The sequence below is a fragment of the Leptothermofonsia sp. ETS-13 genome, assembly GCF_049200465.1.
Classification (GTDB): domain Bacteria; phylum Cyanobacteriota; class Cyanobacteriia; order Leptolyngbyales; family Leptolyngbyaceae; genus Leptothermofonsia.
In genome coordinates this window covers 690,576-748,246 of record NZ_CP120836.1, presented here as the reverse complement: position 1 = coordinate 748,246, position 57,671 = coordinate 690,576, and the positions used below count along the sequence as shown (strand labels likewise).

At 49.5% G+C, this 57,671-nt stretch carries 44 protein-coding genes, 1 tRNA gene and 2 pseudogenes (1 of these 47 only partly in view); 27 read left to right on the top strand and 20 right to left on the bottom strand.

The genetic code is table 11. The features are described 5' to 3' along the window. Positions 1-373: 373 nt before the first annotated feature. Positions 374-2,371 carry an amylo-alpha-1,6-glucosidase gene (locus P4D80_RS03430; protein WP_421657448.1) on the top strand — a complete coding sequence of 666 codons (1,998 nt, stop codon included), beginning with the start codon at positions 374-376 and terminating at the stop codon, positions 2,369-2,371. Between the two features lie 297 nt (positions 2,372-2,668). On the opposite strand, the gene P4D80_RS03425 is transcribed toward P4D80_RS03430, so the two are convergent. The 5 genes from P4D80_RS03425 to eat form a co-directional block, all read right to left on the bottom strand. After that, positions 2,669-4,327, bottom strand: coding sequence for a hypothetical protein (locus P4D80_RS03425; protein WP_421657447.1), 1,659 nt, complete (start codon positions 4,325-4,327; stop codon positions 2,669-2,671). A 662-nt stretch (positions 4,328-4,989) separates the two neighbouring features. After that, the gene (locus tag P4D80_RS03420) at positions 4,990-6,678 is read right to left on the bottom strand and encodes an iron uptake porin (protein WP_421657446.1); all 1,689 of its coding nucleotides are present in this window, start codon (positions 6,676-6,678) and stop codon (positions 4,990-4,992) included. 383 nt (positions 6,679-7,061) lie between these two features. Further along, positions 7,062-8,813, bottom strand: coding sequence for a pentapeptide repeat-containing protein (locus P4D80_RS03415; RefSeq protein ID WP_421657445.1), 1,752 nt, complete (start codon positions 8,811-8,813; stop codon positions 7,062-7,064). Between the two features lie 886 nt (positions 8,814-9,699). Then, the gene (locus P4D80_RS03410; RefSeq protein ID WP_421657444.1) at positions 9,700-11,130 is read right to left on the bottom strand and encodes an aldehyde dehydrogenase family protein; all 1,431 of its coding nucleotides are present in this window, start codon (positions 11,128-11,130) and stop codon (positions 9,700-9,702) included. 425 nt (positions 11,131-11,555) lie between these two features. Further along, positions 11,556-13,064 (bottom strand): ethanolamine permease, encoded by a 1,509-nt coding sequence (gene eat, locus P4D80_RS03405; protein WP_421657443.1) that lies wholly within the window; start codon positions 13,062-13,064, stop codon positions 11,556-11,558. Positions 13,065-13,431: 367 nt separating this feature from the next. On the opposite strand from eat, the gene P4D80_RS03400 reads away from it, so the two are divergent. After that, positions 13,432-13,791 (top strand): hypothetical protein, encoded by a 360-nt coding sequence (locus P4D80_RS03400; protein ID WP_421657442.1) that lies wholly within the window; start codon positions 13,432-13,434, stop codon positions 13,789-13,791. 80 nt (positions 13,792-13,871) lie between these two features. Then, positions 13,872-15,089, top strand: a complete 1,218-nt coding sequence (locus tag P4D80_RS03395) for an MFS transporter (RefSeq protein ID WP_421657441.1) — start codon at positions 13,872-13,874, stop codon at positions 15,087-15,089. 101 nt (positions 15,090-15,190) lie between these two features. On the opposite strand, the gene P4D80_RS03390 is transcribed toward P4D80_RS03395, so the two are convergent. Further along, positions 15,191-15,457 carry a YciI family protein gene (locus P4D80_RS03390; RefSeq protein ID WP_421657440.1) on the bottom strand — a complete coding sequence of 89 codons (267 nt, stop codon included), beginning with the start codon at positions 15,455-15,457 and terminating at the stop codon, positions 15,191-15,193. A gap of 1,192 nt (positions 15,458-16,649) precedes the next feature. On the opposite strand from P4D80_RS03390, the gene P4D80_RS03385 reads away from it, so the two are divergent. The 8 genes from P4D80_RS03385 to P4D80_RS03350 all read left to right on the top strand — a co-directional run bounded on the left by P4D80_RS03385 (position 16,650) and on the right by P4D80_RS03350 (position 23,010). Continuing rightward, positions 16,650-18,038 (top strand): nicotinate phosphoribosyltransferase, encoded by a 1,389-nt coding sequence (locus P4D80_RS03385; RefSeq protein WP_421657439.1) that lies wholly within the window; start codon positions 16,650-16,652, stop codon positions 18,036-18,038. Positions 18,039-18,149: 111 nt separating this feature from the next. Next, positions 18,150-18,386, top strand: a complete 237-nt coding sequence (locus P4D80_RS03380) for an adenylyltransferase/cytidyltransferase family protein (RefSeq protein ID WP_421657438.1) — start codon at positions 18,150-18,152, stop codon at positions 18,384-18,386. A 58-nt stretch (positions 18,387-18,444) separates the two neighbouring features. Next, on the top strand, positions 18,445-18,750 hold the full coding sequence (locus tag P4D80_RS03375; RefSeq protein ID WP_421657437.1) for a hypothetical protein: 306 nt from the start codon (positions 18,445-18,447) through the stop codon (positions 18,748-18,750). Next, entirely contained in the window at positions 18,711-19,451 is a 741-nt protein-coding gene (locus P4D80_RS03370; RefSeq protein ID WP_421657436.1) for an NUDIX hydrolase, read from the top strand. Before P4D80_RS03375 ends, P4D80_RS03370 begins: the two co-directional genes overlap by 40 nt. Before the next feature lie 41 nt (positions 19,452-19,492). Next, positions 19,493-19,786, top strand: a complete 294-nt coding sequence (locus P4D80_RS03365; protein ID WP_421657435.1) for an NYN domain-containing protein — start codon at positions 19,493-19,495, stop codon at positions 19,784-19,786. After that, complete coding sequence (locus P4D80_RS03360) at positions 19,758-20,285, top strand: OST-HTH/LOTUS domain-containing protein (protein ID WP_421657434.1); 528 nt, start codon at positions 19,758-19,760, stop codon at positions 20,283-20,285. The genes P4D80_RS03365 and P4D80_RS03360 overlap by 29 nt, the downstream gene beginning before the upstream one ends. A 25-nt stretch (positions 20,286-20,310) precedes the next feature. Continuing rightward, entirely contained in the window at positions 20,311-22,245 is a 1,935-nt protein-coding gene (locus tag P4D80_RS03355; protein WP_421659478.1) for an NAD+ synthase, read from the top strand. Positions 22,246-22,410: 165 nt separating this feature from the next. After that, positions 22,411-23,010, top strand: coding sequence for a superoxide dismutase (locus P4D80_RS03350; RefSeq protein WP_421657433.1), 600 nt, complete (start codon positions 22,411-22,413; stop codon positions 23,008-23,010). A 354-nt stretch (positions 23,011-23,364) separates the two neighbouring features. Here the strand turns inward: P4D80_RS03350 and nadA are convergent, their stop codons facing one another. Then, positions 23,365-24,327, bottom strand: coding sequence for a quinolinate synthase NadA (nadA, locus tag P4D80_RS03345; RefSeq protein WP_421657432.1), 963 nt, complete (start codon positions 24,325-24,327; stop codon positions 23,365-23,367). Positions 24,328-24,649: 322 nt separating this feature from the next. Between nadA and P4D80_RS03340 the strand changes: the two genes are divergently transcribed. Beyond that, on the top strand, positions 24,650-25,054 hold the full coding sequence (locus P4D80_RS03340) for a PPC domain-containing DNA-binding protein (RefSeq protein WP_421657431.1): 405 nt from the start codon (positions 24,650-24,652) through the stop codon (positions 25,052-25,054). A gap of 255 nt (positions 25,055-25,309) precedes the next feature. On the opposite strand, the gene P4D80_RS03335 is transcribed toward P4D80_RS03340, so the two are convergent. Next, positions 25,310-25,786 (bottom strand): Rieske 2Fe-2S domain-containing protein, encoded by a 477-nt coding sequence (locus P4D80_RS03335; protein WP_421657430.1) that lies wholly within the window; start codon positions 25,784-25,786, stop codon positions 25,310-25,312. An 18-nt stretch (positions 25,787-25,804) separates the two neighbouring features. On the opposite strand from P4D80_RS03335, the gene P4D80_RS03330 reads away from it, so the two are divergent. From P4D80_RS03330 to P4D80_RS03310, 5 genes are all read left to right on the top strand, one after another. Next, on the top strand, positions 25,805-27,013 hold the full coding sequence (locus P4D80_RS03330; protein ID WP_421657429.1) for a hypothetical protein: 1,209 nt from the start codon (positions 25,805-25,807) through the stop codon (positions 27,011-27,013). 209 nt (positions 27,014-27,222) lie between these two features. Continuing rightward, on the top strand, positions 27,223-27,966 hold the full coding sequence (locus P4D80_RS03325; RefSeq protein ID WP_421657428.1) for a sugar transferase: 744 nt from the start codon (positions 27,223-27,225) through the stop codon (positions 27,964-27,966). Between the two features lie 136 nt (positions 27,967-28,102). Then, positions 28,103-29,602: a 9,9'-di-cis-zeta-carotene desaturase gene (gene zds, locus P4D80_RS03320; RefSeq protein WP_421657427.1), complete on the top strand. Its 1,500-nt coding sequence runs from the start codon at positions 28,103-28,105 to the stop codon at positions 29,600-29,602. Positions 29,603-29,655: 53 nt separating this feature from the next. Beyond that, complete coding sequence (locus P4D80_RS03315) at positions 29,656-30,099, top strand: SRPBCC family protein (RefSeq protein ID WP_421657426.1); 444 nt, start codon at positions 29,656-29,658, stop codon at positions 30,097-30,099. Positions 30,100-30,554: 455 nt separating this feature from the next. After that, positions 30,555-32,804, top strand: coding sequence for a pre-peptidase C-terminal domain-containing protein (locus P4D80_RS03310; protein ID WP_421657425.1), 2,250 nt, complete (start codon positions 30,555-30,557; stop codon positions 32,802-32,804). A 255-nt stretch (positions 32,805-33,059) separates the two neighbouring features. Here P4D80_RS03310 and P4D80_RS03305 read toward each other — a convergent pair whose 3' ends face one another. The 5 genes from P4D80_RS03305 to P4D80_RS03285 all read right to left on the bottom strand — a co-directional run bounded on the left by P4D80_RS03305 (position 33,060) and on the right by P4D80_RS03285 (position 39,221). Then, entirely contained in the window at positions 33,060-34,448 is a 1,389-nt protein-coding gene (locus tag P4D80_RS03305; RefSeq protein ID WP_421657424.1) for a peptidoglycan DD-metalloendopeptidase family protein, read from the bottom strand. Between the two features lie 456 nt (positions 34,449-34,904). Continuing rightward, positions 34,905-35,150, bottom strand: a complete 246-nt coding sequence (locus P4D80_RS03300; RefSeq protein ID WP_421657423.1) for a TPR end-of-group domain-containing protein — start codon at positions 35,148-35,150, stop codon at positions 34,905-34,907. Beyond that, positions 35,068-36,069 (bottom strand): tetratricopeptide repeat protein, encoded by a 1,002-nt coding sequence (locus tag P4D80_RS03295; RefSeq protein WP_421657422.1) that lies wholly within the window; start codon positions 36,067-36,069, stop codon positions 35,068-35,070. The genes P4D80_RS03300 and P4D80_RS03295 overlap by 83 nt, the downstream gene beginning before the upstream one ends. Positions 36,070-36,116: 47 nt before the next feature. Continuing rightward, positions 36,117-38,435: a caspase family protein gene (locus P4D80_RS03290; protein ID WP_421657421.1), complete on the bottom strand. Its 2,319-nt coding sequence runs from the start codon at positions 38,433-38,435 to the stop codon at positions 36,117-36,119. A 390-nt stretch (positions 38,436-38,825) separates the two neighbouring features. Then, a complete protein-coding gene (locus P4D80_RS03285) occupies positions 38,826-39,221 on the bottom strand; it encodes a peptidoglycan-binding protein (RefSeq protein ID WP_421657420.1) in 396 nt (131 codons plus the stop codon). A 724-nt stretch (positions 39,222-39,945) separates the two neighbouring features. On the opposite strand from P4D80_RS03285, the pseudogene P4D80_RS03280 reads away from it, so the two are divergent. Then, positions 39,946-40,284 (top strand): annotated as a pseudogene (locus tag P4D80_RS03280) (DUF952 domain-containing protein). Between the two features lie 213 nt (positions 40,285-40,497). On the opposite strand, the gene P4D80_RS03275 reads toward P4D80_RS03280, so the two are convergent. Both P4D80_RS03275 and P4D80_RS03270 read right to left on the bottom strand, forming a co-directional pair. Further along, positions 40,498-41,109, bottom strand: a complete 612-nt coding sequence (locus P4D80_RS03275) for a hypothetical protein (RefSeq protein WP_421657419.1) — start codon at positions 41,107-41,109, stop codon at positions 40,498-40,500. Between the two features lie 496 nt (positions 41,110-41,605). Continuing rightward, complete coding sequence (locus P4D80_RS03270) at positions 41,606-42,097, bottom strand: thylakoid membrane photosystem I accumulation factor (protein ID WP_421657418.1); 492 nt, start codon at positions 42,095-42,097, stop codon at positions 41,606-41,608. Between the two features lie 548 nt (positions 42,098-42,645). Here P4D80_RS03270 and P4D80_RS03265 point away from each other — a divergent pair. After that, positions 42,646-42,777: a hypothetical protein gene (locus P4D80_RS03265; protein WP_421657417.1), complete on the top strand. Its 132-nt coding sequence runs from the start codon at positions 42,646-42,648 to the stop codon at positions 42,775-42,777. A gap of 212 nt (positions 42,778-42,989) precedes the next feature. After that, positions 42,990-43,247 (top strand): annotated as a pseudogene (locus tag P4D80_RS03260) (transposase); the annotation flags it as partial. 564 nt (positions 43,248-43,811) lie between these two features. On the opposite strand, the gene P4D80_RS03255 reads toward P4D80_RS03260, so the two are convergent. After that, positions 43,812-43,885: transfer RNA gene (locus P4D80_RS03255), tRNA-Pro, on the bottom strand. A gap of 476 nt (positions 43,886-44,361) precedes the next feature. Between P4D80_RS03255 and P4D80_RS03250 the strand changes: the two genes are divergently transcribed. Further along, the gene (locus P4D80_RS03250; protein WP_421657416.1) at positions 44,362-45,765 is read left to right on the top strand and encodes an AAA family ATPase; all 1,404 of its coding nucleotides are present in this window, start codon (positions 44,362-44,364) and stop codon (positions 45,763-45,765) included. Here the strand turns inward: P4D80_RS03250 and P4D80_RS03245 are convergent. After that, positions 45,762-46,616: a PEP-CTERM sorting domain-containing protein gene (locus tag P4D80_RS03245; protein WP_421657415.1), complete on the bottom strand. Its 855-nt coding sequence runs from the start codon at positions 46,614-46,616 to the stop codon at positions 45,762-45,764. The two genes, P4D80_RS03250 and P4D80_RS03245, sit on opposite strands and share 4 nt — an antisense overlap. Positions 46,617-47,682: 1,066 nt before the next feature. Here P4D80_RS03245 and P4D80_RS03240 point away from each other — a divergent pair. Further along, positions 47,683-47,874 carry a DUF2949 domain-containing protein gene (locus P4D80_RS03240; protein ID WP_421657414.1) on the top strand — a complete coding sequence of 64 codons (192 nt, stop codon included), beginning with the start codon at positions 47,683-47,685 and terminating at the stop codon, positions 47,872-47,874. 48 nt (positions 47,875-47,922) lie between these two features. Here P4D80_RS03240 and P4D80_RS03235 read toward each other — a convergent pair whose 3' ends face one another. Further along, complete coding sequence (locus tag P4D80_RS03235) at positions 47,923-48,498, bottom strand: DUF3611 family protein (RefSeq protein ID WP_421657413.1); 576 nt, start codon at positions 48,496-48,498, stop codon at positions 47,923-47,925. Positions 48,499-48,736: 238 nt separating this feature from the next. Between P4D80_RS03235 and P4D80_RS03230 the strand changes: the two genes are divergently transcribed. From P4D80_RS03230 to P4D80_RS03220, 3 genes are all read left to right on the top strand, one after another. Further along, positions 48,737-49,414 carry a response regulator gene (locus tag P4D80_RS03230; RefSeq protein ID WP_421657412.1) on the top strand — a complete coding sequence of 226 codons (678 nt, stop codon included), beginning with the start codon at positions 48,737-48,739 and terminating at the stop codon, positions 49,412-49,414. A 1,326-nt stretch (positions 49,415-50,740) separates the two neighbouring features. Then, complete coding sequence (locus tag P4D80_RS03225) at positions 50,741-51,127, top strand: PadR family transcriptional regulator (RefSeq protein ID WP_421659477.1); 387 nt, start codon at positions 50,741-50,743, stop codon at positions 51,125-51,127. A 127-nt stretch (positions 51,128-51,254) separates the two neighbouring features. Continuing rightward, positions 51,255-51,812, top strand: coding sequence for a cofactor assembly of complex C subunit B (locus P4D80_RS03220; RefSeq protein ID WP_421657411.1), 558 nt, complete (start codon positions 51,255-51,257; stop codon positions 51,810-51,812). Positions 51,813-51,953: 141 nt separating this feature from the next. Here the strand turns inward: P4D80_RS03220 and P4D80_RS03215 are convergent, their stop codons facing one another. Continuing rightward, a complete protein-coding gene (locus tag P4D80_RS03215; RefSeq protein ID WP_421657410.1) occupies positions 51,954-52,271 on the bottom strand; it encodes a DUF3155 domain-containing protein in 318 nt (105 codons plus the stop codon). 314 nt (positions 52,272-52,585) lie between these two features. On the opposite strand from P4D80_RS03215, the gene P4D80_RS03210 reads away from it, so the two are divergent. Then, on the top strand, positions 52,586-54,046 hold the full coding sequence (locus tag P4D80_RS03210) for a GAF domain-containing sensor histidine kinase (RefSeq protein WP_421657409.1): 1,461 nt from the start codon (positions 52,586-52,588) through the stop codon (positions 54,044-54,046). Between the two features lie 80 nt (positions 54,047-54,126). On the opposite strand, the gene P4D80_RS03205 is transcribed toward P4D80_RS03210, so the two are convergent. Next, positions 54,127-55,479 carry an S-layer homology domain-containing protein gene (locus tag P4D80_RS03205; protein ID WP_421657408.1) on the bottom strand — a complete coding sequence of 451 codons (1,353 nt, stop codon included), beginning with the start codon at positions 55,477-55,479 and terminating at the stop codon, positions 54,127-54,129. A gap of 455 nt (positions 55,480-55,934) precedes the next feature. On the opposite strand from P4D80_RS03205, the gene P4D80_RS03200 reads away from it, so the two are divergent. Further along, on the top strand, positions 55,935-57,671 hold the beginning of the coding sequence (locus tag P4D80_RS03200; protein WP_421657407.1) for a PAS domain S-box protein. The gene runs 2,280 nt beyond the window's last position; the window shows 1,737 of its 4,017 coding nt (coding positions 1-1,737); it begins with the start codon at positions 55,935-55,937; the stop codon falls past the right edge of the window.

The following is a 57,671-nucleotide window of genomic DNA, read 5'->3' as shown; positions in this document are numbered from 1 at the left end:
CTTTCTCATTAATCTAAACTTTCTCCTAATCCAAATAGGATTGCTATAGCTCTACGCGGGTGCGTTAGGACATTGGAATTAGAGAGGGAGTGGGGGCTTCGCCCCCAGCCAGGGGTGGAACCCCCGCACCCCGTCCTAACCATAATGACTACCGCTATATATTACGTAACCGCCTTTCTTCTCATCGAAATTTAAGCCTCTATCGGCTGTTGGCTCATTCTAGAGACCTAAATTTTCCTATAGATACAGTGATCCCATCGGATTCGGTGGAAGCATAATGCAGAATGGCTTCTTACAGGGATTGCATTTGACCTAATTTGTCGTTGGGTCAGAAGGTTAATGGACAGTTGGAGGTTGATAGGGAGAGGCGATTATGCCAGTGGGGATCAATTTTGGACGGGAAGTTTGTGGCAATTTGAATGAAGCAGAAGCAAGGGAGTGGCTGGTCACTAATGGAATAGGTGGTTACGCTTCTGGCACGGTGGCAGGTCTATTGACCCGGCGCTATCACGGATTATTGGTTGCGGCGTTAGAGCCCCCCCTGGGACGAACTTTAATGCTGGCCAAGCTGGATGACACCGTGCTGTATGGCGATCGCTTCTATTCCCTGCACACCAATCGCTGGTCGGATAGCACCATTGGTCCCCATGGTTACCGCCATATTGAGCGGTTTAGTCTGGAGGGAACCATTCCAACCTGGCGTTATGCCTGTGCTGATGCTTTGCTGGAAAAGCGTGTGTGGATGCAGCCGGGCGCTAACACAACCTATGTCTACTATCAACTGCTGCGGGCAACCCAACCGCTAACCCTGACAGTAAAGGCAATGGTCAACTATCGTGACCATCACAGCAGCACGCGGGGCAACGGCTGGCGAATGACGATTTTACCAATCGATCGCGGAGTCGATATCTCAGCCTTTCCTGATGCTGTGCCGCTGAGGCTCATGAGCGATCGCGCCGAAGTTACCCCTTTTCACGATTGGTATTACGGCTATGACCTGGCTGTTGAACGTAGTCGCGGATTAGATAACCATGATGATCACCTGCACGCCGCAACTTTTCAAACCACCCTCCAACCGGGGGAAACCCTTACCCTAGTCGCCAGCACAGAACAAAGATCCGAGTTAGAAGGCGAGGCGGCGTTGAAGATCCGTCGTAACTATGAACAAAAATTACTGGGGCTGTGGAAGAGCAATCGCCCCGTGGACGCCAAGGAAATTCCAGCCTTTGCAAACCGCCTGGTACTAGCCGCTGACCAGTTTGTTGTTAGCCGCCCATCTTTTGACGAACCCAGTGGTAAAACCATTATTGCCGGATATCCCTGGTTTGGCGATTGGGGGCGCGATACAATGATCAGCCTCCCCGGTCTTACGCTAGCCACAGGTCGTCCCGAAATTGCCCGCTCGATCTTGAGAACGTATGCCCGTTATGTCGATCAGGGAATGATCCCCAATCGTTTTCCCGATGAGGGGGAAGTGCCTGAGTACAACACTGTCGATGCAACCCTCTGGTATTTTGAGGCGGTGCGTGCCTATTATGGTGTCACAGAAGACGATGACCTGGTGCAAGAACTTTTCCCTGTACTAGCAGACATTATCGACTGGCACTGCCGGGGTACCCGCTACAATATTCACCTCGATTCCGCTGATGGGCTCCTCTATGCTGGAGAGCAGGGTGTGCAGCTTACCTGGATGGATGCCAAGGTAGGAGATTGGGTAGTTACACCCCGCATTGGTAAACCAATAGAGGTCAATGCCCTCTGGTACAATGCTCTGCGAACTATGGCAAAGCTGGCCCGCCGGGTGGGTAAACCTCATCAAGAGTATGAGGCGATCGCCGATCGCGCCCAGGCAAGGTTTGTTCGCTTCTGGAACCCCAACCTGGGCTACTGCTATGACGTACTCGATGGTCCAGAAGGAGATGATGCATCCCTTCGTCCCAATCAAATCTTTGCGGTTTCTTTACCCGAAAGCCCCCTGAGTCTGTCTCAACAACGCAGCGTGGTGGATATCTGCGCTCGAACATTGCTAACATCCCATGGTTTGCGATCGCTGGCTCCCGATGATCCCAAGTACCAGGGGCGTTATGGTGGTGATCAGCGACAACGGGATGGAGCCTACCACCAGGGGACCGTTTGGGGATGGCTGTTGGGTCCCTTTGTTCTGGCTTACCTGCGAGTCTATGGGAATCCAACTCAGGCTCGCGCGTTTTTAGAGCCGATGGAAAACCACTTTTATGCTCATGGAACTGGCAGTTTGAGCGAAATCTTTGATGGTGACCCGCCCATGACCCCCAATGGTTGCATTGCTCAAGCATGGACCGTGGCAGAAGTGCTGCGCGCCTGGTTAGCGACTGAGCATTCATTAGGGTAAGGAGACGCCTGAACAGGCATCTCCTTCAAACCTATTTGTCCGTCAAGATTTCAAACCTATTCGTCCGTCAAGATATAGCTGTCGCCAGGTTGCTTAGGACATCAGTTTTAAGGGGGGGTGGGGCTGCGCCCCCAGCCAGGGGTTCCACCCCTATACCCCGTCCTAAGCCTGGTGGCTATAGCTATAGATTTAAGGGGTAGCTCAAATCTATAAAATCTATTTCCAGGGTGTTTTGAGGGGTTGAAAAACCTCAAAACAGTCTTGACAGACCACTTCTACCGACAACTAGAAATGCGACTACGGCGTGGTTGTTCCGGGGGACGTCGTGGTTCCAGGGGGGGTGGTACCAGGAGTTGTCGTACCAGGAATTGTTGTAGTTCCAGGGGGGGGAGTGGAATCGTCATCATCACCAGTGGTATTTATTTCCTCTGGCGGGAGCTGTCTTAATCCAACCAGTCCAGGAAAGACTCGGCTAGGTAATCCAACTTCTTGATAAGCCGCAATAACCCGTCTGCGGCGACCTAATGCCCGACCCCGACCACGCTCACGCTCTACAAAAATGATCCGACCATCATCATCACGCTCTACAACCACCACAGCGGGAAGACTTCCCTGGTAGATCGTGTAAGTCAGGTTGCCGTAGACAATATCGTCATTGTTATCGTCATCATCATCATCCCGGTCAACCACCAGTAAGGAAGGATTGAAGAGCCGGATATAGGTCGTCGAGGGGTTCAGTACCACATTGGTAAAGGCAACGCTGGTTGTAGTGGTGCTGGTGGAGATGATGGTCGTGTTGTTGATTAGTGTTTGAGTTTGGATAACATTAAACTCAGTGCCGTTATTATTAACTCCAACAAAGGGTACGAAGTTTACAGTACCGTTAATACCAGTTATGAGATTGAAGGCAACGTTGCCGATGCTTTTGCCTTCGAACTTTTGATTGCCCTGTTCAAACTTGAATTCGGTATCCTTTCTGGCAGTGCCAGTGAAGCTCACCGAACTGTTGCCGAACGCCACATAGCCAGGACCCTCGCCCTTAATTGAGTACTTGAGTGGACCGGTTGCTATTGCCAGATCCAGGGAATTTTCCTTAACGTCAAATGGAGAGGTGATCTGAATAGCCAGATTCGCGATCGACCCTTCAATTTTGAACTCACGTGTTCCCGGAGTACCAACGCTTTGCACTTTGAACTGGGTGGTTGGACCTTCAAACTCCAGTGTGTCCCCATCAAAATCGGCAAATGAGGGAATCACGTTCTGCCCTTCAAAGTCAAACTTGATTCGCCGCCCCAGTTCAACTGGCACGATCGCCACATCGCTGGAGGCACGGAATTGAAGGTTGGAAGGTAAGCCGATGCTATCTCCAGTCAGGGTAGCGGAGAATGGTCCAACCTGTAATTGCCCCTGATCAGTCGTGAAGGAAGTACTGGATTGGGGCGAAAGGGTAATGGGTGCAATGGGCAGGAAAATCAGAGGCGCCGCCCCTTCCTCAGCCGGGCTGATCAGGGTTCCACCCTGAAGAAATGCCGGGTTAAACGTGTTTAACGTAAAACTAAAGTTGGTTGGGATTCCCTGGAAGAAAACGGGACTGCCATTGCTGGAAAAAGCAACCCCTGACAGGGTTCCTGCCAATCTTCCGGTATCGCCACTGTCGGGCAGGCTATTGCCATTCACGTCGGTAAAATCGGCAGCGCTGGGAATGAAACGCGAAGTTGTAGAGGTGCCGTTAGGGGTAACAATTCTCAACGTTTTGATGGCGGTGTCAAACAGAATGGGAGAACCGCTGGGTGAGGTGGTTCCAGGCACAAAGAAAGCAGCATCCCCAGTGGCCTGCCCCCCGGTCACTGGAATTTGGGCATGGGCTGCGGTTGCGATCGCCCAACTCCCCGCCAACATTCCTAAACAAGCGGTAAATCGCGTCGTGTAATTCTTCACAGTAGAATCCTCCAGCATTGGTTGAATGGATTAGAAATGCACCGCAAATAGCGTGTTTGAAGGAAATCGCTTTTCCTGAAAGGACTCAACAGGGGGAATTTTGTCGCCAAAACAATTCCGAACCCCAATCCAGGATCAGCGCTTCGGTAGCAAAAAAGACCTGCCAGGTAAATTCAGTTTGAGATGCGGTAGGTACGAGTGATGAATTTTACCTAATAATCTCAAGAGCGACTGCTCTTAAAAAAAGTTCCTGAACCTGTCTCAGTTCACAGAAAATTTATCTATTTAGCCAGCAACAGGGTTACCAGATCATAGTTTTGTACTGGTTTTTCTGAGCACAGTGTTAATACTGAGATCTGGATTGATCCTGCCTTTATGAGAGGGGAGAAAAGAGGAAAGAAGCCAGGGGTCAGGGAATAGGGGCTAGGGAATAGGGACTGGGGGTCAGAGAATAGGGATTGGGACAACTGAGAACTCAAAACTTAAAACTCATAACTTACCCGTCCACTCATCCACTCCATCACCCCATCACCTGCTGGCCTACTGCCATCACTATTTATAGCTGTCGCCAGGTTGCTTAGGACATTGGATTTAAGGGGGGTTGGGGGCTGTGCTCCCAGCCAGGGGTTCCACCCCTGCATCCCGTCCTAAGCCTGGTGGCTATAGCTATACGATCGCACCTAGAAGGTAAAAGTCGTTCGCAGGACACCGATTGTGATGGTGTCGTTATTGTCGTTGTGTCTTGGGTTGAAAATGACAATCACACCGGGAGTGAGGCTGATGTTATCTGACACCCGGAAACGGTAAAACGCTTCAACGTGGGTGGTTCTACCTGGTTGGTCGCCGGGGCCAGCCAGGACATTCCCCTCCGTAACAAAGCTGGGGACGTTTCTTCCTGTTGGTAAGTCGCTGCTGATAATGCGTGGTGGTTGCCCGACGTAGATTGCTCCTAAGTTGCCTGGTCCACCCAGGTCGGGAAAGTTGAGGAAGCCCATCCAATTCAGAGTTTCCACACGACCGCTGAAGCCTTTCAAATCTGACGTCGTGTAACCAACCCAACCTCCGACGGTGAGCCAGCGGGCTACTCTCCAGGAAACTGTTCCACCAAAGGCATTGGTTTTGATGGGAGCACGCAGTGTGAAGGGGTTGGGCAGTGCCAGTTGATCGTCGCCAACGCTGGTACCCAGGAAACCGGAGGGAGAGTAGGCATTGACATAGTTCAGGGCAATATCAACGGCGTTGAAGGCATTAATGGTAAGTTGGGCACCCGCGGTGGTTGCACCATTGCGTCCGCCGAACAGGCCGCCATCGGCGGGATCTTCTGCCCGGTTAGAGGTATAAACTCCTTGAAGTGAAATGGTGGGGGTAATTTGCCAATCAAAACCAGCCCCCGCACCGTCACCACCAATGTTAAGGATGGGATTCCGTTGGGCAAAGCGGGAGATGGGACCAAATCCTGCACTCTCGACCCGGTTTGCGCCCCGGAAAACGTTGACCATGTTAACTCCGGCAGCTCCGGCAATGACGGCAAAGTTGTTGCCAATCAAATGGCGGTAGGTGAGGTCACTAATCTGAACTCGATTACCCGTATCTGCTTCGTATCCCAGGAGTACGTCATTGGTTAACAATTGTTCACCATAGCTTCTGCCTGTACCTGCTTGCAGCCCGGTTAATAGAAGGCTGCGATCGCTGAACTGGGTATAAAGACTGAGCTGAATATTGCTGATGACGTTAATTTGATCGGAATCATCACTGAACCGAAACCCTGCCAGATCCACCTTTGCTTCATTCCGTCCCTGCACACCCAGAATGACCTGTCCAAATAATTTGGTGGTAGTTGAGAATTGTTGAGTTTCCAGGGTTGCTGCACGAACCTCCAGAGCATCTACCCTGCCGCGCAGTACTGCCAGTTCTGCGGCAAATTCTTCTTGTAGCTTTTGCAAGGCAACCAGATCTTCTTTGCGAGCCAGATCAGCGGTTCCGGCAGCAATTAACTCGCTAATGCGATCCATACAGGCGTTGAGACCGGCAGCAAATTCATAGCGGCTCAGGGCGCGGTTGCCCCGAAAGGTTTTGTCTGGGTAGCCGACAATGCAGCCGTAGCGCTCAACCAGGGATTGTAGTGCCTGGAATGCCCAATCTGTTGGCTTGACATCTGTTAGTTGGGAAACGGACGTGACTTGCTCCATGCCATCAGCACTGGGGACCATATCCGCAGCTATGAGGTCTCTGGTGTTGGTGACAGGCTGGTCGGCAAGACTGGCGTCTGCCAGGTTTTTGGAAATGGGAACTTCTGAAGTGGTTGCCGAGAATGCCTCTGCTGGCTGCCCGGTTGCTGGTACTGTATGGGCAATGGTAGGCCCAGTCATTAAAAACCCCAGTACTGCTGATGCCAGCACTGGGGATCGGTTCTTTTCAAACACAGGTGATTTCTTAACCATGCCTACTCCTTCTCCTCAGCATGAAAAACGACGCATCGGGAGATGCACACACCACACCTTTGAGCATCCAGTTAAGTATTGACGGCTCATCCCAAAATCTAACGCCTTTGATCCCGCTTCTAGCCCTAAACCGACTAAGGTTTATCAAACTTTAAGGATGGAGATCCTGCAAATCTATAGCAGGTGGCACTATAGCAGGTGGCAGGGTTAGTTGTTAGTTGTTAGTTGCTAGTACAGAAATACTCATCTACCCATCTACGTCATCCACTCTATCACTCCACTCTCACTCCTTTAGCGATTTAGGAGTCCTTTTAAGATTGTTGAGATTGGGTCCAGAGGAGGGCGATCGCTAATCTGACGGCCTGCCCTACGGTTGAGAGCCGAGCGGATTCGGCAGCAGTTTTTTCCCATCGCAATAGGTGCTCGCGGAAGCCGCAATCGCGTTTTGCCCGTTGGGCAATTACCCGTCCGATGATTTTCTTTTGAATTTCTTCGGTTGAGATTCCCTGGCGATTCAGGAAATCCAGCAAATTTTGCACACTTTCAACAAATTGCTCAGGTGCCTGTGACATCATGATGTGTTGAATCTGACGCACGACTTCCTGGTAAAGACGCTCTCGGCGATCAGCGGAGGGCAGCGATTTGGGGGGCAACTCGTCAGGTTGGGGAGGGGGTTCCAGTGCCAAATTCGGGTTTCCAAAATGGCGATCAATTTCTAACAATCGAAATAGCTCAGCCTGTTTAGACAAAAGGCGCTGCAAAATCGCTGGATAAATCTGGAAAATCCGTCTGATCACAACCTTGGCATTCACCAGGCGATTAGCTGCCAGGCGAAGCAGGTAATTATCTTCGACTCGTTCGTAGGACTTAACTGTTAAGTTCAGTTCGTGGCTTTCCAACTCCAACTGGGCCAGAGTAAAGGCCAGAGCTTGCCAGTTAGGAGGCTCGGTGAAATATACCTCAATGGATGGTCCATCTTGCCGATACTGGCGCCCTAACTCTCCTGGCTCTAGTTCCCGCCCAGCGGGGTAGCGTTCTGTTGGGCTTTTGGTCTGGTAGTTGAATTGGGTAAAGATATAACGGCAATCCACTTTGGATAAGTCCAGGTCTTCGATATGCCAGTTGTGGATGCAACAGCCCGTCACCCGTGCCCCATCCAGGTTGGTGCGGATGAGATGACTTTCTAGCAGGTAAGCATTTGTGAGGTCTGCTTCACTCAGGGTGGTATCGCTCAGGTAGGCACCGCTGAGGTCTGCCCGGCGCAGGTCTGCACCTCGCAGATTAGCTTCTTCCAGATCAGCCCGTAAAAGAAAAACGTCTTGAAGGTTTGCTCGCAATAGGTGAGCTTTATGAAGATTGGTTTTAAGCAGATAGGCCCCAGCTAAATTTGCCCGGCTAAGATCAGCGCTACCTAAGATTGCTTCGCTCAGGTCAGCTCCAGTCAAAATCACGCGGTGCAGGTCTGCTTCGCGCAGGTTGGCCTGTCGCAAGTATACTCCGCTCAAGTTGGCTTCAATCAGGTTGGCACCGACGAGGCTAGCTTCTCGCAGGTTAGCTTCTTCCAAATGAGCTTCGCGCAGGTTGGCCTGATCGAGTTTGGCGCCAGCCAGATTGGCGCGGCGCAGATTCGCTTCCATCAGTTCAGCAGAGGTCAGTTGGGCACCGCTGAGTTTTGCCCGTTCTAGATTGACCTGATCGAGTTTTGCGGCCTGGAGGTTTGCCCCCGTCAAGTCTGCTTCCTGTAGAATGGCCCAGTTAAGGTCAGCCTGTTGCAGTTGGGCTAACCGCAGGTCTGCTTTGCTAAGGTTTGCTCCACTAAGTGCTGCCTGGTTGAGGATGGCATGGTTGAGGGAAGCGTTGCGCAAATCTGCTCGTCTCAGGCAGGCTCCGCTCAAGTTGACGCGGGTTAAGAATGCCCAACTCAAGTTTGCCCCCGTTAAGTCAACCCCTGTAAAGTTTATATCTCGCAGGTTGACTCCGCTCAAGTTGGCTCCGCTGAGGTCAACATGGGAAAAGTCCCGCTCTCCTCGTTGATAACGCTCTAGCAGATCCTGTACTTGCATAGTGATCCTTGAGGCGAGATGGAAAAGATTGGCAAATAAAAAGGCCTCTTATTAAGAATGGGAGCAGTCATAAGAATGGGAGCAGTCAATAGTGAGCAAATCTAAGTGGGCGCATGGGTGGATGGGTAGAACGAGGATCACTATGAAATGCTCTGATGAGTAATAAAGCTTTATTAGTTTTGTGGAGTCTATTTGTGGAGTCTATAAATATGGGTTTTCAGGAAATTTGCGATCGCAAACAGTGAAGCAAATTATATCGGGGAGTGAACGAAGAGGGGATAGGGGGTTATGGTGCTTTTTGAAGTTGTCATATCTAGTTTAGGGGAAGTGAGGGGGAAGGGGGAGGAGTCAGGAGACAAGAATCAGTAGCCAGGAATCAGTAGCCAGGAGTTGGGAATGGGAAGTGGATGGGTGGATGAGTGGGAGAGTAGGAGCATGATGGAGTGGGGGGTGTTCTAGAAACGGGGCTCTGACTCCTTGAAACCCTGATTCCCTCGACCCCCTTTCCAGCATTGCCACAAAAAATTTGACAAACTCGATTGAGAGTGTTGGGCTTGGTTGAAAAGTCGCATTCGCAAAAGCTTGTCTAGTTTCAGTTCCTTAAGGCAGACGATGGAATCGGTTCTGAAGGATGCTGTGTCCTAAATAGTCCTGTCTATAGCTATATAGCTCTACGCAGGTGCATTAGGACATTGGAATTAGAGAGGGAGTAGGGGCTTCGCCCCCAGCCTGGGATTCACCCCGTCTTAACCATAACGACTACCGCTATATAGCTGTCGCCAGATTGCTTAGGACGTTGATTTTAAGAAGGTGTGGGGGCTGCGCCTCCAGTCAGGGGTTCCACCCCTGCACCCGTTCAAATTTCAAGCAGGATCGTTATATAGCTCTAATCAGCGATGAAAACACTCTTTAATTCGCTGTAATGAGCCAGCACTGCCAATCCCAATTCGCGTCCAATACCGCTGCGTTTGTAGCCACCGAAGGGAGCTTCGAGGTGAACGCTGTGCCCAGTGTTGATGGAGATCACGCCAGTTTCAATCGCTTTTGCAACGCGTAAAGCACGGCTAATATCTTGAGTCCAGATGGAGCCGGAAAGCCCATAGAAACTGTTGTTGGCGATCGCAATAGCTTCTTCCTCATGATCAAAGGGAATTGCACAGACTACGGGACCAAAAATTTCTTCCTGAGCGATGCGTGAGTTTGGTTTGACATCGGCAAAGATAGTTGGTTGCAGAAACGCACCCTTTTCCAAATCGGTTTGAGCGGGAATGTTACCTCCACAAACCAGCGTTGCGCCTTCCTTTCTGCCAATTTCGATGTATTCCTGGACGCGATCGCGATGCCCAAATGATACCAGCGGTCCAATTTCTGTATCGTCGTTCAATGGCATTCCTAATTTCAGTTTTTTGAACTCATTGCTGAGGCGGTAGAGGAATTCTTCGTACAGGGGACGTTCCAGCAACAGGCGCGATCGCGCGCAACAGTCCTGTCCAGCATTTCCCAGCACACTCCACATTGCTTTGGGAATGACTTTATCCAGATCGGCATCGACAAATACGAGATTGGCAGATTTGCCACCTAATTCCAACGTGACATTCTTAATGTCATCGGCTGCCAACTTCATCACTTGCGTGCCGATTTCAGTAGAACCTGTAAATGAGACTTTGCGGACAAGGGGATGGCGAACGAGTGCGTTGCCCGCTACACTACCCGGTCCCGGTACAACATTGAAAACTCCTGCGGGAACACCTGCTTCCAGTGCCAGTTCTGCCAATCTCAAAGCAGTCAATGGCGTCTGGGAAGCAGGCTTGAGCACAATCGTATTGCCCATCGCCAGGGCAGGAGCTACTTTCCAGGAGGTAATGGCGATCGGGAAATTCCAGGGAGCAATCAGGCCACACACTCCAATCGGTTCGCGAAAGGTCAGGCTGGTGCCTGCCGCCGCAACCGGGTTGACGGTACCACCAAACTTGTTAACGGTTCCGGCATAGAACTCGAAGCAATCGGCGGCCAGATCCACTTCATCGCGGGCATCGCGGATCGGTTTGCCAACGTTGCGGCTTTCCAGTTGTGCCAGAGCTTCCCGATTCTCCCGAATCAGATTAGCCAGGCGCAGCAGGATCTGGGTGCGATCGCGGGAATTTACCCGACGCCACCCTGCCCGTGCCTGATCCGCAACCTGCACGGCCCGATCCACATCCTCAACTCCGGCGGCTGCCACTTCCATCCAGGCTTCACCCGTTGCTGGATCGATTAGTTGGGTTGTCTGTCCAGAAACAGTGGGGACGCGATCGCCTGCAATCAGTAACTTTTCCATTTTCTAATGCCAATCTATTCGTAGAAGCCAGAAGTCAGGAGAGGAAGGGAGTGGGTGGGAGGGTGGGGGAGTGGAGGGGTGATAGGGTGATAGGGTGATGGGGTGATGGGGTGATAGGGGATTTCCCTACTCCATGAGGGTGTTCTAGAAACGGGGCTCTGACTCCTCGAAACCGAGCCTGTTCAGAATTTTGTGTCAATTGTTGGTGGATCAGGGGCTTCAGCTATCGAGAGTGTTCTGGAAATGGGGTTCTAACTCCTTGAAACCCTGATTCCCTCGACTCCCTTTCCAGGATTGCCACAAAAAAAATGGACAAACCCTCCCTATCACCCCTCACCTCTCTCTAACAACCAACAATCAACAACTAACAACTTCTTCTACCTCCTGGCTTCTTCTCCAACTCTCATCCTATTCACTATCTCATCCTATTTACTAAGCGTTTCGGGCTGTTCAATTTCCTGCATGGCTCTGGCAATCAGGGCATTTTCCTCTTCTGGGGCTCGTCGCACGAGTTTCTTGCGGGAGTAGATCAGGAAATAGGTAACCATTGCAATTAAGAAAATTGCCACCCCCCAGACACCTGGCTGATAGGCCGGATCAGAGAAGCAGGCAAATAAGGCGACAATGGATAGAACGGCACCAATGGCTGCACCGGGAATTCCCAGGGGGCTGAGGTAAGGGCGATCCAGATCGGGACGATCAACCTTGAGCTTGATGTAGGCAATCATCACCATTGCATAGGAAATGACTGCGCCAAATACGGCCATATTCAGTAGAGCTGGTCCTACCGTGGTTCCACCAAACTGAATCAGAAAGGCACAGGCAAGTCCTACCAGAGCGCTCAAAATCAGGGCGATCGCAGGTGTATGCCAGCGGCTCACAATTGAAATCCAGCGAGGATAATAGCCAGCGCGAGAGAGGGCAAAAAGAACCCGCCCGGCAGCATAGATGATGGTGTGGAAGCTGGCGATTAGACCGGCCAATGCAGCAATGGTCAGGATTTGAAACACCAGTCCATCACCAAAAATGGTTTTGAAGCCATCTGCGATCGGAGCCCCTGTTTTGCCCACAGCGGCTGCACCAGTAAAGGTTGCGCCGTCGGCGGCTGTGTACTGAATCGGTAGACCCGGATTCAACACCAGTACCAGCAAGGACAGCACTAAGAGCGTAATAATGCCCCAAATCAACGCTTTAGGAATGTCACGCACCGTATCATGGGCTTCTTCTGCGGCCAGAGGAAGTTGCTCAATCGCCAGATAAAACCAGATGGCATAGGGAAGTGACTTGAACACCCCTCCCCAACCAAAAGGCAGCCAGTTTGGATTGGCTGCCTCAGGTGGAATGTTGAATAGCAGGCTACCGTCAAACTTGCCAGAGAAGATGACTGAAAGGGCGAAGATGAGCAGAACGGCAGCGGCGATCGCCGTCACTACCAGACCCACTTTCAACGTTAGTTCTACACCCCGAATATTAATGAATACAAAAATTGCATAGAACAGAACCCACCAAACCGGAACAGGTACGTTGGGAATCAACGTTTGCATGTAAGCGCCGATGAAGTAAACGACCACCGCAGGTGTGATCACATACTCAATCGTGTCGGTGACTCCGCAAATAAAACCACCCAATGGACCGAATGCATTGCGGGTAAAGGAATAGAAACCACCCGTGTGTGGCAATGCGGCGGATAGTTCGGCAATGCTATAGACCATACACACATACATGGCGGCCATTAAAAAGGTGCCGATCGCCAGCCCCCCAAACCCACCGGCTGCCAGGCCAAAGTTCCAACCCGAAAAGTCACCGGAAATCACTGCTCCAACACCGAGTGCCCAGAGCAACACCCATCCGGCACTGCGTTGTAACCGCCGCTTTTCTAAATAATCGTCCCCTACGTCCTCATAGCGGACGATGCCCCGTTTGTTATCTGACATAATTAAAACCTTAGGTAGATCACAAAAATCAGTAGATATTGAATCTAGATAGCATGAGGTATCAATCGTGACCTTCAGGCTTAAATAGACTTAATTGCTCTGCAAGAGTTTTTATCGCTTTATCGATAAATAGCTAAATAAGTAGCTAGGCGCAATTAAATTAAGGATAATTTTGGGGGTGGAGGGGGTGAAACCCCCTGCCTGGGGCGCAGCCCTCACTCCCCCCTTTACCAATTAAGGATGACTACCTACTTACTAATCAGCAGTGATAGGGTGATTGCTCTTTACATCCATCACTCATCCACCCTCCCACTCATTCACCCATCCACCTATTCACATCTTTTCACCGTTTACCGCTCCCATTCCTATGAGCTCTCCCGATCCCTTTGAGAACCTGGATATCAGGCGTCTTCAGCTATTTTTGTATCTGGTACCAGTAGTGGGTTTTTTCCCAGCCTTGTGGACGCTCTATCGCCGCCGGGGAACGCGTCAAGAAAGGAATCTGAGTCGTTTGGTTGTGACGTTAGCGTTGGGATGGCTTTTGGGTTATCTGTTGCTGGGGGCGGGTGCCGAAGCGTCTGCATCATGGTCTCTACCATTACTGATTACAAGCAGTTTGCTGACTTCAGGGTATTTTCTGGTCAACCTCTGGTTGATGGTTCGTCTGTGGCAGCGAAAACCTCTCCAGTTGCCTGGGGTGAGCAAATTGAGCGATCGCCTTCCTTAAAAATCCTGAAGCTTTCCTAAAAACCACGAAGGTATAACTAGCAACAGGGGGTAAAGGAAACTCATTCAGTAGAAAATTCGGTGAGAAAGCTGCCTGCAACTACGGTCTATATGGCTCTGACAGCCGCCTCAACGCTGTTTAGCTATTCTGTTTTTGCTGTCAGTGCCATTTACCGGGTAACCGTTGCAGGCTTAAATCCTCTCCAACTGGTAATAGTAGGCACCGCCCTGAAAACAACCATTTTTTTGTGTGAAATTCCAACGGGCGTGCTGGCCGATGTCTACAGTCGTCGTTTATCCATCATTGTGGGCACGATTCTGATTGGGGCCGGATTGATGCTGGAAGGAATGGAGCCAACTTTTCTGGCAATCCTTCTGGCACAGGTGCTGTGGGGTATTGGCTACACCTTTACTAGCGGGGCACAGCAAGCGTGGATTGCCGATGAGGTGGGGGAAGAAGCTGCCCATCAGGTTTTTCTACGGGGTGCCCAGGTCAGCCAGGTTGGGGGAATATTTGGCACATTTTTGGGGGTCGGACTTGCCAGCTATCGCCTGGGGCTTCCTATCGTAGCGGGTGGAACGCTTTACCTGGGTTTGGGACTGTTTTTAGCCCTGTTCATGCCGGAGTGGGGTTTCAGGTCAAAGCCAGAGTACCCAGTAACGGCCTGGAGGGCGATGGCGCAGACCTTATATAACGGAGTGCATCTCGTCAAGCAACAACCTGTTTTGATGATTCTGCTGGGGGTCGGGGTCTTTCATGGGCTTGCCAGTGAAGGACTGGATCGCCTTTGGGAAATGCATTTTCTGCAAAACTTTGCCTTTCCTGACCTGGGACGGTTGGAACCCATTGTCTGGTTTGGCCTGATCAATGCGATCGCCAGCATTCTCAGTATTTTGGGGGTTGAACTCGTCCGCCAGCGGGTCAAAGCAGACCACCACCTGACCGCCGCCAAAATTCTGTTTACGATTGATAGCTTGTTAATTATTAGCCTCATCACCTTCAGCCAGGCTCACAGCTTTGAGTTAGCACTGGCGGCTTGCTGGGCCACGGATCTGTTAAGAGCCGCGAACGAACCCATCTACATTGCCTGGATTAACCAAAAACTGGACTCAGCAACGCGGGCAACGGTTTTTTCGATGAGCAGCCAGGTGAGTGCGATCGGGCAGATTTTGGGTGGCCCAGTGATTGGAGTGATTGCGAATGACTTATCCGTGAGAGCGGCGATCGCGGCCTCCGGAATAATTCTGGTACCCGTCCTGTTACTGTATTGGCGAACATTCAGGCACGGCTGGAGTTAGGGAAACTAGTGTTGCAAACACTAAATTTTGCAACATGGGGGAGTGGGGGCTTTGCCCCCTCCACCCCCTTCAAAACTTTTGTTTTGATCTACTAGCCCCAATTACTCCACCACTATGCGCCACTCGTAGAGTTTGTATTTCACACAACCATTTTTCACTAAGGGATCCTGAGCAACAATCTCTCTAGCCTCGTCCATAGATGAGGCTTGAAACAGTAGCATTCCTCCACCGAAGCAGCCCCAGTAACCTGTTTTTGCCTGATGCCCCTTCGCAATCAATCCACGAACATACTCCTTGTGCGCGGGGACAAACCTGTTAAAGGTGGCTTTATCCACAATTCCTTCTTCAATTTTTACAAACCAGGGCATGGAGAAGAATCCCTAAACATTGAAAGCTGGTGAAGAACCAATGTTTAAATCTTCACCAGCTTTTTGATATTCTCCCCTAGTAAATCCGCGAAAGACACAGATTTATCTAAAGGTCATTAGACGGAACTTCTATTTTAATTTCTTAATACACTGATAGTTCTGATAGTTTAGGAGCATTTCCTCGCTGACTAATCAGAAAAATGAGATTTTTTGTTCGGTTCTCCTTCAAACGGCTGTACGCCAGTATTAGGATAGGCATCATCACTGGGTCCAAAGATTCGAGATATAGCCCCGGAGAAGTACTGGATCACATTATCAAGGAATTTCGGCATACTCATAGCGTTTACCTCAAAGTTCAGTGATTAAATTGGACTCAATCGCAGTGAATGCTTAAGTTTTAACTCTATATCCTTACACTTCAATTATGGCTAAATTGAAAATAATTTGCTGTTCTTTGAATTATTTATTTAAGTTTTTATTTGAGATATTTGACGATTCTTCACGCTGCTTAAGAACCTATTAAGTAGATGGTCCTACATAGGAGTGTGTCACTTTTTTGATAGAAAATCTATGCACACGTGTCAAAGGCTAGATGCCGTTACGGCAAATCAAGATTTTCGCTTTTCTCTGCAAAAGGTAACGTGCTCCTATCCTAAATTAATTGGAAAGGGAGAAGTGGGGGCTGCTCCCACAGACAGAGAGAATAGACCTCAAGGGGTAATGATAAGCAGCGCTAGCTGTCATCATTTCAAACTGAAAGATCATTTATGACTTAGGTACTATCCAAGGGTTAACGGGTTGCCTACCTCTGAAGATACGAGGGTGCGGAGTACCCTACTGTGCCTCACACTTCCGTACCTCATTCAAATGAAAACCCCTATAAGGGATGAGAAAAGTCGATGATTTTGATTATAGCCACCATAATTTGCTTTGGATCTCGTGGGGTGGGGGATGGACAAAGTCAAGGCTGGCCCATTGCAAGGAACAAGACAGGATAGTGGCAGGTAAGACCCTTCAACCACTCTACGATCGCAGGTGATGTTTTCCGAAGAAATCACTCTGGAACGGTTTTCCCTGAAAATCACAAAGATATTAAATCTTCTCAAGAAATCAACCTTTCCGAATTTTGGTTTTATTGACTATAATTCGAAAAATGCTTTTTTCCTCCTGTGCAGTCGGATTGAGATTTCCCATGACTACTGTGGAAGACCAAGAGCTTACCCTTCATCCTGATGATTACAGCTTGCTGACAGATCTGTATCAGCTCACCATGACAGCTTGCTACGTGGGTGAAGAAATAGAACAACGGCAGGCTAGTTTTGAGCTGTTTGTTCGCCATTTGCCAAGAGGATTTGGCTACTTAATTGCGATGGGTCTGGCGCAGGTTCTAGATTATCTGGAAAAATTTCGATTCGGTTCAAACCAGATTGAGTTGCTGCGATCAATCGGAATTTTTTCAGGCGCACCAGACCGCTTCTGGTCTTTGCTGGCAGCAACTGGTTTTAGGGGCGATGTCTGGGCAGTTCCAGAGGGGACGGCTATTTTTGCAAATGAACCGATTTTGCGGGTAGAAGCTCCTCTCTGGCAGGCTCAGATGATTGAAACCTACCTGTTGAACACGATTAACTATCAGACCTTAATTGCAACCCGCTCAGCCCGTTTGCGAGATGTGGCAGGACCCGATGCAGCGCTATTTGAGTTTGGTACCCGACGGGCGTTTAGTCCCCAGGCATCTCTTTGGGCGGCTCGTGCAGCACTGGCAGCCGGGTTGAATGCCACATCTAATGTTTTAGCCGCCCTTAAGCTGGGACGTAAGCCCGTTGGCACAATGGCTCACTCACTGGTGATGGCACTGACAGCAACGAAAGGCAGCGAAACCGAAGCATTTGCGGCGTTCCACCGTTACTTTCCGGGGGCCCCTTTATTGATTGATACCTACGACACGATCGCTGCCGCCAAACAGCTTGCCAATCAAATTCAAGCCGGAGAGATGCGTTTAGCCGGAGTCCGAATTGACTCAGGCAATCTGGCATCGCTCTCCAGGCAAGTGCGGCAATTGCTGCCCGGTGTACCAATTTTTGCCAGCGGCGATCTGGATGAATACCGGATTGTTGAACTGAAAGAGGCTGAAGCTTGTATTGACGGTTATGGGCTGGGTACCCAACTTGTGACAGGTCCACCCGTAAATGGGGTCTACAAACTGGTAGAGATTGATGGCATCCCAGTAATGAAGGAAGCAACAGGCAAAGTCACCTACCCAGGTCGAAAACAAATCTTTCGCCAATACAACCAACAGGGAGAGATTTGTCAGGACTGGCTAGGATTAATCAGCGAAACTCCTGCTAATAATCAACCACTGATGAAGTTGGTGATGAAGCAAGGAAAGCGGGTTGAGCCACCAGAAACGTTAGAGGCGATCGCCCAGCGCACAGCTCACTCAGTCACCAGCCTGCCACTCGCTACCCGTCAAATTCACCAACCGACTACTCTCCCAGTCATTCTTTCCTCCCAGTTAAACGCGTTGACTCAAGAAACACAGCAAAGGGCAAGGGATGTGAGGGGGCAAGGAGTGAGAGAGTGATCGGGTAACGGGGTGATAGGGAAGATTTCTTGACTCCATCCCTCCCCCCTCCCCCCTCTATCCCTCCATCCCCCTATCCCCCGTCCCCCCATTCCCCCATCCCCCATCCCCATGCTCAACATCGCTCTCTTTGGAACCAGTGCTGATCCACCAACGGCAGGCCATCGGGCAATCCTGGTGTGGCTTTCACAGCGCTATGATTGCGTGGCAGTGTGGGCATCGGATAATCCGTTTAAGACCCATCAAACGCCGCTAGAACATCGAATGGCAATGCTGCAATTGTTGATAAACGACATTAATCCGCCTAAAAAAGAATATTCAGCTTTATCCAGAACTGAGTCATCCTAGAACTTTCCATACTATTGAAGTAGCCCACAGGATTTGGAAAAATGCTCGGTTTACTCTGGTGATTGGTTCCGATCTGGTGCATCAGCTACCCAACTGGTACCGGATTGAAGAACTATTGCAACAAGTCAATTTACTCATTGTTCCTCGACCGGGATACCCCTTGATGAAGTCTGCTCTGGCAGAATTAAGGCGAAGGGGGGCACAAGTCGCGATCGCTGATTTGATGGGTTTAGATACCTCCTCCACGGCTTACCGCGAAACTGGAGATTCAGAGGCATTGCCCCCGCCCGTTGAAGCCTACATCCACCAGGAACACCTTTACCCATGGCAGGACGCGCCCAGAGAAAAACAGCCAATCCAGTAGGCCGAAAAGCGCTTGCTGATTTCAAAGTAGGCGTTGACAATGTGATTTTTTCCGTCGATACAGAGCAAAACCGGTTGCTGGTGCTGCTAGTCATGCGGCAGGAGGAGCCTTTCTGGGGACAGTGGAGCTTTCCGGGTACGCTGGTGCGCCAGGGAGAATCTCTGGAAGATGCAGCCTATCGAATCCTGGCAGAAAAAATTCGAGTGAAGAACCTTTATTTGGAGCAGCTTTACACCTTTGGGGGGCCAGACCGCGACCCCCGCGAAGCGAACTATGGAGTGCGGTACCTGTCAGTCAGCTATTTTGCGTTGGTGCGGTTTGCAGATGCAGAACTGATTGCAGACGGAGTGAGTGGCATTGCCTGGTATCCAGTTGGTCAGGTGCCTCAGTTAGCTTTTGACCACAACAAGATTCTGGCATACGGGCATCGCCGCTTACGCAACAAGCTGGAATACAGTCCAGTTGCCTTTGAAGTATTGCCAGAACTCTTTACCCTCAACGATCTCTATCAGTTTTATACAACTGTTCTGGGTGAAAACTTTTCCGATTATTCCAACTTTCGTTCACGCCTGTTGAAGCTTGGCTTTTTAGAAGATACTGGAATCAAAGTTTCCAGGGGGGCGGGGCGACCTGCCAGTCTCTATCGCTTTGATGCAACAGCATTTGCGCCATTTAAAGATAAGCCATTAGTGTTTATTTAAACCTGATTTTGAGCTTAAAATTTACTGCCGAATTTAACTGTATGAGAGATGAAATTCAAGCACGATCAAATCGACTTGCTGTATTGATTGATGCAGATAATGCAAGTGCAGAAATGATTGAACCTTTACTAAAAGAGGTAGCAAAATATGGGACTGCCCATGTTAGGCGGATTTATGGAGATTGGACAACTCCTCACCTTAACAAATGGAAAGACAAGTTAAATAAGTTTGCCATTCAACCCATTCAGCAATTCAGGTATACAGCCGGAAAGAATTCAACCGACTGTGCCTTAATTATTGATTGCGATGGATTTGTTATACACAGGAAATTTTGATGGATTTTGTGTTGTTTCTAGCGACAGTGATTTCACAAGGCTTGCCAGCCGAATCAGAGAATCAGGACTGATCGTCTATGGTTTTGGAGAAAGAAAAACACCGGAATCCTTTATCAGTGCTTGCGATAAGTTCATCTATACGGAAATTCTTGGAAAACCAGAGGATTCTTCTGATCTGGTGTTAATGGATACTAAAACTGAGAAAAAGCACAAGGAAGCTTCAAAAGGCTCTTTCGATCCAGCGATAGACGCTAAAAATAGTCAAGAATTGAAGGTCACGAAGGAGCTGAGCACTCTTCTTAAGGATGCTTACGAAGCAATTGATGAAGATGATGGCTGGGTGAATTTATCAGAACTTGGAGGGCAACTTACAAAATTATCTCCATCATTTGATCCTAGAAATTATAAGCATAAAAAGTTAAGTGACTTGATTCAAGCAGTCAACATGTTTGAGATTAAGAGAACACCGAAATCAATCCGAATAAAATTAAAAGTTTAAGTTGTCTTCAAAACTCTTCTTTGTTATGAAAATTGCGATCGCCCAACTCAACCCAATCATTGGCGACCTTTGCGGCAATGCCCAACGGATTCTTGACTCGGCTCAAAAGGCAGCAGAACAGGGAGCCTGCTTACTGCTCACCCCTGAACTCTCCCTCTGCGGCTATCCACCCCGCGATTTGCTAATGCAGCCTGGTTTTATTACAGCGATGGCAACAACCCTGGAGCAGTTAGCCAGAGACCTCCCCCCCCAACTGGCCGTCCTGGTAGGTACTGCCTGCATCAATGAAAAGTCCCTCCTGGAAGGCGGAAAGCCCCTCTTCAACAGCACAGCCCTGTTAGAGAGAGGAAACATTCAACACCTGTTCCACAAACATCTTCTCCCCACCTATGACGTTTTTGATGAAGGACGCTACTTTGAACCGGGGCACCAGGCAAATCATTTTCACCTGGAGGTGAGGGGGCAGGAGACAGAGGAGGAGACTGGAGGCTGGAAGGAAGAAGAAAGAAGAAAGAAGAAAGAAGAAAGAAATGAAGTCAGAAGTCAGGAGCCAGGAGTTAATTCAAAACTCAAAACTCAAAACTCCTCACCCCTCACTCCCTCAATTCACCTTGGCATCACCATCTGCGAAGATTTGTGGAACGATGAAGAGTTTTGGGGCAGGCGTACCTATCGGCTTAATCCAATCGCTGCTCTCGCCCAGGCAAACGTTGACTTAATCATTAACCTATCAGCTTCTCCCTATACAGTTGGCAAACAGCGATTGCGGGAAGCGATGTTAAAGCATACAGCCACACGTTTTGGTCTGCCAGTCATTTATGCCAATCAGGTTGGGGGAAACGATGACCTGATCTTTGATGGCAGCAGCGTAGCCTTTGATCGGGAGGGCGAACTCGTTTGTCGTGCCCTCGCCTTTCAACCCGATCTGGTCTTTGTGGAATACGACGTAGAAACGAAGGATTTTGTCAGACCGCACAACTCCGCGTCTCTCTCCCAGCACTTCATCACGCCCCTGCCAGAAAATGAAGATGCCGAAATCTGGTCTGCACTAGTTTTGGGAGTGCGGGATTATGCCCGCAAGTGCGGTTTTTCTAAGGTGGTGGTTGGCCTAAGTGGTGGAATTGATTCGGCATTGGTTGCGGCGATCGCTGCTACAGCCCTCGGTTCCGAAAATGTTTTGGGTGTACTGATGCCCTCCCCCTACAGTTCCGACCACTCTGTTAAAGATGCCCTGGCCCTGGCAGAAAATCTGGGCATTCAAACTCACATTTTGCCCATTGGTTCACTGATGCAGACCTTTGATGAGACTCTAGCCGAAGTGTTTGCAGGCACCGAGTTTGGAGTAGCCGAAGAAAACGTCCAGTCCCGCATTCGAGGCACCTTACTGATGGGGATTTCCAACAAATTTGGACATCTTCTCCTATCCACGGGCAACAAATCCGAAATGGCGGTAGGCTACTGCACTCTGTACGGAGATATGAATGGGGGGTTGGCAGCGATCGCCGATGTTCCTAAAACCCGCGTCTATTCCATCTGCAAATGGCTAAATCAGAAGCAAACAGACAAAAGGAACAGGACAACAGAAAGCCCCATCTCCCCACTTCCAATTTCCCACTCTCCCGAAATCATTCCCACCAACATCCTCACCAAAGCCCCCAGTGCCGAACTCAAACCGGGTCAGGTCGATCAGGACTCCCTACCGCCCTACGAGGTGCTGGATGATATTCTGGATCGCCTGATCCATCACCACCAGACTCCTGACGAAATTGTTGCCGCCGGACACGATCTGCAAGTGACCAATAAGGTTGTGAGATTGGTTAATCTAGCAGAATTTAAGCGGCGTCAGGCCCCGCCGGTCTTAAAAGTCACCGATCGCGCCTTTGGTACGGGTTGGCGAATGCCGATCGCGTCTCGCTGGTTACCCAAAGCCCTCATCTCTCCTACCTCTTCGGGTGGATAAATCCTCAATCCCCTTATCTAACCAAATCTTTTACGGTAAAATTCTTCATGAAGTTCTGTTTCTGTAGGCTTTTAAGCTTCGGAAGATACAGACATGCTTAACTAAGCACAGAACTTTATAACTAGGCTTTAGACTGTAATCGCACATTATTAGAGAGAAGAACACATGGCATTTACACAGCCCCCCCTACCCTTCCCTATGGATGCTCTAGAGCCGTATGGCATGAAAGCTGAAACCTTTGAGTATCACTACGGCAAGCATCACAAAGCTTACGTCGATAACCTCAATAAGTTGACCGAGGGCAAAGACCTTGCCAACAAGCCTTTAGAAGAAGTGATTCAAATTTCCTTCAAAGATCCTTCTCTGACGGGCGTTTTCAACAATGCAGCGCAAGTTTGGAATCACACCTTCTTCTGGAATTGTCTCAAGCCCGGTGGTGGCGGCACTCCATCCGGAGATCTGGCTGACCAGATCGCTAAGGATTTCGGTAGCTTTGACAAGTTCAAGGAAGAGTTTTCAAACGCGGCAGCAACCCAGTTTGGTAGCGGCTGGGCCTGGCTGGTTGACGATGGCGGCAAGCTGGCTGTGATGAAAACCCCCAATGCCGAAAATCCCCTGGTCCATGGCAAAAAAGCCCTGCTGACTCTGGACGTGTGGGAGCACGCTTACTATATTGACTTCCGCAATGCTCGTCCTGCATTTATCAAAAACTTCCTCGATAATCTGGTGAACTGGGACTTTGCGGCTGAGAACCTGTCGAAGTAACTAAGTGAAAATAGAAGGCAGAAGCCAGGAGTCAGAAGCCAGAAGGGGAAAGAAGTGAGTGAGTGGGAAGTGGATGAGTTACGGAGTGTTGGAGTAAAGAAATATCCTATCAGCCCATTACGCATTATCCTGTCACTCATCCGTCCCTCACTCCTCATCTCTCTCGGCTTCTCCTGCTTAATTTCAGAGATAAGTAGGAGTCTATTTTTCCGGGTTTAGATAACCAGGCAAAGTTCTTTTGGCGAACCACTAGTCATAATTAAAAGGGGAGTGGGGGCTGCGTCCCCACACACCCCTAAAACCGATGTCTCAAGGAACCTGACGACAGCTGTAATTGCGCCCGACTACTTAAATTCAAACGCTTATTTCCAGCATTCGCTGAATTGGTTTAAGCGCAGCAACACGGGTTGTTTCTGGTAATGTGATTTCGGGTTCACGGTTTTCCATGCACCAGTAAAGCTTCTCCAGCGTGTTCAGACGCATGTGAGGGCATTCATTGCAGGCGCAGCTATTCATCGGTGGGGCTGGAATGAACTGTTTGTGCGGTGCTGCTTTCTGCATCTGGTGAATAATTCCTGGCTCCGTTGCTACGATGAAAGATTGACTGGGGCTTTGCTGGATGTACTTGAGCAAGGCAGTGGTAGAACCGACGTAGCTGGCATGGCGCAGGACAGCAGGTTCACACTCTGGGTGGGCGATCGCCTCTGCCTCTGGATGTTGAATTTTCAACTGCACCATCTTTTTCTCGGAAAAGGTCTCGTGCACAATGCAGCTCCCCTGCCACAGCACCATTTCTCGCCCGGTTTGTTGCATCACATATCGGCCCAGGTTGCGATCGGGCGCAAAAATAATCGGTTGGCTCTCAGGAACCTGCTGCACAATTTTTACGGCGTTCGCGCTGGTACAGATGATGTCACTCATCGCCTTGATTTCAGCCGTGCAGTTTATGTATGAAATTACCAAATGTTCAGGATGCTCAGCCTTGAATTGAGCAAACTTATCTGGGGGGCAACTATCGGCCAATGAACACCCCGCTGCCAGGTCAGGCAACAGCACTAGCTTATCTGGGTTCAGAATCTTGGCCGTTTCTGCCATGAAATGAACCCCAGCAAACACAATCACATCGGCATTGGTTTTAGCAGCCTGTTGAGACAAACCCAGTGAATCACCGATGTAATCGGCAATATCCTGGATATCGGGTTCCTGATAGTAATGGGCCAGGATCACAGCATTGAGTTCGCGCTTCAGATCGGCGATCGCCGCAAACAAATCACGATGCAAGTCAGCCTTAGGTGCAGGAAGGGTACTTACAAACACAGCATTAACCACACGGATGCAAGCTGAACTTATCTATTATAGTATTAATCACCAAAAAATGAAGATGCTATTCAAATTGCTTTTACTAAAAGTTGTGATCCTCAGAGGCTACCTGCCCATTAGATTTCCCGCTAATCTAAAGGGGTAATCAGTTAAACAAACGCCTCATCCATGCTGTGGGGACACTCTTCAGAATGGGTAATATCCACATGAGTATGAAACCACCTCCCATTGCCTATGTCCTCTTGTTGGTTATCATTATCTTCTTTGGCATTGTAGGTAGCTATGCTGCTTATGTGATGCGATAGTGAAGGCCAACTCAATGGACATAAAAATCTTTGCACTGCGCCTCAAGCCAGGCATGGACTTAAAAGCTAGTCTGTGGGAGTTCATCCAGGCCAATGGCATTCAGGCAGGTTTTATTCTAACCACCGTCGGCAGCCTCAAACGAGTTTCCCTGCGGCTGGCCGGGCAATCTGATAGTCAAATTTTCGAGGGTAAATTTGAAATTGTTTCACTCGTTGGCACTCTTTCCCAGGATGGCCTTCACCTTCACATTTCTATCTCAGACTCCGAAGGCAAAACCATCGGCGGACACCTCACCAACGGCAGCATCATCAACACCACTGCCGAAATTGTCATTGGCGAAAGCCATTACTACCGCTTCACCCGAACTGTTGATGAGCAAACAGGGTATAAGGAGTTGCAGATAGAGCAGAGGGGGTAGGAACAAGAAAGAAATAGGAAGAAGAAAGAAAAAAGAAGAAGGAACCGCAGGGGCAGATTGATTTGTCATAACCGTGGAAAACCAAATATAGTTGTCGCCAGATTGCTTAGAACATTGGCTTTAAGGATGTGGGGCTTTGCCCCCAGCCAGTGTGCCAACCCCTACACCCCGTCCTAAGCCTGGATAGCTATATCTCTAAAACCTGCCCCTAAAGGAGGGAGAAAAGGAAATGCGAAAGGATCACCCCTTATCCTATCACTTCTTCGACGCAGGTTCCCGCCCCATTAAATAACTAACCGTGGTACAGACAGCGGATGTTGCTCTCAACAACCTCGTCCTGAGATAGCTGGCTGACTGATGACAACAGCGATCTCGTACCGCCGCAGGCTTGCTATCTCCATTCAGCCACAGCACAATCTTCTGGTCCAGTAATTCAAATAGGTGAGGGCCTTCCTGAAGCTCTGATAGGGAGATCACAGGGGACCAGAAGCGTTCAGAACAGGCTGTTAGGTGACGAGCACGAGCATGGCAGGGGGTAGGGGACCAGTAGCAACAATTCTGATTCGATCTTTGCGGACGGTTGTCGTGGTTTCTGTAGCTAAAAACACGCCCAATTTTAGGAATTGCCACGACTTTGGAATATCTCGTTCCAACGTGATAATGAATGAAAAGAAAGGACGTTCTGTGGAAAACTCCTACAGATACAATCAACGTTTCTAGACCACAACTCATTGCTTCCTCACAAACAAGATGAAACCCGTGGAGGGCATAGTGCTGGATGTTCCTCTTTTAAGTCTGTTTGGAGTCCTAGTTGCAAGTGGGTTCGGATCCACCGTACCCAGTATTCGCCTCGAAAGTGCTCTGGTGCAAAACGTATCGGAACAAAAGCGATCGCCAACTTCTGTCCCAGTCCACACCCGCCCTCCCAGGTCCAAACCCTCCCCCACTTTTGCAACCTTCAACAGTCAACCACTGGACAAGCAACTGAAGCTTTACTTGCGTTATCTGGAAGAGTTTGGTCCACCCGATGTTCTGATTGTTGGTAGTTCACGCGCCCATCAAGGAGTCGATCCTCTGATGCTGCAACAGATTCTCTCCCGGCGCGGCTATGGAAATGTGAAAGTCTTTAACTTTGGCGTCAATGGAGCCACAGCCCAGGTGGTCGATTTAATTCTGCGGCGATTGCTGACTCCAAAACAGCTCCCTCGATTGATTCTGTGGGCAGATGGTTCCCGTGCTTTCAACAGCGGACGACTGGATCGGACTTACCGTAAAATCCTGGCTTCTCCTGGTTATAAACGCCTGGCAATAGGGGTTCGTCCCTCTCTTTCCCCATCAGAAATCAACGAGTTAAAGCCGCTCTGTATCACAATGTCCTCGGTGGAAGTTGTTTCTAAAACATCTAGCTCCTTTAATGCAGTGCCACCTCAGGCAAATAGCCCCCAGTTTTGTATCCAGTCAACTCCTCGCTCAACCTCACCAGCCTGGGTCATTCGATCCTATCCCCAACCCGCCGAAACAGTGACCTCTCCTGCGGTGCTTGGGTTTAATGCCCTATCCACTCGGTTCAATCCCACCAGCTATTTCCAGCGCTACCCCAAAGTCCCCGGTCGTTATGATACTGACTACGAGAACTTCACCCTGCGGGGAGAGCAGACAGCAGCGTTCAATCGGGCGGTTAATTTTGCGCGATCGCGTGGGATTCCTGTGGTTTTTGTAAACCTTCCCCTGACGCAAATTTATCTTGACCCGGTACGTAGTAGCTACGAACAGCAATTTCGCTCTTACATGCAGCAGTTCGCCAATGTTGGGAAGTTAACATTCTATGACCTCAGCCAGCGATGGCCCAATAAACACAAGTATTTCGCTGATCCCAGTCATTTGAATCGCTATGGAGCGGTGGTTGTTTCTACCCAGGTGGGGCAAAACTTGAAACTCCCTCGATCCGTCACCCAGTAAACCTGTAGTCTTTTTAAGAAAGATACGCAATAACACGGATGAATTCCGAGCTAAACATCACCTGATTGGGGTGAAACACTGAAACTTTATAAAGCTCATTATTAGTTCAAAGATTGAACGAATGTCTGCACCTTGCTCTAGTCAATCGTTGGGGTGGCTTCTATCTTAGGGGAGAGGCACTTGAACCCACCAATTCGTTGGTTAAGAACGTGATTACGACATCGAATCTCTCCTCTACTCTTCTCTACTCGTCACTGCTTGAGCGTCAGAAGGAACTAAACGTTTCAGATCAACTACTGGCTCCATTGCCTGTTCAAGTTCCTACTGAAGACTTGACCAATCGAGTTCATCCGTCTGTCACTAGCAAATTCAAGCGGCTGATTGACATCGCAGGGGCTTTAGTCGGTCTGACAATCACCGCAGTCGTAGCCGTTCCCGTAGCGATCGCGGTTCAATTTGACAACCCCGGCCCCATCTTTTATAGCCAGATCCGCTGTGGGCTGAGGGGCAAACCCTTTCGCATCTGGAAGTTTCGTTCGATGGTAACCAATGCCGATAAGCTGAAGCACCTCGTTAATAACGAAGCCAAAGGCGGTATTTTTAAGAACAGGAATGATCCCCGCGTTACTCGCGTTGGTCGCTTCCTGCGCCGCACCAGTCTGGACGAGCTACCCCAGTTCTGGAATGTGCTGAAGGGAGATATGAGCCTGGTGGGTACCCGCCCACCCACGGTAGATGAAGTGATGGGTTACAAACCCCATCACTGGCAACGGCTCAACGTCAAACCGGGCATTACCGGGGAGTGGCAGGCAAACGGTCGCTCTGAGATAACCGATTTTGAAGAGGTTGTAAAGATGGACGTCGCCTACCAGCAGAAATGGTCCATTGGCTACGACCTGCGTCTGATCCTGAAGACGATTCGAGTGGTGCTGAACAAGCAGGGTGCCTGTTAGTCGAGGTTTTGATTCTCCTGCAAAATGAACGTTGGGGACAGTCCTTTCAGGATTGTCCTCATTTTTTTGATTCCCGCTTCAGGAACTGAAGCCTGTCCACTCTTGACCGCTTCCCTTTACAATACTTTAAGGAAGTGTGAAGGACAGACAGATGCGAGTTGCGATCGTTGGAGCGGGTCTGGCAGGGTTGGCTACAGCCGTCGAGTTAGCCGATGCTGGGCATGAAGTCCAAATCTTTGAAGCGCGGCCCTTTGTGGGCGGCAAAGTGGGGAGTTGGGTTGATGCAGACGGCAATCACCTGGAGATGGGTCTGCATGTGTTCTTTGGTTGCTACTACAACCTGTTTGACTTGATGAAAAAAGTCGGTGCCTTCCAGCATCTACTGTTAAAGGAACACACCCATACCTTCGTGAATCGAGGTGGACGCATTGGCGCACTCGATTTTCGGTTCCTGACTGGTGCCCCCTTCAACGGATTGAAGGCATTTTTCACAACCTCTCAGCTCTCGATGCAGGATAAGGTGCAGAATGCGATCGCTCTTGGCACCAGTCCCCTCATTCGCGGTCTGGTCGATTTTGATGGTGCCATGAAAACCATTCGAAATCTGGATGATATTAGCTTTGCCGACTGGTTCCGTAAACACGGAGGTTCCAATGGCAGCCTCAAGCGCATGTGGAACCCGATCGCCTACGCCCTTGGTTTCATCGATACCGAAAATATCTCTGCCCGCTGTATGCTCACCATCTTTCAGTTCTTTGCAGCAAAAACGGAAGCCTCGGTGTTGCGCATGCTAGAAGGTTCTCCCGACGAATATCTGCACAAACCGATAGTTCAGTATTTAGAACAGCGCGGCGTTCAGATTCACCTGCGACGGCGAGTTCGTCAGGTGCAGTTTGAAGAGAAGGAAGGACAGACTCGCGTCACCGGCCTGGTGATAGGCAAGAGTGAAGGCGAAGACAACTTTGCTGAAGAAACCATCACCGCCGATGCCTACGTCGCCGCCTGCGATGTTCCGGGAATTCATCGGCTTTTGCCCCAGGAATGGCGCAAGTGGAAAGCGTTTGACAACATTTACAAGCTAGAAGCCGTTCCCGTTGCCACCGTCCAATTGCGCTTCGATGGCTGGGTGACTGAACTGAGCGATCCCAATAAGCGCAGGCAACTGAAGCAAGCCGCCGGATTAGATAATTTGTTGTACACTCCCGATGCCGACTTCTCCTGTTTCGCTGACCTGGCACTTACCAGCCCCAGCAATTACTACCGGGAAGGGCAGGGTTCCCTGTTACAACTGGTGTTGACCCCCGGTGACCCCTTCATCAAACAAAGTAACGAGGAAATTGCCCGGCACGTCCTCAAACAGGTGCAAGATCTGTTTCCCTCTGCCCGTGAACTGAACATGACCTGGTACAGTGTCGTTAAGCTCGCCCAGTCACTTTACCGGGAGGCCCCCGGTATGGATCCCTACCGCCCCAGTCAAAAAACGCCCATTCCCAATTTTTATCTGGCAGGCAGTTATACCCAACAGGACTATATCGATAGCATGGAAGGAGCCACCATTTCCGGGAAACAGGCCGCCGCCGCAATTCTGGAACCCACTGGCTATCAGGTTCAGGGAACAGGGCTGTTCAAGTATTAATTTCCTCACTTCTTCTATTCCTGCTCTTTACTTCCCACTCCCCACTCCTCCCAATGTCCGACTGGCTAGAACATACGGTTCAAATTGAAATTGATGCACCGATTGACCTGGTATGGAACTTGTGGTCTGATTTGGAACAAATGCCCAATTGGATGAAGTGGATTGAGTCAGTCAAGGTTTTGGAAGAAGACCCAAAACTTTCCCGCTGGAAGCTGGCGAGTGGTGGATTTAACTTTACTTGGTTATCCCGCGAAATCAAGCTAATTCCTCACCAAATTTTGCAATGGGAGTCAGTAGACGGATTGCCCAATCGAGGAGCCATTCGCTTTTATGATCGCGGTGAGCAGGGCAGCATTGTCAAAATGACAGTTGCTTACTCCGTGCCAGGCTTTTTGTTTCAACTGATGGACAAGCTTTTTCTGGGCCGCATTGTAGAATCCACGCTTTACGCAGATCTGGAACGCTTTCGACAGTATGCGCTGAAGGCGAAAGGGTAGATGAGTAGATGAGCAAATAAGTGAGGGGGTGGGAGAGTGATGGCATGATGGATGCAGAGAGCAATCACCCTATCCCTTATCACTCATCTGCCTCTTCTACCCTCTAACAACTAACAACCAACAACTATAGCCGTAGCCACCAGACTTAGGACGGGGTGCAGGGGTGGAACCCCTGGCTAGGGGCGCAGCCCCCACACCTCCTTTAAACCAAGGGTACTAAGCAACCTGGCGGCAGCTATAACCACCCCTGAATTTGCATAAGGTCATAGAGGCTAGATTTACTTCTGTTCAGAGGGAAGGGATTCAGGCAGGTTAATCGCCCGGTGTGAAGGGGCAAAACCTGACCAGTCCTAGCCCAAGGTATTTCCCCAAAATACCGTCGCAAATGCTTCCACTTCCGATAAGGTTGGGGTTCATTTGCGCTGCTTATCCGTTGCAGATTGAGGATAAAAGACATGCCAGCAGAAATTAATCTTGGACCCTTAGGAACGACCCGGACAATCAACAATTTTATTGGCGGCGGCGACTCCAGCGATACTTTTGCATTCAGTCTCAGCCATTCTCAAAATGTTAGTCTGTTGCTGACTGGCCTCAGTGCCGATGCAGATCTGCGCCTGTTTCGTGCCAGAAGCAGTGGTGGTTTTCTAGAACCGCTTGAGGAAGTGGCCCGTTCTCAACGTTCATCCAATCAGGATGAATCAATAGACCGGGTTTTGGGACCCGGAGTTTATATTGCTGAGGTTTACGAATTTTCAGGAAGTACAAACTACAGGCTGCGCATTTCCAGGAATAATTCCACCAGCGCTCCACTCAATATTGGAGTTTTACACGGTGCTCAGGCATTTTCTGGATTTGTGGGAGATACCAATTCTGCCGACACCTATCAATTCAGTTTAAGCACCCCTACCGACTTGAATGTGTCATTGGTAGGAATGAGCGGCGATGCGGATGTCAGAATTGCCTTCGATCGCAACAGCAATGGGGTAATTGATGCGGGAGAAACGCTCGCCTCCTCCGTGCGGGTATCTAATACTGATGAATCGATTAGTTTGCAATCCCTGGCTGCCGGAAATTATCTGGCGCAAGTTTACCGATTTAGTAACCAGAATACCCACTATCGTTTAGGACTATCAGCCATAGCCGCCGATTCCCCCCAGGCGGGAGTTGACCTGGTTGGGCAGTTTGGCACGATTCGACTACCGGATATTCGAGTGATCAATGACGTAGGGCAGGCCCAGCTTCTGGTTTCCAACCAGGGTTCTCAGGGGAGCAACGGCCCCGTAACGGTCGGTCTTTACGCCTCCACTGACCCCACTTATGACAGTAATGATGAACTGCTGGCTGTTCAAAGATTGAATTTGAACTTACTGCCAGGGCAATCACAAACTTACAGCTTTAATTTTGATGCCCCAACGGGGGTAGCACCAGGATCTTATTATCTGCTAGCTCGGATTGATTCTGCCAACGTGATCGCCGAAACCAATGAACGCAACAACACCATCAATACTCACGCTTCAGCACCCGGAACAGATGTGATTCTGGATTGGAACGCGACCTTGTTGAATGCGATTCAGAGTGCAGGCACACCACCGCCTATGGCAGCCCGCAATCAGGCAATTGTTCATGCGGCAATGTATGACGCAGTGAATGCGATCGCCCGCCAGCACAGCAGTTACTATGTCACTATCAACCCTAGCGCAGCAGTGGGTGCCTCAGCAGAAGCAGCAGCATCAGCGGCAGCCCATCGAACCCTCTCAGCTCTGTATCCAACCCTGTCCGCAACCTTTGATTTGCAACTTCAGCGATCGCTGGCGGAAATTCCAGATGGATTTGCAGAGACCAGAGGAGTTGAAATTGGCCAATTTGTTGCCGATCAAATCCTGACTTTGCGGGCTGGGGATAGATCGGCTACGGCTCAAGTCAGCTACACCCCTGGAACGGCTCCAGGTAGCTATCAGCCAACATTTTCCAACAACTTTGTTCTCCTGCCAGATTGGGGACGGGTTACCCCCTTTGCGATTCCCAGTGCTCAGGCTGTTAGGTTAGATGGACCTCCCACCTTTGGCAGCAACGACTATGCGATCGAACTCAATCAAGTACAGGCTTTGGGAGGAATTAACAGCACCAACCGCACAGCCGATCAAACCGAAGTTGCCCTCTTTTGGGCCTACGATCGCCCCGATACCTTTAGACCACCCGGATGGTGGAATCAGCTCGCTCAAACCGTTGCTTTACAGGCAGGCACCTCTTTGCTGACCAATGCCCGGTTGTTTGCCCTGCTCAACATTGCCCAGGCCGATGCCGGGATTACAGCCTGGGAAGCCAAGTTCCGCTATAACCAGTTGCGCCCCGTGACCGCGATTCAGCAAGCCGATCAGGATGGCAACTCGCAGACGGTCGGTCACTCTACCTGGCAGCCTTTGTTACCCACTCCTCCCTTCCCAGATTATGTTTCTGGTCACTCCACCTTTGGAGCTGCCGCCGCGGGGGTTCTGTCCTACTTCTTTGGGGACAACTATCAATTCAGCGCAACGTCCCAGGAAATTCCGGGCGTGTACCGTTCCTTCGATAGCTTCTGGCAGGCCGCCGAGGAAAATGGTATCAGCCGGATCTATGGAGGCATTCATGTGCAATCGGCCAACCAGGATGGCTTGCTTACCGGATATACGGTAGCGAATTACGTCATCCAAAATTTGCTGGTTTGATTCCATCGCAATCTATATAGCTCCACGCGGGCACGTTAGGACACTGGAATTAGAGAGAGAGTGGGGGCTTCGCCCCCAGCCAGGGGTTCCCCCCCTTGCACCCCTCCTAACCATCATGACTACCGCTATAGCTGTCGTCAGATTGCTGAGGCCATTGAGTTTAAAGGGGGATATGGGGCTTCGCTCCCATTCTCCCTTCTTATAATTAATTGGGCGGAGCTACTTATCTGGATTATAAAAGGCTTTCCCGCTTCTTCAGAAATTATGCAAGTAATCGAACCTCTGGGTAGGTGGCGGCGGAATGGCTGCGAACGGTTGCGGCAGGGGTGCAACCTGAAAGGGCACCTGAGCTGTTTGCATCGCTTTGAGTAGCCGCGCTTGAGCAACTTCTAGCTGAATGAGTGGGTCGATTACGATCCAGCTATCGTCCACCAGTTGGTGGAGTTCAAAGTGGAGGTGGGGTCCAGTTGAGAGCCCGGTGCTGCCGACGCGTCCAATCAAAGCTCCTTGTTCGATCGCATCTCCAGGCTTGACAAAGATTTCTGACAAGTGGGCATAGAGGGTTTGGGTGGAGTTCTTGTGGGTCAGAATGATAGTCATCCCGTAGCCATCCATCCAGTCAGCAACCTCTACCTTGCCCGAAAAAGCGGCGATGACCGGAGTACCGTAGGCCGCAGCCAGGTCAACTCCCCGGTGGAAGCGGCGATCGCCCGAAATGGGGTGAGTCCGCCAGCCGAAGCCAGAGGTCAACTGAGCTGGGAAGGGTAGTGGAAACGCAAGGTTGAGGTTACCGTTATTCAGGCGCAGACCCAACTGACTGAGGCGAAGGTTGCTGCCCAGTACTGGACCCGGAAGGACGTAGGTGGGATAGTTGGGAGCTGGTTGAACAGCCAATCGGGATTGATTGAGTTGGGTGACGGTAGCCCGGAGCGATTGCCGAGGAGTGGGTTTCTTAGCGACTGGCTGACGTTTGGCCAGGGCATCAATCTGGGTGCGGAGCTTGATTTGCTCTTCCTGTGTCAAAACCAGATCTTGCGCGGTTTTGCGAGCCTGTTCCAGTTGCCCGGCCTCGGCCTGTCTGATAGCGATCGCCCGCAGGTTTTCCCGCATGCGTTCCTCTTTCAGCGGCTTTTCCCTGGCAACAATCTCTGCCAATTTTTGCTCTAGTAGCTTTAGTCGCTCTGCTTTAGCCGCTTCAAATGCCTTGCGTTTGGCATCCTCTTGCAGTGTGGTCTGATTTTGTGGCGGAGTTGGAGTAGCCGATGGGCTGGGCGGTTGGACGGATGGAGTAGCTGTGTTATCGGTTTTCTGAGTGCTGGCAGGTTTTGCAAGGGAGGTACTTGCCAGATGCTGGGGCGTTTTGGGTTTAACTCGTCCAATTACGGTTGGCATCTTTGAGGCTTGCTTTGCTACCGCTGCACCTTGAGCATGATTGTTTTTGAGAGGGCTGGTTTTTTGAGTAGTGGATGAGATCGCCCGATTAGCTTTCTGGTTAATCTTGCCAACCACTGGATCTGAAATTTGCTTTGCCTTAGTTTTAGTTGGTTGAGAAACCTTTTCAGGTTCTTCTGCAGGCTTGCTGAAATTTGTTTGAGTTGGAGAGAATTCTGCTCTCACTTGCTGAACAGATAAAGTAGTAGCCACTGCAGGCCTGGCTCCAATTAACCCCAATCCTGCCACCTGCTGCCGCCGTACTGGAAGCTCTGATAGTATCGACTCTGGAGCACTGACTGTGGGCTTTGGTAAAGGAGTTTGGGTTTGTTTGGGAACGACTTTTTTCGACCGTTGGGGATTCGACCGGGGTAGATTCAGTCAGTTGGGATGCCTGGGGGGGAAGGGCAGAGAGTAAAACGTCAAACATGCAAAGAGCGGCTACCAAAGTACACAGTGATTTCATTCCAATTGTCCACCAGAGCGTCAGGACACTTTGACTTATTACCGGATTTTCATGAAGGAAAGGGGGCGGGTGCCAGAAGTAGGGAGGAGGGGAGGGGGAGGAGGGAAGTGAGGGGTGAGGAGCAAGGAGTGAGGTAAAAACTCAAGATTCAGAACTCAAAATTCAAAAAAATATTCACTTATTCTTCAAGAAAAAATATTCACTTATTCTTCAAGAATTTGTTTGAACTGATTGTTGTTTCGGAGCAAGTCGAATGAAGGATCGGTCCTGGCGACTTCCCGGCTTTTTTCTGGGTTGAGGCTGACTGCCTGCTGAAAACTTTCCAGTGCTGATTCTACATTGCCCTGAAGGGAATGGCAGCGGGCTTTACCAAACCAGGCAAGGAAGAAATCGGGTTTGAGTTGGGTTGCTTTGGCATAGGCAGAAATTGCCTCTTCGAATCGCTGCATCTTTGCCAGTGCTGCCCCCTTTGCCAAACCACACTTCGGAGGAGTCGGGCTTAATTTGAATTGCCCGGTCATAGGCAGCGATCGCTTCCTCCATGTGTTGCATCCTGGCTAAAGCAGCTCCCCGACCAAACCATGCCCTGGCATTTTCGGGTTCCATCTGAATCGCCCTGTCGTAAAACGTGACGGCTTCTTCGTAGCGACCTTCAAAATAAAGGGCCTTTCCCTGCTCTACATAGTCATTGGCTGTAAATGAGAGTTGGGCGTTGGTTGATTTCAGCAATTCCAGTTGTTGGGTGAGGGCATGGATTTTTTGTTGGGTTTCCGGTGGAGCCGTTTCTCGAATCGGCGAAGGCGTAATCTGAGAAAGTTCCCGAATGATCTGGTCTTTTTCGGTCTGGGCGTTTAGAACCAGCATTTTTAGCTGGGAAAGCTGCTCCCTGAACTCGTCTCTCAGCTTTTCAATTTCCTGCCTAAACGCCTCTGCCTGCTGTTTCATCTCGGTGGCAATTTCCTGGTCAAATTGTTTCTCAACTTCTTCCTGAAGTTGCTTCTTGGTCTCTCCTAAAATTTGGGTGATCACACTACGGCGAATAAACCAGACGCTAACAGCCGCCAGAACGGGCAGAAAGGTTAATACACCCAACAAAACGTTGAGCAGACTGGTGGTATGGCTGAAGGCGCGATCAACTTCTTCCTGAATTTGGGCCCGGATGGTAAAGCTTTTTTCCAGGTCCTCTTCAACCAGTTCTTGAAGCTGGCGGTCTTCCCGTAACTGCTCTAGTTTTTCCCAAAAGGAGTTGGTATAGGGGAAGGGGTCTTTCAGTTGGGTGGGAGTTGGGGGAATGATCTGTTTAGAACTGCCAGAAGTTGAAGGCTGTTCTGTTTGGGCGATCGCCGCACCTGTTACCCAATACAACATCAAGCATGAGAGTAAAAGAGCTATTGTCAGCCAGCGGAGTAGCTTCATCAAACCACCTGATAAACGAAACGAAGACTGGCCCAGGCAGTGACATCCAGTGCAAAGGAGTCCGGTGTTGCCCCAACCACTTTTGCTGCCGTATCGCTTGCCTGGTGAAGGTCTTGCAAAACTGCCTGGGCAACTTCCATTGGGTTCGGCAAGGGGTAGAATGCGGGATTGTTTCCTGCCGAATGAAGGGCGGTTTCAAGAATGGTTTGGGTTTGAGTCAGGGGTGCACGGCTACAAATGAGATAGGTCTCCATCAATCCAGGGGGACCATTCAAGGTCCACTGGAAGGAAGGGTGGGTGGGAGGCAGCATCAACACTTCACCGGGGGCAATACTTCTAAAAACTGGCGGCATTGAGGCTACGGTTTGTCCATCCGGTTGATCCGTTGCGGATGCTGGTTGAACCGTCGGGAGATCAGCTATTTGAGTAGGCGGAGCATAGAGGGCAATTAAGTTGCCGCTACTGTCTAACCCTAATAAAACAGGATAAAGGGGGTGGGCACTGTGGTTTTCCATTCGATACTGAATACGGCTACCGACTGGAAGGCTGAGCAATCCACCTGTCTCCATTGAGGCAGGCGTGCCCCCTGGTTTTGTAGACTGGGACAGCACCCACGTTTCCTTATACAGAAGAGTTTGAGGTTGGGGATCGAGCCGTTCCAGGGTCATACGCACGGCCAACTGCGAGGAAGTTTCATTGACCGTCAGGTTCAACAGTTTGGCAGCCAGCAGGGTTTGCAGTTTGGGAACCAGACGGCGAACCGCAAACTTGACCGCTTCTCCCCCCTCTCCGGCGGTGTTGGGGATAGCGTCCTGCCCCAGGGAAAACAGCCCGTAGGCGCTCTGAGCAGGGGCGGGGGTGGCAATGATGCCAGGCAGATTGGTGGCTGTGGCAACCTGGGTTGGCGGGTTGATTTGAATTTTGCTGAACAGGTAGTCGGCGGGTTGTTCGCCTGCGATCGCGGAAGACACCCGTGGAATCGCCGTAAACGCACTGATCGCATCCACCCGCTCAATTCGCTCCAAGCTGCTGTCTAAAGCCACCGTCAGCCCAATGTTACGGGGCAGCACCCGCACGCGCTCCTGGACGAACTGCCCAACTTTGATAGCCGATACAGGTTCTAAAGCCTCCGCAGAGTCAGCCCGATAAAGTTTTGCTCTAACAGCCAGCCCTTCTTTAGCAGTCAGTTGCAAATACACGGGTGGGTGGGTTGTCCCGGCGGAAGGAGGCCCTACCAGGGTGAAAAGGGAATTGATACCATAGTGCTCCAGCAAGGTAGCAGGCAGCCCCGCCAGCCAGATCCGGGCTACTTTACCATTATCTTCAACTTCAGTCACAACCCCATCGGCTCCCGGAGCAGTGACAGGCAAATTGTAGGGTTGTAGAGAGGCTTCCTGACTCTTTTGGCCGCTCAGTTGGGGTTGCTGTTCCTGACTTGCCAGTTGTTCTACCTGGGTTTTCGTGCGGCTGAAGATCACCTGTAAGGAGGTTGCTGGCGCTGCCTGCCAGAGGTGGCGGGTCAGGGCATAGGTGAAAAGTCCAGCACTGAACCCATTCCAGCGGGCTTCGGTAGCCAGCTGGGTGGGGGTTGTGGCAGCGAGACGGATGCCGGGAAGGGGAGAACGACTGGACCGGGACAGGCGGAGACGGGGAGAAATTTTGTTGAGGAGTTGTTCCTGGAAGACAAGTTCTGCCTTATCGGGTTGAATAGGGGAACTGGCGGGACGGGTACGGATGCGCAGATTGCCGAGTAGAGACTTGCCAGGATAGGTATAGCTGGTGTCAAGGATAGTGGTAATTTTGTCGGTCTGGAGCGATCGCACCAGTAACCCTAGAGTTTCTTCCAGCAAATCACTGGAAATAGCACCCTCCCCATCCCCAATCAACCCATCGACAGGTACCAGACTGGGCTGAACCTCTTCTCTATTCGCCCCCACGGCTCCATTGCCCCCATAGCCGCTGAAGTGAAAAACAACCACATCACCGGAGCGTGCCTGTTCCGTCAGGTGGGAGACAAAAGCAGTTTCGATCGCCTCTCGCGTTGCCTGCTGGTCAGTCAGGGTCAGAATATCCTGGGGTTGGAAACCAAAGCGGTAAATCAGCAGTTCCCGCTGCAGCTCAACATCTGTCACGCAACCACTCAGAATTCCCCCCCGATATTGATTGATGCCAACCAGAAGCGCCAACTTGCGGCGGGTAGACTCTGCAAGTGCCTGGTGGTAACGGTTGACCAGCACCGACAATCCCAAATCTCCAGCGCCCCAGACTGCCAGCGCCAAACCCGTTCGTTTCAGAAAGTCCCGCCGCTTTAACCCCATGCTTAATATTTCAGCATTAAAATCGATTTCCTGACTACGAAAAATGGTCTTCCAGCGTGCCGGTAAAAGAGTAATGTAATTTGGAGGCTAGTGCAAATAGGTATAGCGACATTCACCAAACTTAGGACAGGGTGCAGGGGGGAACCCCTGGCTGGGGGCTTCGCCCCCCCTTTAAGCCCACAATGTCCTCAGCAACCTGGCGAAAGCTATAAAAGATCAGGCGATAGGCAACAGGCAACCCAGGAGAACACAACTCAGCAAAAAACCTGTGGAGAAGACGCGTACTCCACAGGTAGAGGAAACCATTATCCTGTTCACTAAAGCAATCGATCGTTAGGAATAACTTCAAACACGATTTTCCAATTACGGAAATCAAGAGGATATTCCAGGCTAGGCACTGGCTGTTGTAAGGTTTCTAACCTCCTGGTCAATTCTTTGCCGCACCATTAAAGTTGCAATTCCCGTTACGGGTAAACCATAAACTCTCTGAAAACTCTTCACTGCTTGTAAAGTTAACGGACCATAAAACTCATTCACAGGAAGTTGAGCATCGACAGTCAGGTTCAGACTGTATTGCAGGTTCCGTATAATCTTTTGGGCTTTATCATCAGTAGCGGAGTCTAGCCTGCCTGTAATTGGCAATTTGTACTGATATTGAAATTCACGAATTGCTGATTGAGTATGAACATCTAAAATATTTCCATTATTGCCATTGAGTCCATCCGGTCCTAAGTGAAATCCCAAACCGTCTAGAACCTCTTTGAACTGACTCAGTGAATACGCCATTGCAACTACTCCTTAAAACTGGGTTGGGCAACTGGTAGGAGAGTCGTGAGGGAAACCAACCAAGCATCAAAAACTGGTTACTCTGATTGGGGCAAAATAACAATCAGTGCTACTCTCCACGCAGTATCAAGACTAAAAAAGGGGGTTTCAGCCTTTTGAACAAGTAGTGCAAGATACTCTTTACCCTATGCAAACCCCCGAAATATCCATACGGTTTGGTGGTGAATATGGCTTACCACCAGGCTCTTAAAAAAGAACCCGATAAAGATATGAAAGAAATCGGGCTTCGGACATAATGTCAAGCAAATAGAAATGCTAATGAAGCCCGATTTCCAGGTAAGTCCGGCATACGTCTAGAGTATGATTCACTCAGTAAAAGTCACCTCATCCGGGTGGGTCACCCGATCGCATGATGTTATAAACCTGAACGCTGCAAATCCGCTAAAAGCCCTACATATTCTACTTTCTGTCCTTTACCAGTTGCCTTAAATTTACCCAATTGGAGGAGCCCAAAAGTGTGGTGCAGGAGAGTGTTACACCAGTTAGACTATTTCCAAAGTTAGAGGTTGGCGCTCAACAGGAGGGCTGAGATGCTGAATCGATTATTCCAGGCAGCCGTAATCACCTTCCTGCTCGGTTTAACAACTATGGGAGGGAACCTACTCAAAGTTTCTCACGCTCAGATTACGGTCGAGGATTCAACTACACTGAATGTCCCATAAGTTTGATTTTGCACATCACGACGCGATCGCACTGGCAGCAAGCCCAACAAATGGGCATTTATCGGGCTGAAATCCTTCAGAATGAAGGATTTATTCACTGTTCTACCCCTACACAAATCCCCTGGGTTGCTAACACTCTTTACCAGAAGCAATCGGAGTTAGTATTGCTTTGCATTGATCCAGAATAACTGGAAGCAGAACTACAGTTTGAAGATGTAGGAAATGGTCAAATATTCCCGCATCTCTATGGTCCCTTAAACCTGAATGCTGTTGTCCAGATCGTCGATTTTGAACCAAATTCTAATGGCAGGTTTACGTTACCTGAAGCAATCAAACTTTAGCGAATAGACTGAATTAAAGCTGGCAGGCATTGCTCACCCTGTAGTACTCAAAACTCATCTCCCCCTCCACCCCTCCACTCATCTATAGCGTTCACAAATAGTTTATGAACAAGGGGTTGGGGGCGAAGCCCCCACGCAGGGGTTCCGCCCCTGCACCCCGTTCAAATTTCAAGAAGGATCGCTATACCAGAAAGCGATGGCTACCAACCTGCCCTATCCAATCGGCTGGTTCCCAGGGGCTACGGCATGGACATATTCGCTCCCCGATTCTGGCCAACCCTGGCGATAGGTGGCTTGCTCTGGTTTACCCCAACCCAACTGCAAGATGAGTTCGGCAGAGTCCCCCTTTCCCAGCTTACAGAGGCTTGCCCATTCGGTCCGCTGTACAATTCTGTCTACATCTGCTGCGGTGATTTGTTGGTAAAATTTCCCAGCATTCAGGCTAAGGTAAAGATTCATCTTTGTCGTTACCTCACGCCAGAAGGAAATAACGGAATCTTTAGCAGCCTTTAAAGCAGCCATATCACTGGGTAGCCCAATCAACTGATCATCCACTTTAGGAAAACAAAGCGTTTTGCCCTGAAAAGTCAGTGTCTGCCAGATAATTCCTGAAACTTGGTGCTCTCGCTGGTACTCGTGAACAGCTGCGCGAAAGTCGTTGTAGGCAGTGAACTTTTGAATGCCATCTGTTTTGAGAAACATGTCAATAAAAGGACTAAATCCAGTTGGGCGTGCTTTTAAGTTCAGGCGTTGACCGTTGATGCAAGCACGGCGTTCATTGGCCAGAATTTTGATTAAATCCTCGGTATTGTAGACCATTGACATCAGGCAATCCCTTGTCGATGTTCTTGTCGATGTTGTTGCGATTGTTTGATGGACGGTAAGCAAACCGTTTACAAATCAGTCTTTTAGCAGTCTACGTTCCCTTTACCTATGTATATTGAATGCCCCTTCCCCTATCGTCAATAGATTTTGTTGAAATTTCAGGGATCGCGACCTTCGAAGAAGACGTTTCAGGCAGGACTTACACATTTTGCCAAAACCTCGGAGATTTAAGCGCCGATATGGCTTGGGGTGCTGCTTCAGGTTAAAACCTCCGAGATTTGCATAAGCCTTATCAGAGATAAGTAGTTCCACCCAATTAATTGTAAGAAGAAGGAATGGGGGCTGCGCCCCTAGGCAAGGGGTTCCAACCCCTCCACCCCCGAATCTATCTTCAATTTAATTTTGTCCAGTTACCTATTGTCTTTGCCTGTAGAGACGTTCCGTGGAACATCCCTGTGGAAAATTCACTTCTGGTTTAGCACATAACCTCTGCGGACTATTTCACAAGCTCTGTCGTCAACTCGTTGACCGATCGCCGCTTCAGCTCAACCGACTCCGATCGCGGCAGTAAATCAAACACTTCTCGGAAGACATCATCGATTTGCTCAAAGGGGACTTGCCCAATTTCATCTAGCACGATCTTGCCGGATGTATCAAATAAAACTGTTTGGGGCACCAAACCCTTGTAGTAATAGCCAGGCTCCATAGGATTGTTAGATACCTTTGAGGGCAGGGCATCTACCCGGAATGGCATGAACTCAGCCGCTTTGCCATAGAATTGCTGAAGCTGAGAAACGACTAGCGAGTATTCTTTGCAGTCTCGGCTGTCATCGATGTAAAACACCAGGAGAATCGGACGTTTACGCTGAAATGCCTCTGCCAGGGTCACTCTGGGAGGCACCAAAGACCCATTCCCCGCGTAAAGGGCAAAGATATCCCCGTCGAAGCGATCGTCATGGAGCCCTGCCATTGCAGAACTGGTACCCATCACAATCCAACAACTCAAGATCGCCAGGAGCAGGGAAAGAAGACGACCTGATAGATCAAAACAAAAGTTTTGAAGGGGGTGGAGGGGGTGAAACCCCCTTCTGGGGGCGAAGCCCCCACTCCCCCATGTCGCAAAATTTAGTGTTTGCAATACTAGACTTCGCCAACCCCGGAAGCGGATAGCAGAAGCAGTTCTCTGGCATAACTGCTGTCGAAGGAAACTCATAAAATTTACGATTTAATGTGGCTCATCCTTCATTCAATCATAGTGTTTATAGCTGTTGCCAGGTTGCTTAGAACATGGACTTTAAGGGGATATGGGGGCCTCGCCCCCAGCCAAGGGTTCTACCCCTATACCCCGTCCTAAACCTGGTGGTTCACCAAAGGAACTTTGCCTGGTTATCTAAACTCCAAAAAGCCAATTGACGGAGTTTAAAGGGTTTGCAACCCTTCAAAACCCGCTTAGCAGATTACTAAGTAGGTGATGGTAGGAAACTCCAGCTATGTTAAGTTTGGTAAAGATATTATTACTTCTAAGCTAAAACGCCTATGGTTTCTCGCTTACGTGTTCTTTTAACCGTTGAGCAAGACCTCACCCTGAGGGAGTTAAGAACTGCCGATTATCTTCGCCAAAGAGTACGAGATCGGGTTGAAGTAATTTGCCTGAATGCTCATGGATAGACGGTTGAAAAAATAGCCAGTTACTTTGCGTGGAATATTGCAACAGTACGTATCACCCTCCATCATTGGCAACAGCAAGGATTGGGGGGACTCTGGGATGCGCCTAAACCAGGGTTTGTCAAATTTTTTGTAGAAATCCTGGAAAGGGGGTCGAGGGAATCAGGGTTTCAAGGGAGTTAGAACCCCGTTTCTAGAGCACTCTCCAGCACTTGGTCGCCTTTGCTGAAAAAGCTGAAAAAGGGAACAAGCAGTATCCCACCGTCAGCAAGTCTTGGCTCAATCATTGGCAACGGATTATTCCTTTCTTTATCTTCCCGGCTGAGATTCGCAAAGCGATTTACACCACCAATGCGATTGAATCAATGAATATGACTCTCCGAAAAGTGTTGAAGAATCACAGCACTTTTCCCACCGATGAATCTGCACTTAAGGTTGTATACTTGGCAATCCAAAACATTTTCCAAAAAAAGTAGACGATGCCGATTCGAGATGGGTGACCTGCCTTAAATCAGTTTGCGATTATGTGCGATTATGTATATATGACGATCGCTCTCTAAATTACATACCCTGGTTTTTTCTTTCATCACCCCATCACTCATCCACCTCTTCTCCCCTTCCCTGGGTAGGTAGCAAAATATTAAAGCAAGAACCGCTGCCGATAGTCTCATTTCTTAATGACTAAAGAAAAACAGTTGTTTCCAGAAGGTTTGGTAGATAAAGCTTTCAGAACTTGGCCTTTCTTCTCTGACCTTTACGTAAGGGCACTACCTAAAAAGTTAAATAACCTTTCCCCTGGTTTCCTTGGCTGCTCAACTCGGGCTTAGCAAACCCATCAGACTATTCCCTTCCTTGAGAGCGTTGTAGGCACAAGTTCAAGAATTGTTTAGTCAACTGACATTGGAATAAGTGATGTCAATCGCTTCCTACAGCTTTAGTCTGGAAGCACTGTCACGCAGTTTCTCACTTTATTTATTGACACTTTCTTTATTGAGATTAACAGACCAATCTCGGTGTAGTACAACTAACAAATAAAATCGGGATGACTGGATTCGAACCAGCGGCCCCTTCGTCCCGAACGAAGTGCGCTACCAAGCTGCGCTACATCCCGTTCCTCTAGTCTAAGGTATCATATCCGACCCGGAGACCTGTGAACAAGAGAAGACCGGGATTTATGTTGATACCAATACCTCAAATAAAAAATCCCTGGCTCATGCCAGGGATAAGATCAGGGTGCATCTACCATTCCACTTTTCCTTATAAAGAGCCTCGATCAGGACACCTCATCGCAAATTAATGAGATTTCACGATTTCTTGATAAGCTGACACTTCCATCCCTTTAAGTTCAATGTTCTAACCTATTTGCGTAGAGCTATAGCATCGTTCTTGAAATTTGAACGGGGTGGAGAGAGTGGAACCCCCTCCATCCCCGAAATTATCTTTAATTTAACTGCACCTTGCTACTTAGCATAAGCAAAATTTTTTGGGATAATTGGATTTTGCTATCATCGGATTTTGCTATCATCACCTCTGGTTAACGGCGCTATTTCATAATGAGAGTGATGCAACTGCTGAAAATTTGCCGTCATGGGTTACTACATCTCTCCTCGCTTTCTTGACAAACTTTCGATTCATATCACCAAGAATTACCTGAATTTGCCCAATGTTAAGGTACCACTCATCCTGGGCATCCACGGCAGAAAGGGAGAGGGCAAGACCTTCCAGTGCGAACTGGTGTTTGAGCGCATGGGGGTGGAGGTGATTCACATTTCTGCCGGAGAACTGGAGAGCCCAGACGCGGGTGACCCGGCTCGGTTGCTTCGTTTGCGCTATCGTGAAGCCAACGAAGTCACCAAAGTGCGTGGCAAGATGGCCGTGATCATGATCAATGACATTGATGCCGGAGCCGGGCGGGTGGACGAGTACACCCAGTACACGGTGAATACTCAACTGGTCAACGCCACCTTAATGAACATTGCGGACAATCCGACCAATGTGCAACTACCAGGGAGCTATGACGATACTCCTCTGCGACGAATTCCTATCATTGTGACAGGAAACGACTTTTCAACCCTGTACGCTCCGATGATTCGTGATGGACGAATGGAAAAGTTTTTCTGGGAACCGGATTATCAAGATCGCATCGGTATTGTGAGTGGCATTTTTGAAGTAGATAATGTCGCACATGACGAAATTGTTCGATTGGTTGAAGCTTTTCCCGACCAGGCCATCGATTTTTATAGTGCCTTGCGATCGCGGCTCTATGATGAACAAGTCCGCGAATTTATTCAAAGCGTCGGATTAGAGCGCATTTCTAGTCGCGTCGTTAACCCCAAAGACCCCCTTCCCGAATTTCACAAACCAAACTTTAGCCTGCCACACCTGCTAGAAGTTGGGGAACAGATTGTGCGCGAACAAAAGCGCATTCAAGAACTGCGGCTATCCGAAGAATACAACAAGTCCCTCTTTGTGAGTCGCAAATTGGGCGACACCTCGCCACGAGGGGAACTGGGTACCGGATACAGAGCGCAGAGTGCGGGGGATGCCGATAGAACCAGGAAAGCAACCCAAACCGTTCCCTCCCGCGAATTCTTCCGTTCCTACGAATCGACCACTCCTAATGGCCAGGGCAGCCATCCCTCCCCTTCCTACCCCACTCCCCACTCCCCACTTCCCACTGCCCCTTCCAGCTATCCCGGCCAGCCTTCCAGTACCCTCCTAACCCCCAGCATTGTGGCAGAAGTCAACCAGATTCTGAACCGGGGACATCGTTTGGGTATTGAATATGTAGACGATCGCCGCTTCCGTACAGGCTCCTGGAAAAGTTATGGAACCTACGAAGGAAATGGTGCAGAAGCGATCGCCGCCCTCGAATCTTGCCTAACTGACCATGCCAGCGATTTCGTGCGGCTAGTAGGCATCAACCCCAAAGATCGCCGCCGAGTGTTGGAAACAATTATTCATCGCCCTAACAGCAGAACTGCCAGCTAGCGCCGCTTTCGTACCCATCTGGCTCCCAGGGCACCCAAACCAAGGGAAACTCCGGCGATCGTAGACGGTTCGGGAACTGCGGCAGCCACCCCAATTGGACGTCTCAAGCTTCTATTGGTGAACGTTCTTCCTACAAACGAGGCAGAATTCCCCTGCACCTCACCAAACTCCAGCACAGACCCAATATTTTCATTAGCAAAATCAAAACCAATCACATAGAGATTGTTAGCCGTGCTACCTACCCCAAACGTCAGACTACCGATAAAGTTGTTGCTAGGGCTTGTCCCTGTGTAATTGGTAGACAAAACATTGAGCAGATTACCAGCCAGGTCATACTCTCGAATTCCGCCTGCAAAGTCACTCACAAAAATACTTTGCTCATCTGGAGCAAACGCAAGCCCCAGCAGGCTCACAAATCCAAAGCTTTCCGCTAGCAGTGTCGGTTGATCAATAAAGACTTCCGGTGTGGTTGTCGGCACCAGCCCCTTCACCTGCTCCGGGCCATAACGCAATACCTGGCTTTTAAAGCCATTTTGTTCATTAGGAAACACTAAATTGCCTGCTGCATCGTTAGCCGTTCCCTCGATCGCCACATAAAGGCTACCATCAGGTCCGAACAGCAATCCGTTGGGTCCATTCAACCCACCTCTCATGCCAAAACCATTGTTGTTATCTGAAGCGAAGACATCAACAAATTCCCCCGTCTGAGCATTGAAGCGCAGAATTTGATTGGTCCGAAAGCTACTGACGTAAAGAAGGCCATCAGGTCCAAAGACGTTGCCGTAGGGACGAGCCAGCCCATTCCCCACAGCCGCTACTCCTAAAAATTCGCCACCTGGACTGAACTTCAAAACTGCTGAATCTTGTGGGTACGCAGCATCTAGAAACTGAGACTATTGCTTCCCCCACGCTGACATAGAGATTACCATCCGGTCCACATGTCAGGTCATCCGGTGCTCGTAGTCCACCACTGCCGGGGGTAGTAAAGTCTCCGACAAAATGACCCGTCATTTCATCAAAAACAACAATGTTGTTGCTCTCACTGTTGCTGATCAGCAAAAAAGCGTCCGCTTTTGCAGTGGCAATTCCAAAAACCGTAAAAACACTGAGGAGTAAAGGTACTGGCTGACAAAATTTCATGAAATGAGTAAATCGGTTGGATGGACGCCCCTATTTTTTACACCTCGCCGACTTTGAAGTATTCAAAAAGATACAAGTTCATCACACTTTCACCGAAAGAAGAATGTCAATGAAGCTGATGTAAAAAAGAGAAATTGCGATTATCCACGGTCTCTCAGAAATCCTCGGAAGTATCTTGAACCCGCGAGATTAAATCGAGCTTAAGATTTGAGGAGATACAGCTGAGAGTACCTATACTTAAAGGTTGGATGGATTGCGGTAGCGTCAACCTTATCAGGACCTTGTCAAGAGTTGATTCAGTCCATCCCTGGTTTATTAACGACTGATGCTATGGGTGTAGAAACAGGTACAACCTGTAGCACTAACACATGAATCTTTACAAGAAATTAATACGCTGGTAATAGCGTTACTCTCCATTCACTCAGAGGTTATTACACCAGGGCTGGAGAAAGGCAAATTCGGGGTGGCAGAATCGCAATCAAACGTAGGATTCATTTCTCGGAGGTTGTGGTTTAAGTGAATGTCATAGGTTGTCATAGGTTGTGTTGACGGAACAACAGTCGTTACAGCAGACCCCCAAAAGTAGGTTAGTTAACAGGGGTGAACTCAGTTTCCATCGTTTTACCCGCGATGTCTGGCTTCTGGTACCTACTAAAAATCACCTGGTAAGGTGACCAAACAAGATGAGGTCTCCTGCATGCCGCCCATATACCATGTACGCCATGTCAATCTAACCTTGCTGCTTGAATACCCTTAATTTGTAGGAACTATTTAGCCGTGGAATCTAATCGCAGCAATACTCAACTCATCAACTTTTTGCAGAAGGAACTGGCGATTTCTGCTAACTCTATTGCTATGGCACTGCGTCATTGCGAGCAAGACCCAGGTCCGCTCCATATGATTCTTTGGCAGTATGGATTAGTTTCTCTGGAGCAGCTTGAGCAAATCTTTGACTGGCTAGAAGGCTAACCTGGAACATGGTTACGGAAGATAGGGGGTAAGTTCTGAGAATCTTTGCTATCTGGTAATCCGGTTTAACAGCCAGAGCGCTGCGCCAATGCCAAAGAACTGGGCCAGGATTACATTAACGCTAGCTTGAACAACCAGAATATCCAGTGGCTGAATAAACTTTGACGGATCAGTGTTAACGAATCCCCCGATTCCCTGATTGAAAGCCTTTGCTGCTAACAAACCCACTGTTGCCTGAGCGCCTAACAGAGAAAGCAACATTCCGACTAAGCTCGCAATTAGCCCTGTTCGTAATACCTGGATAGTTTCGGGTCGTTTGGGACGATTCGCTGGGTTTCCATCTAACCTCCTACCAATGGGAATATAGCGGAACAGTGCCCAATACATATTAAAAAGCAGTACGAGGATTCCAAAAATCGTGACGACAACACCGATGCCAGTCGTAGGGCTGTTTTGGTTGGCACCGGGAGAGCGGCTTAACGCCCCAGCAAACAGCAGGATGACGCTTGAGATAACCGTCAAAACGAGTTGAACCCAAAAGCCAATCCAACCAGTAAGGCGGAAGTTTTTAGCAATATCCCGCAGGGTGGGGGAAACAGCAGAAGAACCTGGGCGATCAATCATAGTCCCGGTACCTGGCCATACGATCTTACCAATTTCCCATACTAACGGTTTTGTCGGCCATTGCGGGAGCTAGAGATATATCTGTCAATCGAAAAGTAGGAGAACTATCTTCAGAGATTGTGTAAAGTTATGCTGAGAGAAGGGACTTAGCATAGGATGAGTCAAGGTAAGGTTTGTCTTCTTCGAACAGGTTTTTCCGCAAAAAAATTCTTGCAGTTATTTACCCTAAATTACTTCCATGTCAGACGCATCTCTGTCACTTAATGGAATTCCCGAACTTCCTCCCCTACGAATTCTCATCGTGGAGGACGACCCCATGATGCAATTGGGGCTTGAGCAATCGCTGGAAGACTATCCTCAATTAACGATTGTAGGACAAGCTTCCGATGGTTATTTGGGAGTTGAAGCGGCGCTTAAGCTGAAACCTGATATTGTTGTGATGGATATTGGCCTGCCTCGGATGGATGGGATTGAGGCGACTAAACAAATCAAAGATGCTTTGCCAGAAGTTCGGATTGTGATGCTCACTTCCCATACTACTGAGAACGAGGTGATTGCAGCCCTTTCTGGCGGTGCTGACGCCTATTGCATTAAAGGAACTAATGTGGATCGGCTAATTGCGGCGATCGCTGCCGCCCAGGAAGGCGCTACCTACCTTGATCCCCAAATTGCCCGGCAGGTAATTGAGCATCTCAAACCTCCCTCACCCAGCAGTACCATTAGTGGGCATCTCTCCCAACGAGAACTGGAGGTTTTAAAATTGATGGTAGAAGGAAAAAGCAATCCCGAAATTGCGGCAGAACTCTACCTTAGCCCCAATACGGTTAAAACCCACATCCGGGGTATTATGAATAAGCTGGCAGTAGACGATCGTGTTCAAGCAGCCGTCGTTGCCCTCCGGTCTGGCCTGGTTTGAGTAAAATCGCTCTCTTGAGCATAAATCAGAGAAATGTGGAATCATAACTTGACCAAGGTTTTCAGGTTTGATTGACTCAAATCTGAAGACAGGCAAATGAAGGTCTCCTGGTAATCATTACAAATTTTCCCACACTGCTTTGATACACTACCGTTCTCTTTTTCTTTGCATGATTGTTAATAAATTCATGAGTGCTAATAAACATGACTGTCAATAAATTATAAATTAAGTTAGGTATAAATTAAGTTAGGTAGTCACAATTAACCAACCTTAAAAGGGGGAGTGGGAGCTGCGCCTCCAGGCTCGGGGTTTCACCTCCTACCCCCCCGAAATTATTCTTAATTTAATTATTTAATTGCGCCTAGCTACTTATGTAATAGGTAGCAGTCCTAAATCAGTTGTGAGATGGAGAAGTTTTGTAAAAAGAAATTCCTGCGGAACTCCTTTGCATAATTCAAATAGGATCACTACAGCATTCACAAATAGTTTGTAAACAAAGGGGTCAAAGCCCCACGCTAGGGTTCAACCCTGCACCCCGTTCAAGATTTCAAGAAGGATTGCTATAGCTAATTGAGAGGAGCAAAGGTGCATCTCGTCGTTGGGGAAGCCTATTCTGGTTACGAAGCCGGAGCTTCGTAACCCCGCTGTCAAAGCTCTTGCTCCACTGAACCAAAATGGGAAACGGGAGCCTTTAATCGACATGGCCAGGCGGGAGTCTGGCAACGAGATAACAGCCAATGGATTCACCCAAATTTCAGATACGCCCGATGAGCAATCAAAAGGGAACTCCTGACTTGAAAATAGAACCCTTGATTCCCTTCCCTTGACTCCCTTTTTTCATGGTGCTGTATGTAGTTTATTCTAGCTACTTTTGAACCTTTATTACCACGAGGATTTATTACCACGAGAGATTCAAAACGGTTCAATCATAATTTGAAGGGAAATTGTTAAGTTGTTATAACAAGTCTCTATCTATTTATCTCCTAAGGGACGATTCTCTCAAGAAGCATTTAGAATTTAGATACGGGAAAGATATTACACTGTGTCGAATCAATGACACATAAGCTAACCTGATAATTTCTCTGACTGTGTCAGAAGGTTGGCCCCGGCAATAGAGTCCCCCTAAGTCATAAAATTCGCAACCTTGACCTTTGATTGCCCCTCGTTGGTCAGGCTTAGCAGTTGGATAGTTGGCAATTGCTTCCCAATTACCCGGATTATCACTCGAAAGATAATTTAATGCTTTCGGTTGATGCCAGTTCAAGAATCTCACTGCTAGGTTGGAATTGCGTGGACTGATTTATCGTTGTCTGGATGGGAAAGATGATGAAGTTTGAGGATATTTACCAATTTTTTCAAGCACCGCCCCCCTTTTACCTCAACAAGGAATTGGCGGTATGCTATGTTCTCTCTGTGCTGTCTCGTGGAGACTCCTATGGTACAGAGCTGATTCAGCTTCTGGAAAACGAGTATCCAACGTATCGCCTCTCTGACACTGTGCTTTATAGTGCCCTCAAATTTCTTGAGGATGAGCAAATCATAGAAGGGTACTGGAAAAAAGTTGAAGGCCGCGGTCGCCCGCGTCGCATGTACCAGATTCGCTCTGGCGCAACGCAACAGGCACAGGATTTATCCCGCCTTTGGTATGAATATGTCAGAAAGCATCATACCCTGCCTCACTCAAATGGGTTAGCTCCCAGCAGTGGTACTTAATCAATCATTTCGGTTAGGTTCAATGAAGGTAAGGTCCAGGTTCAAACCTCAACTCAAAGCGTTACCCTGGTGCCAGGAGTTGACTAGACTTTAAGTTGTCATTTGATGCCTGGATCGACGAATTAGCATGGACATTTCCGTTCTTTCTTCAACTTTTTTGTTGACTTTACTGCTATCGATAGGGCTTTTGTTTTTCATTCGAGCTTCGGTAAAAGATCGAACCCAAATGATGAAATTAGTGTCTACCCAATCGGAAGAGTTGACACTAGAGCAATTGCAGCAGTACTTTGCTGGGCGTGCTTATCAGGTTGCCTCTATTAACGAAGCAAGGAACCAGGTGACCTTTGAGGGGATTGTTCGCCCCAGCCTGTTTCTTGCGTTCTTTCTGACTTTGCTGGCAGCAATCGGAGTTCTTTGCCTGGCGCTAGTCCTGTCAATACTATTGCCTCAGTTAACCTGGGCATTGATGGGCATGGTACTGTTCGCTCCCGCTGCAGGAGCTTTTTACTGGCGCGGTGCGAGACGCCCTGAGAAAGTCTTTCTCAAGGTTGATGCGCTAGAAAGTTCGTCAGAAAGTGTTCGAAGCATTGTGACAGTGATGGCCCATCGAGATGAAATCAAGGAATTGCAGCGATCGCTGGCCCTTGTACCCACCGAGCAGGCAATCAATCTCAAGATGCTTTAATTATTTGTTGAGCAAATGCTTAGTTCTTAACAACCTGATACGAATTGAAATCCCGCCTTGGCTTTTGAGCGAAGGCGGGATTTCAATTAGAACCACATCTAGACTAGATAGGGGCTCTGATACAGACCTCGGAACAGCAGACTAATGACTACGAGCAGCAACTGGAAGTTCTCCCGTGTGCTCGTCCGACAATCTCAGACTTGGAAACAGGAAATGGTTTTCCTCAACGTACTGTGCGCCGAACAAACCTTTTTCAGCCCAGAAATACCTATCCGTGGTATGCTCGTTACGCTTTACCAAAAGCAGCGCAGGTGGAAGAATTCCTTCTGCATGAATAAACTTCCGGGCAGCGGTGACTGGCTTGTCTTCGCCGCACTCAATACTGAATTGAGGCACATTCTCGAGAATCCTTCGCCCCTCCTGCCGGCGACGGCTTTTGCGCTTGCGTCTCCTTGCCAAAGCCCTTTACCCCCTTTTTCAGAAGCCAAGTGTAGTGATAGTTACAAAAGACGTGGTAAGTATATCGACTTGACACTGAAATTTCAACTTCTTTTAACCCAAAGATACAAAGATTAAATCATTCTTACAGCAGAAATTAAGTTTATCGGTCGAATTGAAATTGGAAAATGGCTGGGATCATTATTGGGACTGCAAACCACCTCTATCCTGATCCAGATGTATCAAAATGAGAAAAGGTGATTTTCAAGGCATCTTTTAGAAAGGTTTCTTAAACATCATCTGGGGTGGAAGTAAAACACTCTCGGAAATTGACTATGTTTATACCCACCAGTTCAGAATTCGTTGAACTTTGCCAAGCCCAAATTGCTTTGTTAACTCAAGGGTTGGGGGCATCACTCAGCGTTGTGTATCTGACTCAAGAATTGGTTGAGGGAGCAGAAACTCCATTAGTACCTGTGGCGGCTTACCCTGAAGCATCGGCGGATTGGCAGGGAAGGAGTCCGCTTCAGTTTCCACCCACCAAGATGACCAGTCGTGAGGCCAGTACGGATCTCCCCCCACTCCTGCTAAAAGACTCTACTGCGCTTTCCGTTGAAAATCGGCGAGAGATACTGGAGCCTGTTAATCCAGATGAATTGGAACTATCTGCCTTGCCTTCCAATCAGGCAGACCTTCCCTATCGCGGGCTCCTGGTTCCTCAACGACAATTGGTTTTACCTTTGATTCATCAAGAAGTGGTTATGGGCCTGTTGGTGACGGAACGCAGCGATCGCGCCTGGAATGAATGGGAACAGGCGCAAATTCATGAGATTGCTACGACACTGGCACTTGCCTGCGTTCTTGATCAGCGGTATCAGTGGCTAGAACACGATCGGCATCAACAACAATTACTGCAAGCGCAGCAGCACGATATTCTGGATAACTTGCTGCATCAGTTCCGTAACTCCTTAACGGCGCTTCAAACGTTTAGTAAGCTCATCTTGAAGCGTCTCCTACCAGGAGATGCAAATCGTGAAATTGCCGCCAGTATTGCCCGTGAGGCCGCTCGCTTGAAGGAGTTATCAGAGCAGTTAGAGACCGCCGCAACGGGTATGGAGATGGAGGAAGAACGAACTTCTCCCTTATTCCTGCCGCCTGCAATTGAGGCGTGGGAACAGGATAGGTCACTACCAGCAGACTCCCAAAATAGAGAAGTTCGACTTCTACCGGATGCGGGAGTTCTTGCGGGGGCTCCATTGTCGCTGGAGCCCTGCTCTGTTGTCAATGCGCTACAGCCTTTGCTGGCATCGGCGGGAGCGATCGCTCAAGCGCAAAACCTGACTCTTCACACCGATCTCCCTCCCAATTTGCCACCTGCGCTTGCCAATGAGCAGGCACTTCGAGAGGTATTTAATAACTTAATTGAAAACGCTCTGAAATACACTTCCAGTGGGGGACAAATTTTTGTCCAGGCCCGTCCTCTGGTTTTAGAGGGGGCATCAGAGAACGAATCCTGGCTAGAAGTGTCAGTATCTGATACCGGACCCGGCATTTCCCCTCAGGACTTACCCCATATTTTTGAGCGTCGCTTTCGGGGTGCGCAAGCTGAGAGCGGCATCCCCGGTAGTGGGTTGGGGCTGGCGATCGCCCGTGCCTTAATCGAACAAATGCATGGCAAAATTCAGGTGGTTAGCCCCGCTCCCAGCGGTCCAACCCAATCCCAGTCCAACCAGGCAACCGGCCCCGGAACAATGTTCACAGTCCATTTACCGGTTGCAAAGGAATCCGTGAAATAAGGAATGGGGCAAGAAACTCCAGGCAAAAGATCCAACTCCAGCCCTGGTTTCTAACCCCGCCAGTCCAAAATTAAATGCCCTTAGTACTTCTGAGGTGTCACCTCTGCGGGAGCCGCAGGAGCCGGAGCAGGCGCTGGCGTTGGAGCAGGCGCTGGCGCTGGAGCAGGGGCGGGGGCAACTCTCGGCTGTGCAGGTGGTCTTCCCGCAATCACCAGATCCTGATTAAGGGTCAACAGCAGGTTGGTGTTAGGGTCGATCGCGATCGCCTCAACCGAAGAGCCTCCCAGAAACGTACCCGCCAGGGCACCTGCTGCAGCTCCAGTCAGCACTTCCCATGCCTGGATCTTGCGGTCTCCAGTCACGGCGGCCACCCCTGCACCGGCACCGGCACCCACCAGCGTGCCCGCAATAATCTTGCCCGTAGTTGGATTTTTCCTGACCACCGAGTAATTTCTGAGCACTTCTGAACTTGCACTCACAGGAAGTCGTTGCCCATTTGGCAGAACAATTTCACTGGCAACAAATTGCACCCCGCCATCAGTCACGATCAATTGCCCGATCACATCACTACCTGCCGGAATCAGCACCTGCCCCTGGGACGTGACGACATTCTGAGCAACCTTCATAGTGATGGGAATGGGGCGAGACTCGTCCCTCGACAAAAGAATCCGGTCATCCCCTGTATAAACGATGGGAATCGATGCCCCAGCGGGAATCTTGATGGCAGTTGCAACCTGACCCACAATGTAGGGTGACTGAATCGCCGCTACCTGTCCCAGATCAACCAGTGCCTGAAAGATAAACGCTGCAACTTCTGCCCGAGTCGCTACCCGGTTTGGATTCAGGGTCCTCACATCCGGGTAGTTCACCACCACCTGGCGTTCAGTTGCAGCGGCAACACCAGGACGCGCATAACCGGGAATCGTAGACGCATCGGAAAATGTAGCCCCCAATAGCGGATCAATGGGACGGGTGTTGGCGTAATCTAGGCCAGCCGCCAGGGAAACCAGTACCTGTACCCGCGGAATATTTTCATTCGGCCTGAAGAGATTACCTGGATAGCCTGCCATAAACCCAGTCGTATAGGCTCTTTCGATTGCCTCCCTGGCCCAATAGTTGGCAGGCACATCTGCAAAGTTGACAGGAGGACGAACCGCCGGACGATTGAACGCCCGATTCACCATAGCGGCAAATTGGGCACGGGTTACCGGGTCTTCCGGGCGGAAGGTGCCATCCTCTGCAAAGCCAACAATAATGCCCCGAGCAGCCAACTCTTGAATAAACGGAGCCGCCCAATAACTAGACGGTACATCCGGAAAGTTTGTCTGGGCAACTGCTGGGGTGGATAGAAAAAACGGTGTCACCGATCCTGCTGCCAAACCCAAAGCAATCAACCCAGCAGTCCCAGATTTCCAGGGAATGGAATACGACATGGGTAAGTTCTCCAAATAAATCGACGATTGGCTAATTTTATAGACCCTAAGGAAAAATGAAGGCTCCGGAGGTGGTTTTATGGCTAGAAACCACCATTTTTAAACAAAATCCTCCTGGTTTTGAGAAATGCTGAGGGATGATTTTTTGTTTATCTGAAGAGTAAAGATGCACACAACTAACACAACCACTCCTCAATAACAGCAAGATCCTGGCTATTTGCTGGGCAAATGGAATTGCCCAAAGTGATGATACTCGCTCTATTTACTTCTGAACGAATAATCTATAAATCAGCGGTAAAAAAATCAGATTCGTGTTGTTGGCCCAAAGCATGACCAGCCCAAAATTTCAAATCTGGCTTAAATTCTTTCGTAAAAAAGCATTAGCGTTTTGTTTTTAACAAGAATATGGAAATAAGGGAACGGTTACGGAGCAACCCCACTCGCAGAAAAGAGCCATGATCTTTGATTCCAGCGATTTACAGGCAATCCGAGAGTGCTGCCGAGATGATGTGGCATTTGAGCAGCTTCAGGCAATCCTGGCGAAAAAGCTGGCGAGTTTGGAAAAACCGACGGAACCGGATCAACGGCGCGTGCGCTACGAAGCCATTTTGAATGCCCTGCCCGATCGCGTCTTTCTCTCCAACCGCAATGGGGATAACCTGGACTTCAAAGGCACTCCAGAGGATGAAGAGCGGGGCTTTTCACCGGAAACGATTCGAGGCACTAACCTGCGGCAGTTTGTACCCCCCGATCTGGCTCAGCGATGTTTGGATGCGATCGCCCAGGCGCTGGATACAGGCAATCTGCAAACGCTGGAATACCAGCTTTCAGAAGATTGGAAAACCGATGGCGAACTGAGAGACTACGAAGTGCGCGTGGTGGCCAGTGGAGAAGAGGAAGTGCTGGCAATTGAGCGCGACGTCACTGACTTGAAACAGGCAGAAAAACGTCAGCTTCAGGCAGAAACCCAGTACCGCAGCATCTTTGAAGCCATTAGTGATGGGTTGATTATCGGCGATCCAGACACTGGCATTGTCGTGGAAGCAAACCCCGCTGTCTGTGAAATGCATGGCTACACCCGTGAGGAGTTTATCGGCTTAGCCCCACACCAGTTCATTCATCCGGATAGCTTTTATTTATTTGAAGAATGTATTGCCGCTATCAAAGCGAACCGACCGTTTCGTTGCCGGGCAGTTAACCTCAAAAAGGACGGCACCCCGTTTCCGATTGAAGTGATTGGAACCCGTTTTAACTACCGGGGCAAACCCCATCTTTTAGCCGTTGTTCGAGACATCACCGAACAGGTTGAAGCCGAAAAGGCGTTAAGGCTTAGCGAAGCCCGCAACCGTGCCCTGGTTAATGCCATTCCCGATTTTGTCTTCCGTCTGGATGCCCATGGCACCTTTCTTGATATAGAAGCTGCCCTCGACGAGGATCTGATTTTGCCCCCAGGGGAGTGTATCGGCAAAACGGTAAATATGGTGTTACCAGAGATGGCTGCCCAGCGGTGGATGTACCACATCCAGCAGGCGCTCGAAACGGGTGAGTTACAAAGCTTTGAATATCAGATTCCGATTAAGGGAGTGTGGCGCGATCGTGAAGCCAGAGTCGTCGTCTGTGGTGAGCAAGAGGTTGTCGTCTTCATGCGCGACATTACTGAACGCAAACAGGCCGAACGAGCCAGCGATCGCGAACGTCGCCTGTTTGCCGAAGGCCCCGTCGTCGCTTTTCGCTGGGTCAACGAAGATAACTGGCCAGTAGAATACGTTTCAGCCAACGTCTCCCAATTTGGCTACAGCCCCGAAGACTTTACCAGCCGCAAGCTACTCTACGGGCAGATCGTCCATCCCGACGACCTTGATCGCGTTGGAAAAGAAGTGGAACACGGGGTTGCTACCAGCCTGAGTGCGGTTGAGCAAGACTACCGGATCATTCGAGCTGATGGAGAAGTTCGCTGGGTTTACGACCTCTGTGGCATTGTCCGCAACGAGCGCGGAGAAGTCACCCACTATGAGGGATACGTTTTAGACATCACTGATCGCAAACAGGTCGAGGCTGCTTTGCGAGAAAATGAAGCCCGCTTCCGACTGTTAGTCGAACAGTCGCTGGTGGGCATCTATGTCATCAAGCAAGGCAAGATTGCCTACGTTAACCCTCGGCTGGCCCAGATGATGGGCTATACCGTTGATGAG

Coding starts and splice junctions, on each gene's coding strand:
- P4D80_RS03425 (WP_421657447.1), bottom strand. CDS start 4,327: ATGCTGGAGGATTCTACTGTGAAGAATTACACGACGCGATTTACCGCT.
- P4D80_RS03380 (WP_421657438.1), top strand. CDS start 18,150: ATGCTCAACATCGCTCTCTTTGGAACCAGTGCTGATCCACCAACGGCA.
- P4D80_RS03235 (WP_421657413.1), bottom strand. CDS start 48,498: ATGATTGATCGCCCAGGTTCTTCTGCTGTTTCCCCCACCCTGCGGGAT.
- P4D80_RS03400 (WP_421657442.1), top strand. CDS start 13,432: ATGAGCTCTCCCGATCCCTTTGAGAACCTGGATATCAGGCGTCTTCAG.
- P4D80_RS03430 (WP_421657448.1), top strand. CDS start 374: ATGCCAGTGGGGATCAATTTTGGACGGGAAGTTTGTGGCAATTTGAAT.
- P4D80_RS03365 (WP_421657435.1), top strand. CDS start 19,493: ATGAGAGATGAAATTCAAGCACGATCAAATCGACTTGCTGTATTGATT.
- P4D80_RS03415 (WP_421657445.1), bottom strand. CDS start 8,813: ATGCAAGTACAGGATCTGCTAGAGCGTTATCAACGAGGAGAGCGGGAC.
- P4D80_RS03250 (WP_421657416.1), top strand. CDS start 44,362: ATGGGTTACTACATCTCTCCTCGCTTTCTTGACAAACTTTCGATTCAT.
- P4D80_RS03265 (WP_421657417.1), top strand. CDS start 42,646: ATGGTTTCTCGCTTACGTGTTCTTTTAACCGTTGAGCAAGACCTCACC.
- P4D80_RS03205 (WP_421657408.1), bottom strand. CDS start 55,479: ATGTCGTATTCCATTCCCTGGAAATCTGGGACTGCTGGGTTGATTGCT.
- P4D80_RS03225 (WP_421659477.1), top strand. CDS start 50,741: ATGAAGTTTGAGGATATTTACCAATTTTTTCAAGCACCGCCCCCCTTT.
- P4D80_RS03295 (WP_421657422.1), bottom strand. CDS start 36,069: ATGTTGTATTGGGTAACAGGTGCGGCGATCGCCCAAACAGAACAGCCT.
- P4D80_RS03315 (WP_421657426.1), top strand. CDS start 29,656: ATGTCCGACTGGCTAGAACATACGGTTCAAATTGAAATTGATGCACCG.
- P4D80_RS03210 (WP_421657409.1), top strand. CDS start 52,586: ATGTTTATACCCACCAGTTCAGAATTCGTTGAACTTTGCCAAGCCCAA.
- P4D80_RS03290 (WP_421657421.1), bottom strand. CDS start 38,435: ATGGGGTTAAAGCGGCGGGACTTTCTGAAACGAACGGGTTTGGCGCTG.
- P4D80_RS03330 (WP_421657429.1), top strand. CDS start 25,805: ATGAAACCCGTGGAGGGCATAGTGCTGGATGTTCCTCTTTTAAGTCTG.
- P4D80_RS03270 (WP_421657418.1), bottom strand. CDS start 42,097: ATGGGTACCAGTTCTGCAATGGCAGGGCTCCATGACGATCGCTTCGAC.
- P4D80_RS03300 (WP_421657423.1), bottom strand. CDS start 35,150: ATGCAGCGATTCGAAGAGGCAATTTCTGCCTATGCCAAAGCAACCCAA.
- P4D80_RS03275 (WP_421657419.1), bottom strand. CDS start 41,109: ATGTCAATGGTCTACAATACCGAGGATTTAATCAAAATTCTGGCCAAT.
- P4D80_RS03230 (WP_421657412.1), top strand. CDS start 48,737: ATGTCAGACGCATCTCTGTCACTTAATGGAATTCCCGAACTTCCTCCC.
- P4D80_RS03370 (WP_421657436.1), top strand. CDS start 18,711: ATGGCAGGACGCGCCCAGAGAAAAACAGCCAATCCAGTAGGCCGAAAA.
- P4D80_RS03385 (WP_421657439.1), top strand. CDS start 16,650: ATGACTACTGTGGAAGACCAAGAGCTTACCCTTCATCCTGATGATTAC.
- P4D80_RS03220 (WP_421657411.1), top strand. CDS start 51,255: ATGGACATTTCCGTTCTTTCTTCAACTTTTTTGTTGACTTTACTGCTA.
- P4D80_RS03340 (WP_421657431.1), top strand. CDS start 24,650: ATGGACATAAAAATCTTTGCACTGCGCCTCAAGCCAGGCATGGACTTA.
- P4D80_RS03410 (WP_421657444.1), bottom strand. CDS start 11,130: ATGGAAAAGTTACTGATTGCAGGCGATCGCGTCCCCACTGTTTCTGGA.
- eat (WP_421657443.1), bottom strand. CDS start 13,064: ATGTCAGATAACAAACGGGGCATCGTCCGCTATGAGGACGTAGGGGAC.
- P4D80_RS03390 (WP_421657440.1), bottom strand. CDS start 15,457: ATGCCCTGGTTTGTAAAAATTGAAGAAGGAATTGTGGATAAAGCCACC.
- P4D80_RS03285 (WP_421657420.1), bottom strand. CDS start 39,221: ATGGCGTATTCACTGAGTCAGTTCAAAGAGGTTCTAGACGGTTTGGGA.
- P4D80_RS03310 (WP_421657425.1), top strand. CDS start 30,555: ATGCCAGCAGAAATTAATCTTGGACCCTTAGGAACGACCCGGACAATC.
- P4D80_RS03360 (WP_421657434.1), top strand. CDS start 19,758: ATGGATTTGTTATACACAGGAAATTTTGATGGATTTTGTGTTGTTTCT.
- P4D80_RS03335 (WP_421657430.1), bottom strand. CDS start 25,786: ATGAGTTGTGGTCTAGAAACGTTGATTGTATCTGTAGGAGTTTTCCAC.
- P4D80_RS03350 (WP_421657433.1), top strand. CDS start 22,411: ATGGCATTTACACAGCCCCCCCTACCCTTCCCTATGGATGCTCTAGAG.
- P4D80_RS03420 (WP_421657446.1), bottom strand. CDS start 6,678: ATGACTGGGCCTACCATTGCCCATACAGTACCAGCAACCGGGCAGCCA.
- P4D80_RS03355 (WP_421659478.1), top strand. CDS start 20,311: ATGAAAATTGCGATCGCCCAACTCAACCCAATCATTGGCGACCTTTGC.